Below are 56,669 nucleotides of genomic sequence, written 5' to 3' on the forward strand. Positions count from 1 at the left end.
CGTCCGTGTCCACGATACGGGCGGGGGCGCGCGGCGCTCCTGCGGGGAACGGGGAATCGCACCGCCTCCGGTACCGGGGCGGTGCGAGGCGTGTGCGGGGGCGCGCGGCGGGTGGTGTGCCGAGGATTCTGTTCCGGCGAGATCCGTCCCGCCCGGATGACGGTCCGGATACCGGCCCGGTTGTCCGTCCGGATCCGTCCGGCAGGTCGTCAGCGCCCGCGGGCCGCCGCGGCCTCGCGCCCGCACGCGTACGCCAGCGGACTGATCAGTTCTTCGGCGTCCGGCAGCCACCGGTTCGTGGACGTGGGACGGCGCGCCCACTGCACCGAGCCGTGCGGCCCGTAGCGGGTCGGCGGCGCCGGCACGTAGTCGCCCTCGCCGCGTGGGACCAGGTCCAGGGAGCTCGGCGGCCAGCCCAGCCTCCGTACGAGTTCGGCGGCCTTGGGCGCCGCCCCGGGAAGTACGAAGAAGAGCATCCGCCGCTCAGGGGTGCAGGCGATCGGTCCGAGCGGCACATCCATCCGCTCCATCCGGGCCAGCGCCAGGCATCCGGCCGCCTCCGACACCTCGAGCACGTCGAACGTACGGCCTGTCGGCAGCAGGATCGCAGCCCGCGGCTGCCTCGACCACAGGCGCCGCGCCGCGGTGGCGCTGCCCGTCGCCAGGGCCGGCCAGTCCGGCCCGACCGGGTGTGCCCCCGGGGCTGGGCAGTCCGCGGCCCGGCAGGAACAGTGTTCGACTCCGTCCACGACCTCCAGCCAGGTGCCGGGGAACACGTCCCAGTGCCGCTCCGCCGCGTACCGCACCGCGACGTCGATCAGCAGATCGCCGCGCTGCTTGGGGATTTGGGCGGTGTCGGGGCAGGTCACTCCGATGGTCTCTTCCACGCACAGCACAACTCCGCTAGTCACCAGGGGTTACGGCCCTGGTGCGGTTCCCGGGGAAGCAACGTTTTGGCATGTGGGGCGCACGGGAGCACGTACGGGGGCGCGCGGGCGAACGTGCCGCCGGGAGGGGGTAGTTCGTACTCCGCACACGGCACACCGCACATGCGTCATCCGGAAGTCAGCTGCCGAACCCCCTCCGAAGAGGTCGAACAGAAGAAATACCACGAATTCACTGCATAGGGGTTGGGCAGAGATTGCTTGCGTCGACCAAGGGGGTAGTGCCATGGCCGCCAGGCCACTCGTAGCGCGTCAGCCCAACGAACGGCTGCAGACGCTCATTCAGGAAGCCGCCTGCTCCAATGCCGGTCTGGCCCGCAGAGTCAACATGTGCGGCGCAGAACACGGTCTCGATCTGCGCTACGACAAGACGTCGGTGGCCAGGTGGCTGCGCGGTCAGCAGCCGCGGGGCCGCGCCCCCGCGATCATCGCGGAGGCCCTGGGGCGAAAGCTCGGGCGCACGGTGACGATCGACGAGATCGGCATGGCGAACGGCAGGAACCTCGCCTCGGGTGTCGGGCTGCAGTTCTCGCCCACGGTCGCGGGCGCGATCGAGCAGGTCTGCGAGCTGTGGCGCAGCGATGTCGGACGGCGGGACTTCCTCGGCGCCTCGACGGTCGCGGCTTCGGCGCTCGTCGAACCGAGCCGTGACTGGCTCATCACGGCTGCGGACGCGCAGGTGGCGCGGACGGCGGGGGTGCGGGTCGGGCGCGGCGACGTCAACGCCGTACGGGCCATGACGGACGCGCTCGTCGATCTGGACCACCGGTTCGGCAGCGGCCGGGTGCGGCCGGTGGTCGTGCACTATCTGAACAGCGTCGTCTCCGGGCTGCTGGGCGGGTCCTACCGGGAGTCGGTGGGACGTGAACTCTTCGCGGCGGTGGCCCGGTTGACCGAACTGGCGGGCTATATGGCCGTCGACACCGGCCAGCCGGGGCTCGCACAGCGGTACTACATCCAGGCGCTGCGGCTCGCCCAGGCGGCGGGGGACCGCGGGTACGGGGGTTACGTGCTGGCTGCCGGGATGAGCCACCTGGCCGCCTCCCTGGGCAACCCGCGGGAGATCGCGCAGCTCGCCAGGGCGGCGCAGGAAGGGGCGCGGGGGCGGGTCACCCCGCGGGCGGAGTCGATGTTCTTCGCGGCGGAGGCGCGGGGGCACGCGCTGCTGGGGGATGTGCGTACGTTCCAGGTGGTGGCGGGGCGGGCGGTCGCGGCGATGGAGAGGGCGGGCGGGTCGTCGTCGAGCTCGGGAGCGGGCTCAGGTTCGGACTCCGGTTCGGGGGACGATCCGGCATGGATCGCCCATTACGACTATGCCTACCTGGCCGACGAACTGGCCCACTGCCACCGTGACCTGGGCCAGGCCGAGCCCGCGCGCCGCCGGGCGGAGGAGGCCCTGGCGGGCCACCCGGAGTCGCGGGCGCGGCGGCGGGCGATCGGGCTCGTCCTGCTGGCGTCGGCGCAGGTGCAGCAGCGGGAGATCGAGCAGGCGTGCCATACGGGGACGCAGGCGGCGGAGATCCTGAGCGGTCTGCGGTCGAACCGTGGGGCGGAGTATCTGGAGGATCTGCAGCAGAGGCTGGAGCCGTTCCGTGACGAGGCGGTGGTCCGGGAGTTCGGAGCCCGCCTGGAGGCACAGCCGGCCTGACACCAGCCCTCGGCCGGGCCGGCCCGCCCGGCCCGTCCCGGGGTAGCGGGTACGGGGCCACTGCCGCGGTTTGCTGCATTGTCGTCGGGTCGGTGGGCCGGGCGTCGGGGGCCGTGCCCGTGTTCGGTACCGGCCGGGGGCCGCGCCACCCCGCGCTCTGCTGTGGAGTTTGCCCGGTTTCCTGGGGTCCGGTAGCCTCCGGCGGCTGCCGATTCGGAGCGCTCGGGCACCTGCGGGCGCCGGTGGCCGGGGACATGGCACAGCGCCACAGCCACCCGGTAGCGTAAACCGACGCTTCCGTCAGTTCCGCACAGGATGAGGAGTCCCGGTGACGCACAGCGGACAGGGGAATGAGCCGCAGCTTCCTGCGGTCCCGACCGCGTATGAGGGCGTCGTGCTGCCTGCACACGGCGATCCGTGGGTGCCTGAGCAGCAGGCATCGCCCGCGGCCGGGCAGCCGTGGGGCCAGCCCTGGGGCCCGGAGCCGGCGCAGGCGTTGGCGGACACCCCGGCGCCCGAGCAGCAGGAGCCCGCGGCGCAGCCGCTCCCGCTCCCGGCCGAGGAGGCCCAGTTCCTTCCGCCGCAGGCGGCGGGCTCCGCACCGCCACCCCCTGGCGATGCCGATGCCACGCAGCTCATACCGCCGATACCGGGGGGCAGCAGCCCTCTTCCGCCCGAAGTCCCCGATCAGTCCACGCAGTTCCTCGGCCGGCGCCCGCTCCCGGCGCCCGGCGCCGGACCCGACGCCGAGGCGACGCAGCTGATCGGCGCCCCGATCCCCGCGCAGGCACCGCAGCAGCCCCCTGTTCAGCCCCCCGCTCCGCCCACGCGCGCGCCCTTCGGTATCCGCCCGGGACTGCCCGGCGACCGGCAGCCGCCCGCCGAGTTCGACAACCTGTTCCGCTCGGAGGGCCCGGCGGATGCGCCGGACGCCACCCAGCAGATGCCGCGCTTCGCGGAGCCGCCGCAGCCGCCACCGGCGCCGCACCAGCCGCAGCACCACGAGCCGTACGAGCCCCAGGGCCGCGCGGCTCGCCGTAGCGCCGAGCGCGGTCGTGGTCTCTCCACGGTGGCGCTCATCGGCATCGTCATCGCCGGGTGCTCCGTCGTGGGCCTTGCCGCCGGCGCCGCGCTCAGCAGCGGCGGGGACGACAAGCCGAAGGCCTCGGACAAGAGCTCCGACAGCAGCCTCGCGACCAAGAGCGACGACAGCGGGTCCGGTGCGGCCACCGACCCCGCCGAGAAGCAGGCCAAGTCTCTCGACGTACTCCTCGAGGACAGCAACAACAGCCGCTCCACGGTGATCAAGGCCGTCGGCAACATCAAGACCTGCACCAACCTCGGCCAGGCGGCCCAGGATCTGCGCGCCGCCGCCGGCCAGCGCAACAGCCTGGTGGCCAGGCTGCAGAAGCTCTCCGTGGACGAGCTGCCCGACCACCAGGCGCTCACGTCGTCCCTGACCCGGGCCTGGAAGGCCTCCGCGGGCGCGGACAACCACTACGCGGCGTGGGCGGAGCAGGTGGCCGCCGGCAACGGCAAGAAGAACTGCCCGAAGGGCACCGCGCGGACCACCGGTCAGACGGCCGCTGCGAACCGGGCGAGCGGCCAGGCCACCCAGGCCAAGCAGGAGGCCGCCAAGCTCTGGAACGGGATCGCGGGCAAGTACGGCCTCAAGCAGCGGCAGTTCATCCAGCTCTGAACCGGCTCTGGCTGAACTTTGGCCGAACTCTGGCCGAAACTCTGACCCCCGGGCAGCCCGGGCAGGGAGGTTTCAGTCCTCCTCGGGCCGCTGCTCCAGCGTCCTCGCGACGTTCACGAAACCCTTCCCCACCGAGGCGAGCCGTCCGTCCCGTACCTCCTGGTACGTCACCATCGCATTGGTGATGCGCGGAAAGCCCCGTACGGCCAGCATGTCCTCGTAGCGCCAGCTCAGCTTCGGCGTCAGGCCCCCCGTGTCGAAGCCCTCCTCACCGATCCCGCCGTCCAGAACGCGCCGTACGGACTGCGCCGTGACGTCCCCGCTCCCGAGCGACTCGACGGCCTTGCGCAGCACCGTGTACGCGATCCAGGTCGTCTGGACGCCCGGGTCGGCCGGGTCGATGCGGTTGTCGCCGAAGGCGTGATCGTTGATGACCTTGCGCATCGGGGCCCAGCGGGGGTCGCTCGCGACGGGGTACCAGCCCGTGACGGAGGCCCCTTCGAGCTTGTCGCCGGTGCGGGTCACCAGCGACTGCTGCACGCTGCCGAGCACGGAGGCGATCCGCACCCGCGGCTTGTCCGCCTGGACGCGGCGGAAGGAGTCGAAGAAGGCGTCCGTACGGTCGCCGAGCGCGGCGGTCACGCAGGCGCCTTCCGCCCGCGCTCCGTACCGCGCGGTCCCGTACAGCGCCGGGATGGCGCCCGCGCCCTCCAGGGCCTGCTGCGCCTGCGCGGTGTACTCGGTCGCGTCCTCCGCCGCCCGTACGTCATGGGCCGCGCGCAGCCTCGCCTGTGTCAGACCCGCGTCGAGGAGCGAGGGCATCTGGTCGCCGGCGAGGGTGTCGGGCCGTACGAGGGAGACCTTCTGGCAGGACCGGGCCAACTGCCTGCCATTGCCCGCGAGCAGGGTGGCCACACCGCCGTTCACGGGGTAGGAGAGCGGACTGGTGAACTCCTCGTCCGTGACCCCGTAACCGCCGATGTACGGAATCCCCTCCGCTTCCAGCTGTGACATGAACGACCGCCCGTGCTGGCTGTACGAGCCGACGACCGCGACGACATCGTGTGCGAGGGCGCGGCGCGCACAGCGGCCCGCGTTCACCGTGTCGTTGTGGTCGTTGCAGGTGAGCACCTGGAGCTCGCGGCCGTTGATGCCGCCGTGGTGGTTGATCCAGCGGGAGTATGCCTTCGCCATGGCGGGCATCCCCGGCACGTTGGTCGCTTTCGTGCCCTCCGGGGCCCAGGTCATGACGACCACGGGTTTCTCGGAGCCCTCGGAGGATCCGGGTAGGGCGCCGAAGGCGGTGAGCGCCGTCGCACACACCGCCGTGGCCACCGCGATGATCGTCGCGACTCGCTTGTAGGGGCGGGGGGAGGAAGGGCGTCGCCGTCCGGTCATATCAAGGCACCCTTCCGGCTGCCCCATAACGTCCGAGTGATACTCGGTCAACGGACAGTGACGTCAGGGTGAACAACAGGGGCGCGGAACGCAAAGCCTTGTGGAGAACGTACGATCGATTGCTGTGCAAGGTTCGGAGAAGTCTTCCCGTCGTGGCCGCCGCTCCCCCACCATGGGCGCCATGCCACTCAACGACATTCCCTGGTGGCGCTGGCGCAGCAATGTGCGCTCCGCGCTGCACATGCTTTCCGACCCGGTTTTCCAGCAGGAGTGCTGGCTGGCGGGTCTCGATGGTTACGGGGACGTCACCGACGCCGTCTACCGGCTGGTCGAGGACACCTGGCTCGACAACTGGTCCGCCGAGAAGTACGTCGGGACGATCTTCCGTGACTCGCAGGAGGCGGCCCTCGTGGACGTCGCGGTACTGCGGGTGCTGCGCATCATGCACCAGGTGGGCCCGGACGCCCCCGTGTCCGCCTACCTCCAGCACCACGCGTGGCCGGAGGCCGTACGGGCCGCGCGCGAGGCGCACGTACGGCTCGCGACCAACGACGCAGAGGACCCGGACACCCCGCCGCGCACACTCGAGGTGCTGGCCATCATGACCCGCGCGGTCTGAGGCCCGTGCGGGTGTGCGACTGAGGGTGTGCGACGCTATGGGGTCATGAACGAGTCGCAGCCCGCCGCCCACCAGCAGGTCCCTGAGCAGTACGTCCTCACGCTGTCCTGCCCGGACAGGCGGGGCATCGTGCATGCGGTGTCCAGCTACCTCTTCATGACCGGCTGCAACATCGAGGACAGCCACCAGTTCGGGGACCGCGACACCGGGCTCTTCTTCATGCGGGTGCACTTCGAGGCCGAGGTGTCCGTGACGCTGGAGAAGCTGCGGGCCAGCTTCGCGGCGGTCGGCGACTCCTTCGGGATGGACTGGCAGATCCACCGGGCCGAGGAGAAGATGCGGATCATCCTGATGGTCAGCAAGTTCGGGCACTGCCTGAACGATCTTCTTTTCCGGTCGAGCATCGGCGCGCTGCCGGTGGAGATCGCCGCCGTGGTGTCCAACCACACGGACTTCGCCGAGCTTGCGGCCTCCTACGACATTCCCTTCCATCACATTCCGGTGACGAAGGAGAATCGCGCGGAGGCGGAGGCGCGGCTGCTGGACCTGGTCCGGGCGGAGGGCGTCGAACTGGTGGTGCTCGCCCGTTATATGCAGGTGCTCTCCGACGATCTGTGCAAGCAGCTGTCGGGGCGGATCATCAACATCCACCACTCCTTCCTGCCGAGCTTCAAGGGCGCCAAGCCCTACCACCAGGCGCACGCGCGCGGGGTGAAGCTGATCGGCGCCACGGCGCACTATGTGACCGCCGACCTGGACGAGGGCCCGATCATCGAGCAGGAGGTCGAGCGGGTCGGCCACGAGGTCACACCGGAGCAGCTGGTGGCGATCGGCCGCGATGTGGAGTGCCAGGCGCTCGCCCGCGCGGTGAAGTGGCACAGCGAGCACCGGGTGCTGCTGAACGGCACCCGCACGGTGGTCTTCGCCTAGCGGTCGCCTCTCGGGCGGCGGGCCCGGGCAGTCAGCTTCAGCGGCGCACTCCCGGTACTGGCTTCCCTACGGCGCGCGCCTGGCCTTTCCGGCGCCGGCCTTCGTCAGAGCCGGGAGAGCGAAGCCGCTGCCGACAGGACGTCGCGGATGGCCTCGCGGTCGCCTTCCTGTCCCGCCGCGGCTTCCTCCGGAGGCACGTGCCCCGCCGCCAGCTGGCAGAACTCGAGCCCGTCCAGCGCCACATGGGCCACCGCCTCGTCCGGCGACGGCACCGCGGCCGGTGAGTCCAGCGCGATGTACCAGTCACCGCCGGCGCTGCCCTCCACCTCGAGGTGGAGCGTACGGCCCGGTGCTCCCGCCGCCACCAGCCGGCGCGCAGGGCCCGCCAGCCCGGTACGGCGCCGTCCCGCGAGCGCGGCGGGCAGCATGCGCACGGCCAGGTCGATCATGAGGTTGAGGTGCCCGGAGGCCGGTGGCTCGTACGGGTAGTCCACGGCCTCCGCGATGTCCCCGGCGTGCACCCAGCACTCGAAGGCCCGGTCCAGGAACGAGTCGCGCAGCGGCAGCGAGAAGTCCCCGTACGGCACCTCGAGTTCGGCGGCGCCGCGGCCCGCGAAGGACACCGTACGGATGAGGGTGCGGTCCTGGTCGCGCCACGGCTCCCTGATCGAGCCCGCGGGCTCGGGCATCTGTGCGCGCCAGTACGCCTCCGTGCGGGAGGTCGGCGATGAGGCTCCGGACGAGGTCAAGTCACCGAGTGGATCCGGCAGCCCGAGCGCCGCGGCCACCATGCCGTCCACCGTCATGAGGTGCCCGAGCACTCCGGCGACGGTCGCTTCCCGCTCCACGCCGCGGTTGCCCTCGAACCATCTGAGCCGCACCGGCGCCCGCCACTCCGACTCGCCCATGTCGCGCAGGAGCGCGTCGAGCCGGGCGGTCTCCGCGTCGTACGGCGCCACCCACTCGGGCACCGGGATGCGGGCGGGTCTTCGGCCCAGACAGCGCTGCAGCACGCGTGAGCGCAGCAGCGGGTCCAGATCGAGGTTCTCCTCCTTCTGCAGCAGACCGACGGCGTCACGCAGCCGTACGGCTTCGTCCGCGCACGGGGCGCAGTCGGTCAGGTGCGCCTCGAGGGCAGCGGTCTCCTCGGGCGAGCACGCGGCCAGGGCCCAGGCGCCGAGCAGCGACTTCAGCACCTTGTGGTCGTACGAGGGGGCAGGGGCCGGAGCGGGCGTGGGCGCGGTGCCGGCCGCCGCGGTGGCAGCGGCGGTCGGTGGACGGCCCGCTTCCGACGTCCGGGGCCCACGTAAGGCGACGTCCGGATTATCCGTATCGTCCGCTTCATCCGGGGCGGTGGAGTCCGGTTCGGGCGCCACCGGCTCGGGAGCGGGCGGGGTGGCGGCGGGCAGCGGACCGTTGTCCTCCGCGGCCGGTCGGGGCGGAGGTATGCGCGGCCGGCCCGAGCCGCCGCCCCGGGCGCCGTCCTCAGGGCCGGGCAGACCCGGCCCGGACGACCCGTTCACAGCGCTCTCCCGTAACCGGGCGGGGACGCCGCATGGGAGGTGTCGCTGTGCGCGGTCGACAGCAGCTGGAGTCCCAGGCGCAGCCGCCGGCGAGCCTCGTCCTCGGTGACTCCCAGGTCGGCGGCGGTCTGGCGGTAGTCACGGCGCTGGAAATAGGCGAGTTCGAGCGCGGCGCGCAGCGATGCGGGCATCGAGGTCCTGATGTAGTCGGCGCGGGCCGCGGTGGAGGCCTCCCGGACCTTGTCCTCGACCTCGTCGGGCGTGCCGTTCCCGTCGCTCTCCCTCAGCAGCTCCGCCTCGGCCTGCCGGAGCCGCTGGACCGCCTGGCGGTGGGCGAGTGTGGCGATCCAGGAGCGGAGCGAGCCCTGTTTGGGGTCGTACGCGTCCGGGTTCTCCCAGATGTGGCCGAAGACATCGCGGGTCACGCGGTCGGCCGCGTCCTCGTCGCCGAGGACGCGATGGGCGAGGCTGTGGACCAGCGAGGCGAACCGGTCGTACAGCTCGCCGAGCGCGGCCGCCTCGCCGCGCGCCAGCCGCTGCTGCATCTTCCGGTCCCAGCGGGGTGGTGCGTCGTTCGCCATCCGGCCCCCATCCCTGTGCCGCCGTGCCCAAGCCCTTGTGCCGTACCCGGTGCCCGTGATCCGTGCCCGTGATCCGCGCCCGTGATCCGTGCCCGTTTTCTGCGCTCTGGTGCTCTCTGCCCACTGTCCTGTGCCGCTGTCACATCGAATGTAGTGGGCCGCGCTGACAATGCATGCTCCTTTGCGGCAATGTGAGGTGCGCGGGGGCTACGGCTGGTATAGATCCGGTCACTTTGCCCTTATCCCGGGAGACGGGCGTTCCCCGCTGTGCATAGGGTCAGCGGAACGGCTCATCGGGGCGGGTGTTTCACGGGGTAACCGTCGGGCATCCGAGGCAGGAAGGACTGCTTCCGCATAGCGATCGCAGAGCGAAGGGACGCCAGGCGTGACGTTGAAAGTGATGGAGGCCGACCAGGGCGAGTGGGCCGTCCTGCAAGTCTCCGGCGAAATGGACCTGGTGACTTCGCCCGCCGTACGGCAGCACGTCCACGACGCGGTGGCCGACGGCCGCCGCAGCGTGGTGCTGGACCTCTCCGGAGTCCGCTTCTGCGACTCCAGCGGCGTGGGCGTCCTCATCGCCGCCCGCCGGCTGATGCGCTCGTGCCAGGGTCGGCTGCGGCTGATTCTTCCCGCCCGCGGCGCGGAGGACGGTTCCCATGTGAACCGCGTCCTCGCGGCTCTGGGCGTCCGCCGTCTCTTCGAGGTCTATCCGGATGTCACGGCGGCGGTCGACGAGACGGCGAGCCCCCTCTCGGCCTGACCGGCCGGGCGCTCAGCCGACATGGCCCTTGGCTGCGGTCACGAAGTCCCGGATCAGCGACCGGGTGTCGTCGCGTCGTGCCCGCAGGTCGGTGCGGTCCGTCGCGTCGGCGACCCTCGTCACCCGCTTCAGCGCCAACTCGGCCTTCTCGACGAGTTCGCGGTCGTCGGTGAGCATCTGCACCCGGAACAACGCCTCCTGCGCCTGGGAGTGCAGCTCGTAGGAGCGCGCCCGCAGAACGGAGCCGTCCTCCCAGGAGTCCACCTCGGGGTCGCACTCGTTGCACCAGCGGTCGATCAGACTCCGCCGGTAGTTCAGGAGCGCGCCCGCGTAGGAGCTGAACGCGTCCAGCCGCTCCTGCCGCAGCCGCTCGTCCCGGGTGAACTGCTCGATACGCTGCGCTGTCCGGCGCTGGAACACATGGGTGACACCGGAACCGAGCAGGGTCCCGAGCACCGCTATGACACTTGTCGCAACTGCCTCCACCCGCCCAGTGGATCACGCGGCCCGAACGCGTACCACACCGCTTTCCCGTGCACCGGCCGTTCTTCTGAGCTTCGCCCCCGCCTCAGGACGTACGTACTATCTGAGTCGGTAACCGACAGGAACGTGAGGCATACCGTGGACAGCTCCGCGTACGAGCGCAAGATCGCCCGCCGTTTTGCCACCTTCGACCAGGACGGCAACGGCTACATCTCCCGCGAGGACTTCAACGCCGCGGCTGCCGCCGTGCTCGCGGAGTTCGACACCGCCGCCCGGTCGATGAAGGGGCAGGCGCTGTACGAGGGTGCGGAGGCCTTCTGGCAGGGCATGGCGGGCATGGCCGACCGTGACGGCGATCAGCGGATCACCCGCGAGGAGTTCGTCAGCGGGGCGGTGAAGCGGCTGCGGGACAATTCGCAGCGGTTCGCCGAGATCGCCCGGCCCTTTCTGCACGGTGTGATCGCGATCGCCGACGCGGACGGCGACGGCGTGGTGACCCCGGGCGAGGCCGAGCGCGTCCTGCGGGTGCTGGGCGTCAGGCCCGAGGAGTGCGCCGGTGTGGCCGCCGCGCTCGACGCCGACGGTGACGGCCGGATCGCCGAGGAGGAGATCATCACGGCCTTCGCCGCGTTCTTCACCACCCCCGAGCCGGACGCCTGAGCCCAGCGGTCGCTGAACCGCGGCGGTGCTCGGTGCGGGTCAGCCGCCCGCCGCGAACCGCTCCCGGAGCTTGTACTTGAGGACCTTGCGCAGCGTCTCGTTGCGGGGCAGTGCGTCCACCCGTTCCACTTGCTCCGGGAGCTTGTGCACCGCCAGGCCCCGCGCCCGCAGATACGCGGTGACCTCCTCCAGCGTCAGCGGGGCAGCGCTCCCCACCTGCTCCACCACGGCGCACACCCGTTCCCCGCGCGCCGCGTCCGGGAGGCCGATGACGGCGGCGTCGCCGATGTCCGGGTGCTGGTAGAGCAGTTCCTCGATTTCCTTGGCGGAGATGTTCTCGCCCTTGCGGATGATGACGTCCTTGAGGCGGCCGGTGAGGACCAGGTGGCCGTCCTCCCTGAGCCGCCCCAGGTCACCGGTGATGAGAAAGCCGTCCGTGTCGAAGGCCGCCGCGGTCTGCTCCGGGTCCGTATAGCCCCGGCAGACGGCCTCGCCGCGCAGCCGGATCTCACCCTCGGTGTCCGGCCCCGCCTGTTTGCCGTCGGCGCCGACGATACGGATCTCCATGGTGTCCGGCGGGCGGCCCTCGGTGGTCGCGAGCTGCTCCACCGTATCCTCCGGTGACCCCATCGTGATCATGGGGGCCTCGGTCATGCCGTAGCCATGGGTGAGCTCGCAGCCCAGTTCCTCCACCACCTCGTGGTACAGCTCCGGCGGTTTCGGCGCGCCTCCGCCCGCCAGCAGGCGGAGGGAGGGGATGAGCCTGCCCGGATCCTTGCGCTGTTCCTTCAGGAACATCGAGTAGAACGCGGTGCTGCCGCCCGCGACGGTGACGCCGTGCCGCCGGTACGCGTCGAGGGCCTCCGGCAGCGCGAAATGCTCCAGCAGCATGGCCGGGAAGCCGTACAGCAGCAGCATCACCAGATAGTCCGGACCGCCGATGTGCGCGTAGGGGAACGCGATCGAGCCGACGTCGGACGGGGTGAGGCGCAGCGCGTGGGTCAGGCAGGAGCCGCCGGCGATCAGGCTGCGGTCCGTGTGCAGGACACCCTTCGGGTCGGAGGTGGTTCCCGAGGTCCAGTAGATCCAACGGACTTCGGTGCCGTCCTGCGGCGGTCCGGGCAGAACGGCGGGATCGGCGTCCGGCAGGGTGTCGTAGGCGTGGAACAGCAGCAAAGGCTCCGGCAGCTCCAGGGCGAGGCGGCGTGCCATCCCGATGTGGTCAAAGCCGCGCCACTCGCCGGGGACGGCGAAGAACCGGGCACGGGAGGTGCGCAGCGCGAAGCCGACCTCGCGGTCCCGGTAGAACGGGATGACCGGGCTCTGTACGGCGCCGAGCCGGGCGAGGGCCAGTGACAGCACCACCGTCTCGATACGGGTGGGCAGTTGCCAGGCGACGCGGCTGCCGGGACGTACTCCCAGCTCGTACAGCCCGGCCGCGGTCCGCTCCGCGCGCGTGCGCAGGGCGCCGAAGGTCAGCCGGCGGTCCTCCTCCGAGGACCCGGCGGCCTGCAGGAGGGCGGGCGCGTCGGGGGTGAGGGCGGCGCGGCGCTCGACCAGTTCCCAGAAGGTGGCCGATTTCCCCAAGTCGTGTGCTGTGTCGGTGCTGGTGCCGGACATCCGGAAACCCCTTACTTGACTGACGCTCCGTCAGGTAATGCCCGGAGCGTAGGGCGGCCCGCCTTGTCGGTCCAGAGGGCGGGAGTTAGCCTCCTTTTCTGACGATGCATCAGAAAGTGGGGGCATCGGAGATTCGCAGCGTCGGAGAGTCCATTCAAAAAGTGCGTCAGGAAGTGAGGGAAGAGGCCATGGACCTACCTCGGATCATCAGCGTCGATGACCATGTGATCGAGCCCGAGCACCTCTTCGATACCTGGCTGCCGGCGAAGTACCGGGGCCTCGGGCCGCAGCCCCTGACCGCCGGGATCGGCGAGCTGGAGTACACCGGTGGCAAGTACGTCATCAGCATGGATCCGGACGGGCCGCCGACCGACTGGTGGATCTATGAGGACCTGAAGTTCCCGTACAAGCGGAACATCGCGGCGGTCGGATTCGACCGTGACGACATGACGCTGGAGGGGATCACCCGGGCCGAGATGCGGCGCGGCTGCTGGGACCCCAAGGAGCGGCTCAAGGACATGGACCTCAACCATGTCGAGGCCTCGCTCTGCTTCCCGACCTTTCCGCGCTTCTGCGGACAGACGTTCTCGGAGGCACGCGACAAGGAGGTCGCTCTCGCGTGCGTGCGCGCGTACAACGACTGGATGGTGGAGGAGTGGTGCGGGGACAGCGGGGGACGGCTGATCCCGCTGTGCATCATTCCGCTCTGGGACATCGGCCTGGCCGTCGCGGAGGTGCGGAGGAACGCGGCGCGGGGCGTGAAGGCCGTCACCTTCAGCGAGATCCCGACCCACCTCGGGCTGCCGAGCATCCACTCCGGTTACTGGGACCCGTTCTTCGCCGTGTGCCAGGAGACGGGCACGGTCGTCAACATGCACATCGGCTCGTCCTCGCAGATGCCCGCAGCATCACCGGACGCCCCGCCCGCCGTCCAGGCCTCGCTGAGTTTCAACAACGCGATGGCCTCGATGATGGACTTCCTCTTCAGCGGGGTGCTGGTGAAGTTCCCCCTGCTGAAACTGGCCTACAGCGAGGGGCAGATGGGCTGGATCCCGTACGCCCTCGAGCGCGCGGACGACGTCTGGCAGGAGCACCGGGCGTGGGGCGGGGTGCGCGATCTGATCCCGGAGCCCCCGTCGGCGTACTACTACCGGCAGATCTTCTGCTGCTTCTTCCGGGACAAGCACGGGATCGCCTCGCTGGACACGGTGGGGCGCGACAACGCGACCTTCGAGACCGACTACCCGCATGTGGACTCGACGTTCCCGCACACCAAGGAGGTCGCGCTCGACCATGTGAAGGGCCTCGACGACGAGACGGTCCACAAGCTCATGCGCGGCAACGCGATCCGGATGCTCGAACTGGATCTGGACGAGTGAGCGGCGGCGGCCGGTGGACCTGACGTACAGCCGGGAGGAGGAAGAGTTCCGGCGTGAGTTGCGCGTGTGGCTGGCGGAGACGCTGCCCAAGCTGCCCGCCAGGCCCGACCCCGCGGACTGGCCGGGGCGGCGGGCGTACGACCTGGGGTGGCAGCGGGCGCTGCACGACGCCGGGTACGCCGGGCTGCACTGGCCGAAGGACGCGGGCGGACGGGGCGCCACCCCCACGCAGCATCTGATCTTTCTGGAGGAGAGCGAACGGGCGGGAGCGCCGTACGTCGGGGCGAACTTCGTCGGGCTGCTGCACGCGGGGCCGACCGTTGCCGCCGAGGGGACACCGGAGCAGCGGCGGCGCTGGCTGCCGCCGATCCTGCGCGGCGAGGAGGTCTGGTGCCAGGGGTTCAGCGAACCGGACGCCGGATCGGACCTGGCGGCGCTGCGGACGCGGGCCGTACGGGACGGGGACGCCTATGTCGTCAGCGGCTCGAAGATCTGGACTTCGCACGCCGAGGTCGCCGACTGGTGCGAGCTGCTGGTCCGTACGGATCCGGACGCGCCCAGGCACCAGGGGATCTCGTGGCTGGCGATGCCCATGGACTTGCCTGGGGTGATGGTACGGCCGCTGCGGACGCTCGCCGGGCCGGCGGAGTTCGCGGAGGTGTTCCTGGACGAGGTGCGCGTGCCGGTCTCCTGCCGGGTCGGGGAGGAGAACGACGGGTGGCGGGTCACGATGGTGACGCTGTCCTTCGAGCGGGGTACGGCCTTCGTGGGCGAGGTGGTGGCCTGCCGGCGGGTGCTGGCGGAGCTGGCCCGTACGGCGAAGGCGAGCGGGCGGTGGGACGACCCGGTGCTGCGACGCCGACTGGGGCGGCTGGCGGCGGAGTTCGCGGCGCTGTGGCGGCTGACCCAGTGGAACGTGAGCGAGGCGGAGCGGTTGCTGCGGGGCGGGGGAAGTGGGGTTCCGGGTGTCGGCGGCTCGGTCTTCAAGCTGCGGTACTCGCATGCGCGGCAGGAGCTGTACGACGCGGCGGCGGAGGTGCTGGGGGCGGCGGATTCGCTGGACGCCGACCATGAGTGGGTCGCGGGCCGGCTGTCGTCGCTCTCGTACACGATCGCGGCGGGCACCTCGCAGATCCAGCAGAACATCGTCGCCGAGCGGATCCTCGGCCTGCCGAAGGGTCGGTGAGCGGACGGTGGACTTCCATCTCACGGAGGATCAGCGGACGCTGCGGGCGGGGATGCGGGAGCTGCTGGAGGGGTGTTTCGGGCGTGAGGGGCTGCGGGGGGCGCTGCTAGCCGCAGGGGTCGGAGCCGCAGGGGCTGGGGCCGAAGGGGCTGGAGCTGCCGGGGTCGGAGCTGAAGGGGCCGGGGCCGTCGGGGTCGGAGCTGAAGGGGTCGGAGCTGAAGGGGCCGGAGTTGTCGGGGTCGGAGCCCGCGGGGCCGGAGTCGGCGGGGTCGGGGCCGAAGGCACCGGAGTCGGCGGGGTCGACCGTGAGCTGTGGCGTCTGCTCGGCCGGGCCGGAGTCTTCGGCCTGCGGCTCGCCGAGGACCACCCGAGCGGGGCAGGGGCCGGACTTGGCCCGGCGGAGACTGTGTTGATCTTCGAAGAGGCGGGGCGGGCGCTCGTTCCGGGGCCGTTGGTGGCGACGCACTTGGCCGCGGGGCTGGTCGAGGGTGCGGCGACGGGTGATGCGGTGGTGACCGTCCTGGATCTGTCCGGGACGGGCAGGCCCCCGCACACCCCGGCCGGCGAGGGAGCCTCGGTCCTGGTCGAGCACCTGGCCGCAGCGGATGCCGTGCTCGTGGTCGATAGCGGGACCGCGTACGTGCTGCCCGTAACGGCGTGCGCGTCCGACGCCGCCTCCGACGTCGTGTCCGGTCTCGCGTCCCATGTCGTTTCGGGCGTCGGGCCGGGCGCGACGCCCGGCACCTTGGCCGGGTTCGCGGCGGAGCCGATGCGGTCGGTGGATCCGCTCACACCGCTGCACCGGGTGTCGTGCGCCGCGGTCGCCGGCCCGGGACCGGACACCGCGCCCGGCGAGGATCCGCGGCTGCCGGAACCGCTCACCCTGCCCGGCGAGACCATCTGGCCGCGCGAAGCCGTTCTGCTCACCGCCGCTCTGCAGTTGGGCAGCGCGGGGCGGACCGTGGAGATGGCCGTGCGGTATGCCGGTGAACGCGAACAGTTCGGACAGCCGATCGGCGCCTTCCAGGCGGTCAAGCACCTCTGCGCGCAGATGCTCGTACGGGCCGAGCTGGCGCGCAGTGCCGTATACGCGGCCGCCGTCACCGGAAACGCCGACGACACCGCCGTCGCCAAGCTGCTCGCCGATGAGGCCGCCGTGCGCAACGCCCGGGACTGTCTGCAAGTGCACGGCGGTATGGGTTTCACCTGGGAGGCCGACGTGCACCTGCATCTCAAGCGGGCCTGGCTGCGAGCGGGACAGTGGCAGTCGGCGGCCGAGTCGGAAGAGGCCCTGGCCGAGTCGCTCTTGGCTGCCGAGGATGTCGCCGGGTAGCGGGACATGGGTGAAATGCCGGAAAGTTTCGACCTGGAGGATCACTGAGCGTTGATATCGGGTTGTGTCCTACACGTGACTCGTCACAGGGGGGAGTCGGCGACAGCCTCGGGTACGCTCCGTCGGGTGCGAGTGGTTCTGAGGCGCAGCTGCACCGGAGTGGCCAGTACGGCGACTCCGGGGAAGCGGATGTGCCCCGCTCGTGCCGGGTGGGGGCCTGGAGTTCCCCGTCGTTCGACTCCCCGCGGAGCGCGTCGCACAGTATGCAGCACGCATACTCCTTTGCGCCGGAATATGCCCGAAGCGCTTGTTGGGGTGACTGTACGTCAACCATGCTGTTCTCCGTGGGGATCACGTTCCGTGATCACGTGGAGGCGCTAGGCGATGTGTCCGCCGGTTCGGATGGTGTGAGCGGTGCAGGTGCTTCAGGTTCAGCTGGAGGTACGTCCCGACCCTGCGGAGGTGGGACGGGCCCGGAGGTGGGCTCGCTCCCGATTGGCAGGGGCCGGGATAGGAACCGACGAGCCGCTCGCCGAGACACTGATCCTGCTGATCTCGGAGCTGGTCACCAACGCCGTCGTGCACACCGGCTGTCCGGCGGTCCTGAGAATGTGGCTGCCGGGCATCGGGGCGCCGCGTGCCGCGGCTGGAACCGTGCGGGTCGAGGTCGCCGACAGCAGTGGCCGGGCGCCGAGGCCGCGCCATGCGCAGGGCGATGACACCGGGGGGCGTGGGCTGGAGCTCGTGGACGGGCTCGCCGACCGGTGGGGCTGGGACGCGGAGGGCGCAGGCAAGAGCATCTGGTGCGAGATCGACCGTGGTCGACCACTGGGCGTGGGCGCGTTTGAGCCACAGTGCGCCGTAACAAATCGGGCATAAACTGCAAAGTCCAGACCAGGTGTTGACGTCCCGTGTCCAATTGATCACCCTTGGGGGGAGCGATTCGTCGCGAGGGGACGTCGAGGGTCCGCTTGTTCGCATGGCGGTGGTTCCTCGGCGAGTGCGGGTCGTGGTCCGGCGTCCTTGAGCGTGGGGCCTGAGTGCCGGAACCGGGTGGCGGTCCGCCGTGCCGTGCTCGGGGTGCGCATGGCGCACCGCCGCCCGACCGGCGCCTTCCGCGTCCCCTTGTGTGGGCGTCGGTTGGGGGTTCCGGGGTTCCGGGGTTCCGGGGTTCTGGGGGTCGGCTGTTTGGCTGTCGTGGGGCCGGCTGCGGGGCGGTGCGTCGTGTGTCGTGTGTCGGTGCCGTATGCCTGGCGTCGTGCCGGAGGGGCACACTGAGGATCAGAGGATCGCGACCGGGGCGACCGGAGTCCCCGTACCGCCGACGAATGGCTCGGGCATCGCCGACAGCAGGAACTCGTACCGCCCTTCGTCCGCGCAGGCCTCCGACAGCTCCTCCAGGTTCCAGTTCTGACCCTGCAACATGCCCATCTCCACGAGGTCGAGTGCGTGCACCGGGAGCCAGAGGTCGTCGATCTCCGGCGGGAAGATCTCGAAGGTGAGCGTGTCATTGGCGACTGCGGCGGCGTCCCGGGCGTGGAACCACTCGGGGCAGCGGATCGAGAGGCCCGGTGACGGGAAGGCGTAGCCCTGCTTGTCGCCGGCCAGATATTTCCGCATCTGGCCGGTCCGTACGAGCACGATGTCGCCCGAGCGCACGGCGGTGCCCGCCAGTTCCTCGGCGGCCTCCAGGTCTTCGGGGGTGACGGCGTGGCCGCCCGTGAGGGCGGCCGGCCACCGGCTGTCCGTGGCGTGGGCGCGGGCGACATCGAGGAGGACGCCCCGGGAGACGATGTGCCGGGCCTTCTCGATACCGCTGAAGGCGGCGCGGCCGTGGGCGGTGACGGAGCCGGCCGGGCGGCCGTTGTAGATCTTGCCGGAGTGTGAGACGTGGGTCAGGCCGTCCCAGTGGGTGGCGGCCTGAAGGGCCATGGTCACGGCGTCGTCGCTGGTGGCGACGGTGCCGGAGCCGAATATCTCCAGGTTGACCGCGATCATGGTGTGGAGCGGGTTGACCCTGCCGGGGATCAGTCCGGTCTGTACGCCGTCCTGTTGGAGCGGCAGGGCGAGGGGTACGCGGCGGCCGGTGCGGACGGTGGCTGCGGCGCTGCGTACGACGCCGTCCGTGATCAGGTTGAGCGTGCCGATCTCATCGGCCTCGCCCCAGCGGCCCCAGTTGTTCACGCGCTTGGCGATGTCGTGAAACTCCGGCGGCAGTGCCATGGGCTCCTCCTCGGGTCGGTGCTGGGGCCCCTGTTGGGGTCGGGGTTCGGGTCTCCAGGGGCCGAGCTTGGGCCGGTGCTTTGGGGCGGTTGTCGGGCCTGTGTTCGGCTCGGTGTTCGGGTCGATGCCCGGGTCGGTGCTCGGATCGGATGCCGTACGGGTCTTGTGCTCGTGACGGTCCTTGCCCAAAATCTAACGGTCCGTCAGAAACTGCGGAAAGGGGCGCGGCGTGGGGAACTTCCTGGCGGCCAAAGTGGTCGCCGTCACGGGTGCCGGACGCGGCATCGGACGGGCGGTCGCCCTGGCCTGCGCGGCCGAGGGCGCGAAGGTCGTCGTCAACGACTACGGGGTGTCCATCGAGGGTGCCGAGCCCACGAGTGAGATCGCCGAGACGGTGGTCAAGGAGATCGAAGCGGCGGGCGGCGAGGCGGTCGCCGTCGCGGATGACATCTCCACGATGGCGGGCGGCCGGCGGATCGTGGATGTCGCACTGGCGCGGTACGGGCGGGTGGACGGTGTGGTGTGCGTGGCGGGCATCCTGCGGGAGCGGATGCTCTTCAACATGTCCGAGGAGGAGTGGGATCCGGTCGTCGCCACCCATCTGAAGGGGACCTTCACGGTCTTCCGGGCGGCATCGGCGGTGATGCGGCGGCAGGGGTGCGGAACGCTGATCGGCTTCACCAGCGGCAACCATCAGGGGAGCGTGGCTCAGGCCAACTACTCGGCGGCGAAGGGCGGGATCATCTCGCTGGTGCGGAGCGCGGCGCTGGGGCTGCACAAGTACGGGGTGACCGCGAACGCTGTCGCGCCGGTGGCGCGTACGCGCATGTCCGCCAACGTCCCGATGGCGCTCAAGGAGATCGGCGAGCCGGAGGATGTGGCGGCGCTGGTCGTCTACCTGCTGAGCGAGCGGGCCCGGGAGGAGAGGATCACCGGCCAGGTCTATACAGTGGCCGGCCCCAAGATCGCGGTGTGGGCTCAGCCGAGGGAACTGCGTTCGGCCTATGCGGAGGGCTCATGGACCCCGGAGAAGATCGCCGACTTCCTCCCGGGGGCGGTCGGCACCGACCCGATGCCGATGCTGGCGCAGCTGGAAGCCATGGCGGCTGCGGCGGCGAAGAGGGACCGCCCCAACGCGTAGCCCTCGCCGGGCGGGCCGGGGCGTTGTCGGCCTCGCCGTTGGCAGCGGGGAGTCGGGTGAGCGTCCGACATGCGGTCGTTGGGCTGCTCGGTGGCTCGGTGGCTCGGTGGCTCGGTGGCTCGGTGGCTCGGTGGTTCGCTGGCCGACGGCCCGGTGGTTCGTGGGCTTGGCGGGCCTCGTCTTCCGCGTGGGCTTGGGGCGGTGGTTGGGCCTCGCCCCGGCTTCAAGTCGGTGGCGGGAACGACCCATGCCGTGTGTGAACGATCCCGCGCAGCGTTTGGGTGGGGAGGAGGGGAGGTGGCGTGGACTTCAGTTTTGGGCCGGAGGACGAACAGTTCCGCGCGGAAGCGCGCACGTGGCTCCAGGAGCATCTGGTCGGGGAGTTCGCCGCGGCTGCCGGCCGCGGCCGGCACGAGGGTTCCCAGGTTCGGCGCGCTTGGGAGTGTGAGCTCGGCACCGGCGGCTGGATCGGCCTCGGCTGGGATGCCACGCCGGGGGACTTCGGCAACCGGTCCGCCAGTGTGACCCAACAGGTCGTCTGGGCCGAGGAGTACGCCCGGGTTGAAGCACCCGGCAGGGTCGGCCACATCGGTGAGAACTTGCTGGCCCCCACCCTTCTCGCCTATGGCGACTCCGCCCAGCGCGACCGCTTTCTGCCCGCCATCGCCCGGGGCGAGGAGCTGTGGTGTCAGGGCTACAGCGAGCCTGACGCCGGCTCCGACCTCGCCGCGCTCCGTACGGCGGCCGTGCGCGATCTGGGCGACGGCACGTACCGGATCACCGGCCAGAAGATCTGGACTTCGCTCGCCCGGGACGCCGACTGGTGCTTCGTGCTGGCCCGGACCGAGCCCGGGTCGCAACGTCATCATGGATTGTCCTTTCTGCTGGTACCGATGGATCAGCCGGACCGGATCGAGGTACGGCCGATCCGTCAGATGTCCGGCGCCGCGGAGTTCAACGAGGTGTTTCTCGACGGCGCGGTGGCCCGGGCAGAGCACCTTGTCGGCGGCCCCGGCAACGGCTGGCAGGTCGCCATGGGCCTCCTCGCCCGCGAGCGGGGCGTGTCCACGCTGGTCCAGCAGATCGGCTTCGCCCACGAGCTGGGCCAGGTGGTCCGCCTGGCGCTGTGCAGCGGCGGCGCAGAGGACCCGGTCCTGCGGGACCGGCTCGTACGCCAGTGGGCGGAACTCCGCACCATGCGCTGGAACGCCCTGCGCACACTCGGATCCGATCCGGGCCCCGACCCGGGCGCGCCGAGCGTCGCCAAGCTGCTCTGGGGCGGCTGGCACCAGCGGCTCGGCGAACTCGCCCTGGAGGTACGGGGCGCGGCCGGCCTGCTCGGCCCGGCGGACTGGTCGGCGGACGCCCCGTACGAACTCGACGCACTGCAGCGCCTGTTCCTCTTCACCCGGGCCGACACCATCTACGGCGGCTCGGACGAGATCCAGCGAAACATCATCGCCGAGCGGGTTCTCGGCCTCCCGAAGGAGCCTCGCGGATGACCACGGTGCACGTTCTTCCCGGTCTCCTCCCAACACCCCTGAGAGGGCAGTGAAGCCAGTGAGAACAGAGCCCTACGGGCACTGGATCGGTGGTCGTTGGCAGGGGCCCGCCCAAGGCCACTACCCGGTGATCAACCCGGCTACGGAAGAGCCCGTGGGCCACGCCCCCGAGTCAGACGGAGCCGAGATCGCCGGAGCCGTCGCCGCCGCCGGCGCCGCGTACGAGAAGTGGTCTCGTACCGATCCGCGTGAGCGGGCCGCCGTGCTCGACCGGATCGCGGATCTGCTGACCGAGCGCGGCAAGGACCTGGTCCCCCTCCTCCAGGCGGAGACCGGCGCGACACTGCGCATTGCCACCACCATGCAGGTCCCCACCGCCGCCGACCGCTTCCGCCGCTATGCGCGCGGCGCGCTCGAGCCGGATGTCGTCCCGCTCGCCCCGCAGCCCGTCAAGGCGAGCCCGCTCGCGCCCGGTGGGCTCATCGGCGCGGCGGCGGTCCGCCGCCCCGTGGGTGTCGTCGGATGCATCACCTCCTACAACTTCCCGATCGTCAATCTCGCGGGCAAGGTCGCGCCCGCTCTGGCCATGGGCAACACGGTGGTCGCCAAGCCGGCCCCGCAAGACCCGCTCGGCTGCCTGGAACTGGGCCCGATACTCCAGGAGGCCGGGCTGCCCGACGGTGTCTTCAATGTCGTCACCGGCTCGGGCGCGGCGGTCGGCGAGGCGCTCGTGGCACACCCCGGCGTCGACATGGTCAGCTTCACCGGATCGACGGCTGTGGGAAAGCGGATTGCCCAGTCCGCAGGGGAGACGATGAAGCGCACCCTCATGGAGCTGGGCGGCAAGGGCGCGGCCATCGTGCTGGAGGACGCCGACGAGAAGGTGGTCAAGTCGGCGATCGGGGCGGTCGGTTCCACATGGTCGTTCCACAGCGGTCAGATCTGCACGGCACCGACCCGAGTCCTCGTCCATCGATCGCTGTACGAGAAGGTCGTTGCCGGTCTCCGACATTACGCCGAAGCGCTGACGGTCGGGGACCCTGTGGATAACTCCACGGTCGTCGGCCCGTTGATCTCGGCCGCCCAGCGTGATCGCGTCGAGGCGTATGTCGCCGGAGCACGGAAAGCAGGCGCCCGGATCGTCGCGGGAGGCGAGCGGCCCGCGATGAAGACCGGCTTCTTCGTCGCCCCGACGCTCATCGCTGACGCCGACCCCGCCATGACCGTCGCGCAGGAGGAGTTGTTCGGCCCCGTCGTCGTGGCGATCCCCTTCGACGACGAGGAGGAGGCGGTCCGGATCGCCAACGGCACCCCGTACGGCCTCTACGACTACGTCTTCAGCGCGGACGCAGGCCGTGCCTGGGCACTCGCCGCGCGGCTGCGCAGCGGAAACATCGGCATCAACACGGTGCAGCGCCATCCCGAGACCCCGTTCGGCGGCTTCAAGGAAAGCGGCGTGGGCCGCGACGGCGGCTCGTTCGGCCTGCACGCGTACAGCGAACTCCAGTCAGTCGTCTGGCCATCCTGAAGGGATCACACAGCCATGAGAGGTGTCATCTTCGACGGCAGCAGCCCTCAGGTGGTCGACGACCTGGAGGTCCGCGACCCCGGCCCGGACGAGGTGCTGGTCCGCATACGGGCGGCCGGCCTGTGCCACAGCGATCTGTCCGTCGTCGACGGAACGATTCCCTTCCCCGTCCCCGTCGTCCTCGGCCACGAGGGTGCGGGTGTGGTCGAGGTGGTCGGCGCCACGGTCACCCATGTCTCGCCGGGCGACCACGTAGCCCTGTCCACCCTCGCCAACTGCGGTACGTGCGCCGCCTGCGACCGGGGCCGCCCCACCATGTGCCGGCAGGCCATCGGCCGGCCCGGCCGCCCCTTCTCACGAGGCGGCCGGCCGCTGCACAACTTCGCGGCCAACTCGGCCTTCGCGGAGCGCACGGTCGTCAAGGCCGTCCAGGCGGTCAGGATCCACCCGGATATTCCGCTCACCTCGGCTGCCCTCATCGGCTGCGGCGTACTGACCGGCGTCGGAGCCGTACTCAACCGGGCGAAGGTCGACCGTGGTGAGTCCGTCGTCGTCATCGGCACCGGCGGCATCGGGTTGAACGTCATCCAGGGGGCCCGGATCGCGGGCGCCTTGAAGATCGTCGCAGTGGACGCCGACCCGGCGAAGGAGTCCGTGGCCCGGCAACTCGGTGCGACGCACTTCATCGACGCCTCCGCCGTCCGCGACACCTCCGGCGCCGTGAAGGAGATTCTGCCCACGGGCGCCGACCACGCCTTCGAGTGCGTGGGAAACACGAAGCTCATCCGGCAGGCCATCGACCTCCTCGACCGGCACGGCCAGGCCGTGCTGCTGGGCGTGCCGCCCGCGAAGGCCGAGGCGTCCTTCCTCGTCTCCTCGATGTATCTCGACAAGTCCATTCTCGGCTGCCGCTACGGGTCCTCCCGACCGCAGCGCGACATCGCCCTCTACGCCGAGCTGTACCGGGCGGGCCGACTGATGCTGGACGAACTCGTCACCGAGACCTATCCGGTGGAGGACTTCGCGAAGGCCGCGGAAGACGCCCACGACGGGCGGGTGGCCCGTGGGGTGCTGACGTTCTGAGCTGCACGCGGCCGGCCGGTCCATGCGCGCGTGGACCGGCACCCCGCGCCCCACGCAACGCGACCCAGGACGCCCGGGCCCAGCTCCGGGCCGGAAGCCTCAGCGCCCGGAACCCGAGCGGAACGTCCGCCGGTAGGCCACGGGGGAGACCCCGAGCACCGCCTGCAGATGCTGCCGCAGCGACCCCGCCGTACCGAAGCCCGCATCCCGGGCCACCCGGTCCACCGGCAGGTCCGTGTCCTCCAGCAGATGCCGGGCCCGCTCCACCCGCTGCTGCACCAGCCACTGGCCCGGACTGACACCGACCTCCTCCCGGAACCGCCGCGTGAAGGTCCGGACGCTCATCGCCTCCTGCTCGGCCATGTCCCGCAGCCGGATGGGCCGGTCGAGCCGCACCAGGGCCCAGGCACGCGCGGACGCGGTCGTGGACAGCAGGGGTTCGGGCACCGGGCGCTGGATGTACTGCGCCTGGCCGCCGTCCCGGTGCGGCGGCACCAGGCTGCGCCGGGCGACCTCATTGGCGACCGACGTGCCGTGATCGCGCCGCACGATGTGCAGGCACAGGTCGATGCCGGAGGAGACCCCGGCGGAGGTGAGCACATCGCCGTCATCGACGAACAGCACGCCCGGGTCGACTCTGACCTTCGGGAACAGCCGCTGGAAGTGGTCGGTGTTGCGCCAGTGGGTGGTGGCGGGGCGGCCGTCGAGCAGTCCCGCCGCCGCCAGCACGTACGAGCCGGTGCAGATGGAGACCATGCGGGTTCCCGGCCGCACGCGCGCGAGGGCAGCGGCCAGCGGCGCCGTCAGCCTGCCCTCGTCGTACACCGGTCCCAGCTCGTAGGAGGCCGGGATCACGACCGTGTCGGCGTCGGCCAGGGCCTGGGGCCCGTGCTCCACGTTGATCGAGAAGTCGGCGTCCGCACGGACCGTGCCCGGCTCGGGCGCACAGGTGACGACCTCGTACAGCGGCCGGCCCTCGGCGGAGCGGGACTTGCCGAAGATCCGGTAGGGAATACCGAGTTCGAAGGGGATCACCCCGGTGAGGGCGAGCACGGCGACCCGGTGCACGCGCGCGTTCTCTCCGGCCTGCGTCATGGCGGCGGCGTCCCTCTCCCTCGGGGTGGGCCGATCCGACGGTCCGCCCAGTGGCCCGATCCGACCGCCGGCCCAGTGGCCCGATCCTAGCGAACCATGTCCTATGGGCCACTCGCCGTCATCCGCCGGGTCGCGGATGCTGATCCGGTGACGCACACACCGCAGCTCCCCGTACGAGGCGACCGGCACGTCGCGCCCGCCGAGCCCGGCCCCCGCATCCACCGGGCCTGGTGGGTCGCCGCCGTGGCCTTCGTCGCGCTGGTCGGCGCGGCCGCCTTCCGCGCGGCCCCCAGCGTGCTGATCGACCCGCTGCACGCGGAGTTCGGCTGGTCGCGCGGCCTGATCTCGGCCGCGGTCTCGGTCAACCTCGTGCTCTACGGACTGACCGCACCGTTCGCCGCGGCCCTGATGGAACGCTTCGGGATGCGCAGAGTCGTCGCCTCCGCGCTGCTTCTCGTCGCCTCGGGCAGCGGGCTCACCGTCTTCATGAACGCCGGCTGGCAGCTCGTGCTGTGCTGGGGAGTCCTGGTCGGCCTCGGCACCGGTTCCATGGCGCTGTCCTTCGTCGCCACCGTGGTGAACCGCTGGTTCCTGGCGCGGCGCGGACTGGTCACCGGCGTGCTCACAGCGGGCAGCGCCGCCGGACAACTGGTCTTCCTGCCGCTGGTCGCCTGGCTCGCCGAGCGCTACGACTGGCGGACGGCGACCCTCTCCGTCACCTGCGCCGCTCTGGCGGTCGTACCGCTCGTGCTGTGGCTGCTGCGCGACCGGCCGCAGGATGTCGGCACGATCCGCTACGGCGCAGGGCCCGAGGAGGCGCTCGAACCCGGGCCGGCGGCCCCCGCGGGCGGCGGCGCGGCGGGGCGCGCGATCGGTGCGCTGCGCTCCGCCGCCCGTACGAAGGTCTTCTGGCTGCTCGCCGGCACCTTCGCCATCTGCGGAGCCTCCACCAACGGCCTGATCGGGACCCACTTCGTGCCCGCCGCCCACGACCACGGCATGCCGGTCACCGCCGCCGCCGGCCTGCTCGCCGTCATCGGCGTGTTCGACCTGGTCGGCACGGTCGCCTCGGGCTGGTTCACCGACCGCTACGACTCCCGCCGCCTGCTCGCCGTCTACTACGCGCTGCGCGGCGTCTCCCTGCTGTTCCTGCCACTGCTGCTGGCCGGCTCGGTCCATCCGCCGATGCTGTTCTTCATCGTGTTCTACGGCCTGGACTGGGTGGCCACCGTGCCGCCCACGGTCGCCCTGTGCCGTGAGCACTTCGGCCAGGACGGTGCGATCGTCTTCGGCTGGGTGCTGGCATCCCACCAGATGGGCGCGGGCGTGGTGGCTTTCCTGACGGGCCTGATCCGGGATGTCACGGGTTCGTACGACACGGCCTGGTACACCTCGGGCGCGCTGTGCGCGGTGGCCGCTCTGATGGCCCTGATCATCCGCCGCCGACCGGAGCGCCAGACCCCGGGGACCGGCTGATCACCCCTGTCTCAGGGCCGGTCAGGAGTTCAAACTCCCGAACGTTCCCCGGTGGAAGAGCAGCGGTCCGGCCCCCGCGGCCGCGTCGTCCGTGCCCAGGGCCTCGACGCGGCCCACCACGATCAGATGGTCGCCGCCGGTGTGGACGGCGTTGATCGTGCAGTCGATCCACGCGGGGGCGCCCCGCAGGCGCGGGGAGTCCGTCACCGGGGCCGGGCCGTACTCGACGCCGGCGAACTTGTCGGGACGGTGCGACCCGCTCACCGCGAAGTCACGGCACAGGGGGCCCTGCTCCGCGCCCAGGACGTTCACGCAGAAGACCCCGGCGCGGGCGATGCGCGGCCAGGTCGTGGAGGTGCGCGCGACCATGAAGGCGACCAGCGGAGGATCGAGGGAGAGTGCGGCGAAGGACTGGCAGGCGAAGCCCGCCGGGCCTCTCTCGTCCGCCGCGCCGGGAGCGGTGACGACGGTGACGCCGCTGGCGAAGTTGCCCAGCACGCGGCGGAATTCGGCCGGGTCGAGGGGCAGGCGCTCGTCCTCCCGGACAGCCCGCAGACCGGGCCGGGACAGAGGGTCGACCGTGCGCTCGGCGGTCGTCGGCGAACCGACCGATCGCAGATAGCGCACGGCGGTGGCGGCCATACCTGCGTGTCCCATCATGCCTCCATTGAATCTGATGGAACGTCAGATAGGAAGAAAGCCGCAACTTCCCTACGGTCGAAGGGGCGTGGGGTGTCCCAAGGTCGGGCAGGGGCAGCTCGTAGGTACGACGGGGAGAGTAGCTCGCAGCATGTCCAATACGCCCACCAGTTCGAATGCGTCATCGCCCTCGCCGCGGCAGTCGCCGTTCGATGAGATCTTCAGCGGGCTGCTGCCCCGGCTCTACCGAAGAGCGGTCATGCTGGCGGGGACGAGGCACGCGGCCGAGGACGCGGTGCACGACGCGTATCTCAAACTGGCCGCCCGGCCGCAGAAGTTCCTGGCGCATCCGGAGCCGTACGCGTACGCGTTCGCCGCCGTGCTGAGCGTTGTACGCGACGCCCACCGCCGCGAGCGCCGCCAGGTGCTGGTGGACGATATGGAGGGGCCCGGGGCAGGCGCGGCGGGTCCGGCCGGCGCGATCGGTTCCGTCACCTGGGACGGCGGGGTCGAGCGCCTGGACGCGGAGCTCGAGGCGGTACGGCTGCTGGGCAGGCTCTCCTCCCGGCAGGCCGGGGTGGTGATACTGGTCGACCTGGACGGCTACACCATCGACCAGGCGGCGAAAATCATGAAGGTCCATCGCGGGACGGCCGCCCGGCACCGGGCGCGGGCGCTGGACAGGCTGCGGGAGTTCCTCGACGGGCCGGCGTCTACCGTCCGTCCCGGCACGGACGGATTGGGAGGCGCGCGATGAGGCCGGACGAGCAGGCGGCGGACGAGCGTGTCGTGGCGGTGCTGCGTGACCGGCTCCGAGCGGCCGATGAGGAGATCGAGACGCCTCCCGGGCTCTGGGAGGGCGTACGGTCAGCGGCCACGGGTCCCAGGCCGGCCACGGTGCGGTGGCGCCGGCCCCGTTTCGCTGTGGTCGCCCTGACCGCGGCGACGGTGGTCAGCGCGGTCATCCTCGGGGCCTGGTGGCTGGCGCGGCAGCCCGTGGACGACACGGTTCCGCCCTCCTCCGACTCCCGTCCCGCGGTGACGCTCACCGTCCACAACACCGAACGGCCCTGCCGCGAACTCCGCACGCTGGAGTGCGCGCTGCGGCTGGCCAAGGACCCGTACGGCGAGTACGCGGCGTCCGGCAACGCGGCGGCCCGGGTCTGGCACGGCGACGATCTGGCGGCGATGTGCGTCGTCTCCGACGGCACCCTGGTCGAGGACGAGGCCGGCCTCACCTCGACCCGCTGGTACCTCGTCAGGACGGGTGACCGAAAAGAGGGCTGGCTGCCCGGGGTCCGTACGCGCAACACGGCCGAAGTTCGTCCGTGTTCCAGGGGCGAGGTCGAGGACGCGACCCGAAAGTGAACGGCTCCCTCCCGAGGCAGCAGCGACTCACTGGTCCGGAGCACCGCCCGCCGCGCCGAGTGCAGGCCGAAGGGGACTTCCCGGCCGTCGTGCCGCCCCCGAGATCCCGCCAACGGGGCGTGGACACGGGTTCGTTCAGCGTCCGCGGTAGTGCGGAGTCCGGCGCTCCACGAAGGAGGTGACGCCCTCGTTGGCGTCGTCCGTCGTCATATTGATCTCCTGCGCGGTGGCCTCGGCGGCGAAGGCGACAGCACGGCCCGCCTCCAGGGAGGCATTGACCAGCTGTTTCGTCAGGGACAGGGCGCGGGTCGGTCCGGCGGCGAGGCGCTCGGCCCACTCGCGGGCGGTCTTCTCCAAGTCCTCGGCCGGGACCACCCGGTTGACGAGGCCGAGGCGCTCGGCGTCGGCGGCGGGCAGTGCGTCGCCGAAGAACATCAGCTCCTTGGCGCGCTGCGGCCCGATCAGGCGCGGAAGCAGATACGCACCGCCCCCGTCCGGTACGAGCCCACGGCGTACGAACACCTCGATGAATTCGGCGGTTTCGGCCGCGAGGACGAGGTCGCAGGCGAAGACCAGATGCGCACCCATGCCCGCCGCCGTGCCGTTGACAGCGGCGATCACCGGCTTCTCGCAGTCCAGGACCGCGCTGACCAGCCGCTGAGCGCCGCACCGGATCGTACGGGCCACGTCACCCGCGAGGCGCTCCCTGTCGCCACCTGCCGCAGGGCCGTTCCCGGTCCGCAGGTCGGCGCCCGCGCAGAATCCCCTGCCGGTGGCGGTGACGACCACGGCCCGCACGTCCGGGTCCGCAGAAGCTGACCCGAGCAGCGAAATGATGCGTTCGCGCTGGTCAGGGGTGATGGCGTTCATCGCCTCCGGGCGGTTGAGGGTGATCCACGAGACGCCGTTGTCAGTGGTGTGGAGTACCAATGTCTCCAGGGACTTCTCGGGGGAGGCAGTCATGTGGAAGCTCCTTGGTCGTCGGCGGTCCGGGCCGCGGCAGCACACGGCTGCGGCGTCGGCACGGGGGTGTCGGTGCCGGAGGTGGGTCGTGGCGTGTCTTTCCCGCGCGGGGGGCGGGAAAGGCGCGGCACATCCACAGCCGAGCCCTCCGGTGGAGCCGCGCTCGCCGAGCACGGCTCCACCGGACCCGCCGGGTGATCGGCCCGGCTCACCCGCACAGGGCCAGCGCGTCGAGGGCCACCGCGCCCTGGCCGCGGGGCAGTACCACCAGGGGGTTGATGTCCAGCTCCGCGAGGTGGTCGCCCAGTTCCATGGCGATGCGCTGGACACGCAGGACGACTTCCACCAGGGCGTCCACGTCCGCGGGAGGGGAGCCCCGTACGCCCTCCAGCAGGGCCTGGCCGCGCAGTTCGCGCAGCATGGTGCGGGCCTGGTCCTCGCCGAACGGCGGTACGCGGACCGCCGCGTCGCGCAGCACTTCGACGAGGACCCCGCCGAGGCCGACCGTCACGGTGGGACCGAAGAGGCTGTCGTGGGTGATGCCGACGACCATTTCCACGCCCCGCTCGATCATTTGGCAGACCAGCACGCCGTCGGGCGTGAAGCCTTCGTAGCGGGCGATGTCGGTCAGCTCGCGATAGGCGTCACGGACCTGGCTGGCCGACGTCAGTCCGACTTTCACCAGGCCCAGTTCCGTCTTGTGTGCGAGCTGTACGGCCGAGGCCTTCATGACGACCGGGTAGCCGACCAGCCCGGCTGCCCGGACAGCGGCGGCCGCGCTGGTCACCAGCTGCTCGCGCGGCACCCTGATGCCGTACGCCCGCAACAGCTGCTTCGCCGCGTGCTCGCTCAGCTGCGTGCCCGGGTGCAGCAGGGCCTGCGCTTTGCGGGCGGAGGGGGACAACGTGCGGGGCGCGTGGTCGAACGGAGAGCGGTATCCCGTGGTGAAGCGGTGGTGGCCGAAGTAGGCGTGGACGGCGGTGACGCAGTTGGAGAAGGTGCGGAAGGTGGCGACCCGGGACGAGCCGAGCAGAGTGGAGCGGTAGGCGTCCTCGGTGCCTACCGGAGAGCCCCAGACCACACACACCAGCTTGTCCGTTGCCTCCGCCGCCTCCACCAGATCCTGCGCGAGTTTGTCGCTCATCGGGGGGAAGGGCCCGGTGATGGGGCAGATGAGGACGCCCACGCCGGGGTCGGCGAGGATCGCGTCGATGATCTCCCGGCCGCGCCAGTCGCCCACCGGGTGGCCGCCGTTGTCGATGGGGTTCGCGGTGCTCAGATGCTCCGGTATCCACTGGTGGAGTTCGGTTTGCTTCGCGGCGGAGAGGGTGGGGACGGACAGGCCCGCCGCGGCCGCCAGGTCCGAGAAGTGCGCGCCCGTGCCGCCGGAGATCGAATAGACGGCTACGCCCTCGGCCCGCGGCGGACGGGCGCGGGCGAGGAGTGCGGCGGTGTCCTGGAGCTCGTCGAGCCCGTCGACGCGGATCACGCCGAACTGCCGCATCGCGGCGTCCACCACCTGGTCCGCCCCGGTCAGTTTGCCGGTGTGGGAGGCGGCCGTCCGGGCGCCGGTCTCGGTGCGGCCGACCTTGACCGCGATCACCGGGACCTTGTTGCGCGCCGCCCGGTCGGCGGCGAGCAGAAAGCTGCGGCCGTCCTTCAGCCCTTCCATGTACGCGGCGATGGCGCCGACCTCGGGCTGTGAGGCGAAGTAGGAGATGAAGTCGGCGGTCTCCAGATCGGCCTCGTTGCCGGTCGGCGCCCAGTGGGAGAGCCGGATGCCCAGCTCCTGGAGGGCGAAGACCGGGCGGCCCTGGTGGCCGGACTGTGTGATCAGGGCGATGGCGGGGCCTTCGAGATCGTCGCGGAACTTCTCGAAGGCGTTGAGATTGGTGTTGGGGCCCAGCAGCCGGAGGCCGGAGCGCCGTACGGCCGTGGCGAGCCGGTCCTGGGCGGCAGCGCCTTCCTCGCCGGTCTCGGCGAAGCCGGAGGCGAAGGCGACCGCGAACCTCACCTTGGTCCCGGCGAGCTCCTCGATGACGGGAAGGGGGTCCGCGACAAGGAGAACAGCGAGGTCCACCGGCTCGGGGAGGTCGGCGACGGAAGGGAGGCAGGGGAGGCCGAAGACGGTGCCGCGGCCCGGGTTGACGGGGTGGAGACCGGCTCCGACCCGCTCGGCCCAGTCGATGAGCCGGCGCGTGATGCCGGTGTTGGGGCGGCCCTCGCTGTCGGAGGCACCGATGACAGCCATGGACCGGGGCTGGAAGAATCGGCCCAGGTCGGGGACCGCGGCGTGCAGCGGGCGCCCGCTGACGTCCGTGTCCTCGCTCGGGAGCGCCGTGTTGTGGACCGTGGTCCGAGGGTGCTCACCGCAGGCCACGACGCGGGCCGGGCGGGAGTGAGTGGTGAGGGTGCCGTGAGTCGATCCAAGCATCGTTCTCGCCCGCTCCTGCTCGATGGCCGGTACTGACACGCGCCCAGCGAAATAGCTGACGCATAGTCAGATTACGCAACTGATGTCATGTCAGGAACAGGGCTGACAGCAGAAAGCCGACTCTCGGCGGGGAGGTCTCCTCGGCGGACGGCGGACGGCGGACGGCGGACGGCGGACGGCTCGGACGTCCGGGCGTGGGGCGGTTCGCGCGTGGATGGTTGGGGCGTCGGTGGTTCGGGGCAGCCGGTGGGGTTGGCGTGGAGCAGTGGCTCTGCGTGCCCGTCGCAGCGCCGGGTCAGCGGCGCCGTGCCGTGTGGCGGCGCGCTTCCTCGCGCTGGATGGCGCGTGCGATCTTGTCGGCGTCGATGGCCAGTTCGCGGAGCATGCCGCTGATCGGGTTCGTATAGCCCGTGAAGTACAGCCCGGGCGCGGTGGGCCGGCGGCCGTGAGTACGGGGACGGCCGCGGCCGTCCAGTACGTCCAGATGCCCGACCAGGTCCTCCAGGCCCCGCCGGTAGCCCGTGGCGGCGATCACCACATCCGGTGTGATGTGCAAGCCGTCCGCGAGTACGACCTTGTCGTTCTCGAAGGACTGGACGGCGCCGACGGGTTCGACCTTCCCTGAGCGGATCGCGCCGACCAGACCCACGTCCTGCACGGGGATCGCACCCTCCATAACCCGGGAGTACAGGCCGGTTTTCGGCCTCGGCAGCCCGTGGGCGGAGAGGTCCGGTACGGACAGCCGGGCCATCGTCCGCGCTGCTCGGTCCACCACGCGGCGGGGCAGCCGGCGGACGAGGATCCCGGTTGACTGCGCGGGCCAGCCCACCGTCGTGCGGCGCACGATGTGCGGCGCCGTGCGCACCGCGAGCCGTACGCGCGAGGCGCCGCCTTCGGCGAGGTCGACCGCGATGTCCGCGCCCGTGTTGCCGGTGCCGACGACCAGGACGTCCCGGCCGCGGTAGGGCTCGGCGTTGCGGTAGCGGCCCGCGTGCAGCAGCTCCCCGCCGAAGGAGCTGCGACCCGGCCAGTCCGGGACGTACGGCGTGTGGTTGTAGCCGGTCGCGACGACGACCGACGCGGCCGAGAGCTCCCTGCCGCCGGTGGCACGCAGCATCCAGCCGGAACCGGAACCGGAACCGGAACCGGAACCGGAACTGGAGCCGGAGCCCGAGCCGGAGCCTGGATTCGAGCCGGGCTGGGGGCCGGACCGCTCGACGCGGGACACCTCCACCCCCGTGACGATTTCCAGCTCGTGGTGTTCGGCGTACTCCTCCAGATAGCGGACCACGCGGTCGCGGCCGAGCCAGCGACCGTACGAGCGCGGTATGGCGAGTCCGGGCAGAGCGGACAGCCTGCGGGTGGTGTGCAGTTCCAGCCGGTCGTAGTGCCCGCGCCACGAGGCGCCCACCGCGTCGGACTTCTCCAGTACGACGGCACGTAAGCCGCGCCCGCCCAGCGCCGCCGCGGTGGCCAGACCGCCGGGTCCGCCTCCGATGACATACACGGGAGAACTGGGCGTGAAGTGCGTGGGAGTCGTGGCAGTCGTGGGGGTGATGTCGGGCATGTGCGTGAGCGTAAGGCGGATGATTGACGTGTGTCGGTCAATCCCGTACCGAATCGGTTGCGGATAGATCACGGTCCGTGACCTCTTGCGCCTGACGCAACCATCCGCTGAACTGACGTACCGTCAGGAAATTGAAGGAAGGCGCGGAGGAGGGTGTGCCCCGGTGCAGACGATCTGGCTCAGCGGAGCCGAATGGCTCGCCGTGCTCCGAATAGGCCTCGGCCTGTGGTGGCTGGAGAGCTGGCGGCACAAGGACAAGAAGGCCTGGTTCGAGCGCGGTACGGGCATCGCGTGGGCGGCGAGTGTCGCGGCGGAGCACCGCTGGATGTCCGTACGCCGCGGCTTCGACGCGGTGGTCAAGCCCCCGCCGCGGGCCATGGCGTACATCGTGGTCCACGCGGAACTGGCCCTCGGGCTCGGTCTGATCCTCGGCATTCTGACCCCGGTCGCGCTGATCGGCGGGCTGTTGCTCAACCTGCTCTACCTGGTTCTGATGATCCACGACTGGGCCGAGCAGGGCCAGAACTCGATGATGGCGCTGATCTCGCTCGTCGCCTTCTTCGGGATGGGCTGGCAGACCTGGTCGCTCGACGAGGCACTGGGGCTTTTCCTGTGACGCCCCAGCCCGGGATGCCCCAGCCCGGGATGCCCCAGCCCGGGGCGAAGAGGCCCCGGACGACGCTGCCCGGATCCCGGCCCGGAGCCCGGCCAGGAGCCGCACAGCCCGGGGCCGCGAGGCGCTTCGACCTGCCCGAGATCGACGCCTTCACGCGCCCCTACTGGGACGCTACGGCCGAGGGGCGGCTGCTGATCCGCCGCTGCGCGGCATGCGGCAGAGCGCACCACTATCCGAGGGAGTTCTGCCCCCGCTGCTGGAGCGAGGACGTCTCCTGGGAGCAGGCGAGTGGCCGCGCCACCCTCTACACCTGGTCGGTGGTGCACCGGAACGATCTGCCGCCCTTCGGCGAACGCGTCCCGTACGTGGCCGCGGTCGTAGACCTCGCCGAGGGCCCGCGGATGATGACAGAAGTCGTCGACTGCGTGCCCGTTGCGCTCACCCTGGCCGTCGGCCTCGATCTGGAAGTGGCCTTCCGGCGTGAGGCCGAAGAGATCACCGTCCCAGTCTTCCGCCCCGCCCGCGGGTCGGCCTCTCGTTGATTCGTCGGTCAGGTCCGCCGTCCTGCCCGTGAGGGCGAGCAGAGGGCAAGGCGATCTTCCGGAAAGCGAGTTGCGCCGGCTGATGTGCGTGAAAGCGTTGCGTCTGAAGGAAGGGCGGGCCCGCGCCCCGACGCCACTCTGGTCATTGGTATGAGTATTCGTATCGTTGACTATGAAGGAGACTGTGATGTCGACCCCCGAGAAATTCCGCTCCGCCGTCGAAAAGCGTGATCTGGCCGCATTGGAAGGCCTTTTTGCGTCGGATGTGCGGTTCTACAGCCCAGTGAAGTTCACGCCGTTCGTGGGCCGTCCCATGGTTCAGGGCCTCTTCGGCGTGCTGCTCCGTACGTTCGAGGACTTCCGTTACGTCGGTGAGTTCCAGGGCACGGCCGAGCTCAGCGGAAGCGGTGACGAGGCCGACGCGCACGTCCTGATCTTCCGGGCGAACGTGAACGGCAAGGCGATCCACGGTATGGACCTGCTGCACCTCGACGAGGCTGGACTGATCAAGGAGTTCACGGTCATGGTGCGCCCGCAGTCGGCGGTCAGCGCTCTCAGCGACGCCGTGCTTGCCGGGCTGGTCGCCGACGGGCTCGTAGCGGACCCCAACGGCTGACGTGGCACTGGGCGCGGGGTAGGAGGCGCGGGGCGCGGGGTACGAGGCACGGAGTGCGAGGCGCAGGCTACGGGCGCGCGGCCGGCCGCCGGCGGTCGTCACCTGCGTGCGGCAATCGTGAGCCGTATCGCGCATCCCGCCTCTCCCCCGGGCGGCCCGGTCGAGTCAGTCCCGCCCCAGGACGACAGTTCCCGACGAGCAGAACCAGCCGCCCGTCCCCGAGGCCACCGCGAGCTCAGGCAGCCGCCCGCCCGCCTTGCGGACCTGCCCCGCGCCCGCCTCACCACGCAGCTGCCGTGCCGCCTCCACCAGCAGGAACAGACCACGCATCCCCGGATGGCAGGCGGACAGTCCGCCGCCGTCGGTATTGACCGGCAGGTCGCCGTCGCGCAGCAGCCGTCCCTTTTCCACGAACGCCCCGCCCTCGCCCTTCGCGCAGAACCCCAGGTCCTCCAGGGTCACCAGCGTCATATAGGTGAAGGCGTCGTAGATCTCGGCGAGATCGATGTCCTCGGGGCGCACCCCGGCCCGTTCGAAGGCGAGCCGGCCCGACACCGCGGCCGGAGAGACCGTGAAGTCCTCCCACTCCGACATCGTGCTGTGCGACAGGTGTTCGCCCGTCCCCAGGATCCACACCGGCTTCCTCGCGGTGTCCGGGACGTACTCCTCGGCCGCGAGCAGCACGGCGCAGCCGCCGTCCGAGCGGACGCAGCAGTGCAGTGTGGTGAACGGGTCGGCGATCACCGGGCCGGACAGCACCTCGTCAACGGTGACCGGTGTGCGGTACATCGCCTCCGGGTTGTGTGCGGCGTTCGCCCGCGCCTGCACGGCGACCTCGGCGAGCTGCGCCAGTGTGGTGCCGTACTGGTGCATATGGCGCCGGGCGGCCATCGCGTACTTCGCGATGAGCGTGTGGCCGTACGGGACCTCGAACTGGAGAGGCCCGCTCGCGCCGAAGGAGAGGTTCGCGGTGCGCCGCTTCGCCTTGAGGTCGGCGCGCGCCGTGGATCCGTAGACGAGCAGTACGGCTTCGGCATGCCCGGCGGCGATGGCATCCGCCGCATGCGCGGCCATCACTTCCCAGGTCGCGCCGCCGACCGACGTGGAGTCGGTCCAGGTGGGGCGCAGCCCGAGATACTCGGCGACCTCCACCGGGGCGAGGGTGCCGAGCCCCGCCGAGGCGAAGCCGTCGACGACCGAGCGGTCCAGCCCGGAGTCGGCGAGCGCGCGACGGGCGGCCTGGGCGTGCAGTGCGTACGGCGTGAGCCCGTCGATCCGGCCGCACTCCGAGAGGGCGACGCCGACGACGGCGACCCTGCGGGCGGGGGCGGGTATCGCGTTCGGCATGAACTGACGGTACATCAGATATCGCCTCGCAACCGGCTCTCCGGCGGGCCGCGTCCCCGCACTCCACCCTCGAACGCTCGACCCCTCCGACGCTCCAGATCTCCGCGGCTCTGTCCATCTGCCACCGCGCCACCTAGTATGACGCCCCGTCAGATCAGGGGAGGAGCTTGCCGATGGACGCCGCCTTCACCGCCGAGCAGGACGAGATCCGCCGCACGCTGCGCGAACTGCTGTTCAAGCACTGCGGTCCCGATGACGTCAAGGCCGCGGTGCGCACCCCCCGCGGGTGGGACGAGGCGCTGTGGCGGCAGCTCGCCGAGCATCTCGGGCTGCCGGGTCTGGCGCTCCCGGCCGAGTACGGGGGCGTGGGCTGCGGGCCGACCGAACTGGCGCTCGCCTGCGAGGAGACGGGCCGCGTCCTGATGCCCTCCCCGCTGCTGCCCGGCGTGGTGCTCACCGCCCCGCTGATCGCCGCGCTCGGCACGGACGAACAGCGGGCCGAGCTGCTGCCGCGGATCGCGTGCGGCGGACTGACGGCCACACTCGCCGTGCCCGGCGGCACGGTGCCCCTCGCCCTCGGGCTGACCGGCGACAACGGCGGCGACTGGGCCGGCGGCGGCCGCGCGGGCGGCATCCAGGCGCGGCACACGCGCGACGGCTGGCGGCTCTACGGGCAGGCCGACCAGGTACTCGACGGGCACGGCGCCGGGCTGCTGCTGGCCGCCGCCCACACCGGCGGCTACGCGCGCAGCCGTACGCTCCTGTTCGTCGTAAGGGAAGGGGCCGTCGGCCTCGCCCGTACCCGGCGGACCGCGCTCGACGAGACCCGGTCGCAGGCCGGAGTCGAACTGCGGGATACACCAGCGGAGTTGCTGGGCGCGGCGGACGACGCCGATGTTCCGGGCGCGCTGGCGAGGCTCGGCGGTACGGCGGCAGCGGCGCTGGCGGCAGAAGCGGTGGGTGCGGCGGACGGGGCCTTCGCGCGCACGGTGGAGTATGTGGGTGCCCGGGAGCAGTTCGGCCGCCCGATCGGGTCCTTCCAGGCGGTCAAACACCGGTTGGCCGACCTCTACGTACAGATTCAGGCGGCCCGGTCGGCGGCGTACTACGCGGCGTGGGCGGCGGGCGGGGAACAGGCCGATCCGTCCGTCGGCGGGCTGGCCCTCGCCCAGGCGCTGGAGGCGCAGCGCGCGGTGGCGGGCGAGGCGGTACAGCTGCACGGGGGCCTCGGCTTCACCTGGGAACACGCAGCGCACCTCTACTTCAAACGGGCTGCCTCCGACGAACTCCTCTTCGGGCCCGCGCACCGGCTGCGGGCGTGGGCGGCCGAGTGCACGGGGCTCTTCGGCGGGGACGGCGACCGAGAGGCGGTGGTGGTCTGATGCCGCCGGGTGTGCGGTTGATCCAGAAGGTGTCGTCGACGCGTACGTTCGCGAAGATCGCGCCGCATGTGGTCCCGGCGATGGACCGGGCGGTGCACCGGCTGACGCGCGGCAGGGTGCTGCTCAGCGCGCGGATGCTGCCGGGGGTGATTCTGACGGCGACGGGCGCGAAGAGCGGGCAGCGCAGGCGTACGCCGCTGGCCTGCATGCTGGAGGAGGGCGGCACTTTCATCCTGATCGGCAGCAACTTCGGCCGCCCGGACCACCCGTCCTGGACGGCGAACCTCCTTGCCCACCCGGACGCGGAGATCAACTGGCAGGGCCGCGACATACCGGTGCGTGCGCGCCTGCTGGAGGGGGCGGAGCGGGAGCTGGTGTGGACGGCGGTGCTCAGGTTCTGGCCGCCGTACGCGAACTACCAGTCGCGAGTGGACCGCCGGATCCGCCTCTTCCGCCTGGAGTGGCACCACGGGTGACCTCGCCGGCCGGGCCGGGGCGGGGCGGGCCGGGGCGGTCCGGGGCGCGGCGGCGGTACGGGTGCGTTTCGGGTGCCGGTGCCGGGTTCCGGTGCCGGTGCCGGGTTCCGGGGCGGGGGCTGGGGTGGGTGAGTTCCGGCGCCGTGTCACCGGGCTGGAGTGGTCGGGCCGTTCCGTCCTTCGATCGCAAGGCGGTTCGGCCAAGACGGGGCCGGATGACGCTGCGGCGGATCACTCCGGTCGGTGACCGAGTGATCCGCCGCAGTGATGACAGGACTCGAGTGACGGGCCCGGGGCGCCGGCGTACCGGGGTGGGCCGTGGTCGGAGCCGCGAGCTGCGGCCGCGTTCGCACCCACGCGCGGTCGCCCGGGTGGCTCGGCGACGCGGTGGCTCGGCGGCGCGGCGGCCGGGTGCCTCCGGAGTAAGCGCGGAGCGCTTACTTCGTCGGCTTCTTGCCCGTGATGCCCAGATGAACCAGCAGCGCCAGGTTCGGCTTCAGCTCCGCCTGCTTGACGCCCCAGCTCTGAAAACCCTTCTGGTGCGCCGCCACGGCCGCGAGCATCGCCACCAGGGAACCGGCGACTGCCGCCGGATTCACGTCCTTGTCGACCTTCCCCCTGGACTGGAGATCCTTGACGGAGTCCGTCAGGGAGTTGGTGACGGCGTTGAGGATCTTCATACGGATCTTGTAGAACCGTTTGTCCCCCTCCGCCGCGCCCAGGTCGACCACGCGCAGGATGGCGTCGTTCTTGCGCCAGAAAGAGAGGAAGCCGTCGACCAGGTTTTCAGCGGTCTGCCAGCCCGACTTCCCCACCCAGGAGCGGCCCGCCACCAGATCGGTCAGGCTCGCACCTTCCTTGGCCATCTCCTCGGCGATCTCCAGGACGGCGCCCTCGACGTCCGGGAAGTACTGGTAAAAGGTCGCGGGGGAAGTCCCCGCCTTGCGGGCGACGTCGATGACCTTGACATCGCGGTACGGCGAGGAGCTGAGCATCTCGCTGAGGCAGTCGAGCAGCTTCTGCCGCGTCGCCTGCCCGCGGCGCCCGGCCACCCGGCCGTCGACGGTGCGAACTTGTCCTGTCATGCCGTCAGCTTACCGAGGGGTGATCGGAGCGCGATTCGGCCGCCTGCAAATGGGGAGCGGACAGCCGCCGCCATGAACCTCCAGCTCAGCGCCAGTGCCCGGAGCCGGCCGTCGGATCCGCTTGGTCCAGACGAATGAATCTTGTTATCAACAGGCTGTGGATAACTTTCGTGGACAGCGGGCGCAGGTGGAAATGACCGGATAGCGTGCTGAACAAGACATTCTTCTAGCAGGAGGAATCAGGCGATGGCCGCATTCCCGGAAGGCGCACCCTGTTGGGTGGACGCCTCGCTCCCCGATCTGGAAGCGGGAAAGCGCTTCTACGGCGGGCTCTTCGGCTGGACCTTCGATGAGGGCTCGCCCGACTTCGGCTACTACACGCAGGCGCTCTCGGACGGCAAGAAGGTCGCCGGACTCGCCCCCGTCATGGAGGGCCAGGAAGGGACGCCGCCGGCCTGGGGCGTCTACTTCGCTTCGCGCGACATTGCCGAGACCGCTGAGAAGATCCGTGCGAACGGTGGCATGACGCTGATGGGGCCCATGGAGGTCGGGGACCTCGGCAGCATGCTCATCGCCAAGGACCCGGGTGACGCGGTTTTCGGTGTCTGGCAGCCCGGGACCCATAAGGGATTCGACAGGCAGTACCAGCCGGGTTCCTTCGGCTGGGTGGAGATCTGTGTCCGGGAGACCGGGGGCGTGGACGCGTTCTACCCGGCCGTCTTCTCGTACGAGGTGCAGCCGGTCGGTGACCAGAACTTCGACTTCAGTATCTGGAAGCTCGAAGGCCAGCCCGTGGCCGGCCGCTTCAAGCTGGGCGATGACATTCCGGCCGATGTGCCGCCGCACGCGATGGTCTATTTCGTGGTCGCCAACTGCGACGACGCGATCGCCTCGGTGCAGAAGCTCGGTGGCAAGCTCCGGACGGGGCCCAGGGACAGCCCGTACGGACGCTTCGCGATCGTCGCCGACCAGCAGGGCGCGACCTTCTCCGTCATCGACCCGAGGACGACGGCGGGCCAGGCGTGACGCACGAGTCCCGCCGGGACCGGGACCGGGACCCGGTCCGGGGCCGTCTCCCGGACCCGGTCCGGGCCGCCGTCACCCATGGACCGCCGCCGTCGTCCGTTGACCGTCATCGACCCCCTGACATTCACCCCCACCGCACCCGCCGAGCCGGCCGCGCCGGCGTAGTGGGACATCCGCGGTCGCCGTGCCCCCCGCGGCACGCACCTCCGCATCCACTGGCATCTCCATAGGCATCCCTACCGCACGTTCCCTACCGCATGGGAGGACCCGGCGTCATGGCCGCATTCGAAGAGGGCGTGCCCTGTTGGGTCGACGCGATGCTGCCGGATCTCGCGGCGGGCAAGCGCTTCTACGGTGAGCTCTTCGACTGGTCGTTCGAGGAGGGCGAGAAGGAGTACGGCTACTACACGCAGGCGTTCCACGACGGCAGGAACGTCGCCGCGCTCGCTCCCAAGCCGGACGGCCGGATGCCCACCGTATGGAACGTCTACCTCGCGACCGCCGACGCCGCCGCGACCGTCGCGAAGATCCGCGAGGTCGGCGGCCAGATCATCATGGACCCCACGGAGGTCGGCGGCTTCGGCACGATGGCGATGGCCGTCGACCCGGGTGGCGCGGTGTTCGGTCTGTGGCAGGGCGGCTCGCACACCGGCTTCGAGAAGCGGGGCCGGCCGGGCTCGTACGCCTGGACCGACGTCTATACGCGGGACGCGAAGCGGGTGGACCAGTTCTACGAGACCGTGTTCGGTTACACCACGCGGGGTGTGGACACGGGCGACGGAACGGAATTCGCCGTCTGGTCGCCACCGGGGAGGCCCGCGGGGATGGACGGCGCGGTTCTCGGCCGCGGCGTGATCGACAGCAGATTCCAGGCCGAGATGCCCGCGCATTTCCTTGTCTACTTCGCGGTCGCGGACTGCGACGGGACGGCCGGGGCCACGACCCGCCTCGGCGGACGCGTCATTCTCGATCCGGAGGACACCCCGTACGGGCGGATCGCGGTCCTCGTCGACAATCAGGGAGCGAACTTCGCGGTCATCGATCTCTCCAGAGCGAGCCGCTGACCACGGCCGATCGCATGCGACCCGCCGGTAACCTCCGACACCCTGATGTTTTGACCCCATTTGCCGGGGGAGACACCCCGATTCGCCCCCGGGTTCGCAACCACCGCCTTCGCCAGGAAGAATCAGGTTGCGTACCCGGGACGGTTGACGGTGAGACGCTGCACGGGGCTGAAATCCTTCAAGCCCCCACGGGGAGGTGGCAGGCAAGTGGTGGAGCAGCTGACGCAGCACGACCCGAGGCGGATCGGGCCGTTCGAGGTGCTCGCCCGACTCGGTGCCGGTGGCATGGGGCTGGTCTATCTCGCCCGCTCGGCATCCGGACGACGGGTCGCGATCAAGACCGTGCGGACCGAACTCGCCGAGGACCAGCTGTTCCGGGTCCGCTTCACGCGCGAGGTGGAGGCGGCCCGCGCGGTCAGCGGCTTCTACACCGCCGCCGTCGTGGACGCGGACCCGCGCGCCGCCGTGCCGTGGCTCGCGACCGCGTACGTCCCCGCCCCCTCCCTCGAGGAAATAGTCAAAGAGTGCGGTCCGCTGCCGACGCAGGCCGTGCGCTGGCTGGCGGCCGGTGTCGCCGAGGCGCTGCAGTCCATCCACGGGGCCGGTCTCGTCCACCGCGACCTGAAGCCGTCCAACGTGCTCGTGGTCGAGGACGGGCCGCGGGTGATCGACTTCGGTATCGCGTCCGGGGTATCGAACACCCGTCTGACGATGACGAACGTGGCCGTGGGTACCCCGGCCTACATGTCGCCCGAGCAGGCGCGTGACTCGCGCAGCGTCACGGGTGCCAGCGACATCTTTTCGCTCGGCTCGACGCTGGTGTTCGCGGCCACCGGGCACGCGCCCTTTCACGGCGCGAACCCCGTCGAGACGGTCTTCATGCTGCTGCGTGAAGGGCCCGACCTGGACGGGCTGCCGGACGACCTGCGGTCACTGATCGAATCCTGTATGCAGATGGCCGCCGAACACCGGCCGAGCCCCGCGGATCTGCAGTCCCAGCTGGCGCCGCATCTCTTCGCCTCCGGCAGTGACGACAGCGGTACGGCCTCGGCCTGGCTGCCGGGGCGCGCGGTTTCGATGATCGAGCAGCGGCGCGGCGGACGCACGACTTCGCCTGCCGCCGGTGCGGGTTCGCCCGCGACGGGCAGGGACGCGGGTGCCGGCGGAGGCAAGGGGCGCCTGCCCGCGCCCGCAGAGCCCGCCCCAGCGCCCGCCGCTCCCCCGCCGCCGTCGTACGCCCCGGGAGCCGGACCGGGTACGGCCGCCCCGGCGGGCGTGACCGCGGGCCACGGCGCGGACTCCGGACGTGGTCCAGGACCCGGGCAGGTACCCGGTCCCGGGCAGGTACCCGGTCCCGGGGGCTCGGTGCCGCCGACGGGCCCCGCCCCGGCCGGTGAGGCTCCGGCAGGTCATGGTGGGCCCGTTGCCGGCAACCCCGCGCGTGACGGCCGGGGGCTCGGCGGCGTCCCCGCGGCCGCGGGGTGGGACGGCCACGGTCCGGCCGGTTACCCGCCGCGTGACCCGGCGGACTGGAACGGTCCCGTTGCGGGGCCGGGTCCCGGTCCCGACGGACACTTCGGCCCGCAGGTACCCGTCGGGGGCGCCGCCGGCGGAGCCGTACAGCTGCCCGGTTCGCAGGTCGCCATAGGGCCGGGGCCGCGGGTCGTCGACGGCCGCGACCCACAGGCGCGGCCCGACAGCGGGACCGCCACGGGCTGGGTGCGCCCGCCGAACGGTGCGCCCCCCGGCCCTCTCGCGGCCGGAAGCGCCGACGGCGCCGTCGCGTCCGCGCCCGCGCCGTCCCCGGCGGCCGACGGCCAGGCCCACGCATCGGTACCCGCCCCTGCGGAACCGCCCGGCGCGCTGGGCGGCCACGGGCGGTGGAGGCCGTGGCGTTTCCGGATGTCCAACGATGTCTGGGGCAGCCCCGCCGTCGCGGGCGACCTGCTGTACGTCACCTCCTTCGAGGTGCACGCGCTCGATGTGGCCACCGGACGGCGGCAGTTCAAGACCCGCGACGTGGCGTGGGCGATGGCGGTCGCGGACGGCCGTATCCATGCCTCGGACGGGCCGACGCTCTACGCGCTGGACGCCGTCGACGGCGCGGAGCGGTGGCGGCTGAACACCGACGGCTGGGTGTACTCGCTCAAGGTCGACCGCGGCACGGTCATCACCGGCACGCGCGGAGGCGGCGTACAGGCCTGGGGGGCCGCCAACGGCGAACAGCTGTGGGAACTGCCCGGCGCCCAGGCCGACTTCGAAACCGCCGAGTCGGGGCCCGCCATCCATGACGGCACGGTGTACGTGTGGGCCGAGGGACGGCTGCGTGCGCTCGAAGCCCGTACGGGCATGGAGCGCTGGTCCCATCCCGTCGGAGATGCGGCTTCCTGCGGTGGAGTCCCGGTGCGGCTGCTGCACGCCCCGGACGGCGTCGTGTACGTCTGCGCGGGGGCACGGGTGATGGCCATCGATGTGGCGCGGGGCGATCTGCGGTGGCGCTTCGAGGCGCCCGCGGTCTTCCTGAGCGCCCCGGCGTACGCGCCGGGCCCCGCCGTCACGGGCGGCGGTGTGTACGTCGTGGACTACCTCGGCACCGTGTACGCGCTGGACGCGGCGGACGGCCGTGACCGCTGGCGCATTGCGACGGAGGCCCGGCAGTCGATCGATCCGGCGCTCGTCGCAGCGGGTTCCGTGCATGTCGGCAGCGGCAGCGCGCTCTATACGCTGGACGCGGTCACGGGCACCCCGAAGTGGCGCTTCGCGGCCCAGGGTGAGGTCATCGGCGCCCCGGTCGTCGTGGACGGCCGCGTGCACTTCGGCTCGGCCGACCACTGCCTCTACACGCTGGACGCGGGCGGCGGGCAACTGCGCTGGAAGCTGGCCACGGGCGGCGAGATCACGGGTACGCCGGTGGTGTCGGGCGGCGTCGTCTACGCCTGCAGCAAGGACCGCTGCGTCTACGCCCTGGACGCGCTCAAGGGCACGGGCATGGCGAGACCCTCGGCTCCGGGCCGGAGTTAGCAACCCGGCCGGGCCGCAGCCCCCTCAGGGCGCCGGGTGGGTGACTGGGGCGCGCGCCGCGCCGGATGCGCCGCGCAAGCACCGAGCTGTACTCCCGTTCCCGGCCCGCCCTGATCCGGACCGGTCGCTGACCGAAGACACGCCGTTCAGGCGGGCGGGGGGACGTGCGTGTAGGTGAGGCTGTTGCTGGTACCGCCGGTGGTCGTGACGTTGACGGGGACATCGCCCGTGCCGGGCGGCACGACGGCGGTGACCTGGGTCGGGGACAGCACGGTGAACCCCGCCGACGCCGGACCGAAGTGCACTGCCGTGGTCGTCGTCAGTCCGGAACCGGTGATGGTGACCGTGTTCCCGCCCGATTGAGCGCCCAGGGCAAGGTTCAAGCCGCTGATCACGGGGCCGGCGATGTACGTGTAGGTGAGGTTGTTGCTGGTGCCGCCGATGGAGGTGACGTTGACCGGGACGTTGCCGGTGCCGGGTGGGGCGGTGGCCTTGACCTGGTTGTCGGACAGCACGCTGAAGAGCGCCGTGGCCACGCCGAAGTGCACCGAGGTGGCCAGAGTCAGGTTGGAGCCGGTGATGGTGACGGTGTTTCCGCCCGCGGCCGGTCCAGCGGCCGGGTTCAACTCCGTGGCCACCGGCGCGGCCACGTAGAAGTAGAAGGCCCCGGGGCCGCTGGTGCCCGCGGGTGTCGTGACCTCGACAGCGACCGGGCCGGGGGCACCCGGGGGCGGGACCGCATTGATCTGGGTGCCGGAGACGACTGTGAATCCGCTCGCGGGGACGCCGCCGAAAGTGACCCCAGTGGCGCCGGTCAGGCCGGATCCGCTGAGCGTGACGGAGTTGCCCCCGGACGCCGGGCCTTGGAGGGGGCTGACCCCTGTGATCAGTGGCGTGACGGCATAGGTGTAGGCGAGGTTGTTGCTGGTACCGGCGGTGGTGGTGACGTTGACGGCGACGGTGCCGGTGCCGGGTGGGGCGGTGGCATTGATCTGGGTGGGGGAGAGCACCGTGAACGTGGCCGTGGCCAGGCCGAAGCGCACCGAGGTGGCCAGGGTCAGATTCGTACCGGTGATGGTGACGGTGTTTCCGCCCGTGATGGGTCCTGAAGGAGGGTTCAGGGTGTTGATGACCGGTGCCGGCCCCGCGCTGTACGTGTACCCGCGACCGTTGCTGGTGCCGGTCGGAGTGGTGACGGTGACCTGCACCGTGCCGGTGCCTGCCGGAGCTGTGGCGTTGATCTGCGAGTTGGAGATCACTGTGAAAGTGGCGTTGGTGGCGCCGAACTTGACCTGGGTGGCCCCGCTGAAGTTGGAGCCGGTGAGTGTGACGGTGGTCCCGCCCGCAGCCGGGCCCGACGTGGGGTTCAGCCCGGCCAACGACGGTGCCTGCGGTGGGGTGAAGACGAAGAACACGGACTGGGCGCTGGTACCGCTCGGGGTCGTGACCGTGACCTGGGCCGCGCCCGCGCCGGGCGGCGTTGTGGCGGTGATCTGCGTGTCGGACAGGACCGTGACGCCCGTGGCGGGGACGCCTCCGAAATGTACGGCGGTGGCGCCCGTGAAACCAGTGCCGATCAGGGAGACCTGCGTACCACCGGTGGCCGGTCCGGAGTTCGGAGTGAAGCCGGAGATCGTGGGCGGTGCGGCGGCGGCCGACGCCAGGGCGGTGGTGCCGGTTTGTGCTGCGGGGAGTTGAATCACGGCTTTCCTTCTCTGTCGTTCCCACTGCGTACGCGCGAGCCCAGGCCGGAGGTCTGACCGGCCTGGACCCGAGGGCTGCTGCGCGGGGCGGGCGACAGGAACCGCCGCCCGCCCCGGCCTCGATCAGCCGGGAGGCGCCACGTAGACGAAACTGTTCGTACTCGCGTCGCTGCCGCCCTCCGTGGTGACCGTGACCGCGACCGTGCCGGTACCGGCCGGGGCGTACGCGATGATCGTGCTGTCGTCGATTACCTGGTAGGCCGCCGAGCTGGCACCGAATGTCACGTTCTGAGCGGTGCTCAGGCCGGTCCCGGGGACGGTGACCGCCGTGCCGCCGGACTCCGGGCCGGTGGCCGGGCTGATGGTGCCGACCGCGGGAACGTCGACGTAGGTGAAGAAGAGCCCGTTGGTGGTGCCGCCCGTGGTGGTGACGGTGACCGGGACGGTGCCCGGAACGGTCGCCGTCGGTGCCGTGACGTTCAGCGTGCTGTCGTTCACCACGGTCGGCGTGGCCGAGCCGACTGCGCCGAAGGTGACCGAACTTGCCGTGGTCAGGTTGGCGCCGACGACCGAGGTGGTCGCGCCGGCCAGCGGCCCGGAAATGGAGCTGAGCGACGACTTGATCGGCGGGTTGATGTAGAAGTACGGCACCGGTGTGGTGACACCGCCCGGTGTCGTGACGGTGACGCCGACCGATCCGGTGCCCGACGGCGCGGTCGCCGTGATCTGGGTGGCACTGTCGACCGTGAATCCGGCCGACTTGGTGCCGAACTTCACGCTGGTGGCGCCGGTGAAATTGGTGCCGGTGATGACGACCGGGTTCCCGCCTGATGCCGGGCCCTGGGTGGGGTTCAGACTCGCCACGATCCTTCTCCTTCTGATTGCGTTCTGGGTGCTACCGCGTGATGGAAATGCCGCGGACGAGCGGAACGAAGCAGGGAAAGTCGGCGCCGTTCGCCTATGGCATCGGCCGTCGGTGGCGCCGGAGATGGGCATGCCGCTGTGGCGCTCGCCCAAGGACACAGGGGCCCCGTTCTGCGTGTCCCGTGGAAGATGCGCCGACTGCATGCCCGGTGGGGGCGCGGGTAGCCGGGTTGAGGTGGGCGAGACGGCATTGGCCTCGAAGAGCCGGCTTCGCTGTCTCACCTGACGTAATTGAACCGAAAATGCTTCAACGTTAAAAGGGCGCATTTGATGCGGCCTGTGGTGAATGCTTAAATGTGAGTAAATTCCAATAGTCGGGATGCTGCGCCGGAGTACGCCGGTATTCCGGTTGAAGTTCAGCCGCGCCCCGAGGGCGAGTTCGGGTCCGTCCCGCCTGGTGTGTCAGGGAAATCCGGAGTTCCCGAAGGGAATGAGGAAATGCAGAGAGTCTATGAACCTGACCAGGGTTCGTGGGCTCCGCAATACGTCCGATCATTCGATGGCGTGACGGCTCGAACGCCGTTGTGCGCAGCAGGCAGCAGGCAGCAGGCAGCAGGCAGCAGGCAGCAGGCAGCAGGCAGCAGGCACCAGGCACCAGGCGGGGCACAGGGGTCAGGGCGAGCGGCGGCGGCCTGGTCTCCAAGGGTCGTCCGGTGGGGGAGGAGGAGGCGGGTAGCCACGAATGGGTTGCGTATCGGTCGTCGAGGGACCGTACGGCTCCGGCTCGTGGCCATAGGGGCCGGGCTCATGGTCGTCAGGTCCGGGCTCGTATGGCCCCGGCTCCTGGCGTCCGTGCCGGGACCGCCGGCGCCGGCGCCCGCTCATCAGGACCGCGCCCAGCAGTATCAGCAGCCCGCCGCCCACCGCGAGCGCCGCCCCCGACCCCAGCCCGAGTTCGCCGCCCGCCACGAGGCTCCCCGCCGCCTGCCCCTGCCGCACCATCCACACGACGGTGAAGCCGAGCACCACGACCCCGGCCACCGTCACCAGCAGCCGTGAGCGGAACAGCACGCCGAGCAGCGTCACCACCGCCGCGAAAACCATGGGCAGGAGCATCGACGTCCACAGCGCCGCATCCACCGAGGTGATCCCTCCGAAGAGATCCTCGACGCGAATGTCACGCCCCTCGCGGCCGTTGTACCAGACGCGGAAAGGGCTCAGGACGGCAGCCGTCGCTCCGATAAGGGCGACCGCGGAACCGAGCGCGTTACGGGCCATAAGCGCGGATCACCTCGTCTTCGACGCTACGCCCGGCGCCGTCCTCCCGCCACGCGAAGGACGCCCGGTCCCTCCTCGACGCGCGGAATTGCCGCGCCCCGGCAGGAGTCGCGCGGTGCGGGGTCGGCCGCCGCCATCGAGTCCCTCGAGACCCCTGAGGCGCTGTGACGCGCCGCGACCGTACGCGGTGGTGAGGGCACCCCCTCCGCGTACGGATGCCAGGTCACCGCGTACGGATATCAGGTCGCCCTGCACGGAAGCGCCCTGCACGGAAGCCGGGTCACCGCGTGCGGAAGGCGTGCCCGCGTGTGCTGAACAGGTCGGCCTGCCGCTTCGACGGCAGGTTCCCCAGCGCGATGAGATGGGGCGCGCCGGCGAGCGCCTGCGTGCGTGCCGCTTCCCTGGCCGACCAGACGGCCCGTACGGTCCCCTGCACGGCATCGGTCGGATACGACGCGAGGACCGACGCCACGCGCAGGGCGGTGTCCCGAAGGGCGGCTGGTGCGACGACCTCCGAGACGAGCCCGATCTCGTACGCGCGGGCGGCCGACAGCCGCTCCGAGGTCCCCATCAGCGACATCCGCGCGACCTCGCCGAACGGCATCCGCTGCGCCATGCCGATGGCCTCGTACGCGCTGACCATGCCGTACGTGGTGTGCGGGTCGAAGAAGGTCGCGCCGGACGAGGCGATGAGGAACTCGCTCTCGCCGAGCAGATAGAAGGCACCTCCGCAGGCCATGCCGTTGACCGCCGTGATGACCGGCTTCCACAGATCGCACGCCTTCGGGCCGATGGTGAGGAGCGGGTCGTCGACGGAGTACGGGCTGCTGGGCTGGGGCACGTCGGCCGACCGGTCGATGCCGGTGCAGAAGGCCTGCTCGCCGGCCCCGGTCAGGACGACGGCCCGTACGCTGTCGGTCATCCGGAACTCGCGCCAGATGCGGCGGAGTTCGGCCGCTGTTGCCAGATCGATGGCGTTGTGGCGCTCGGGCCGGTCGAGCGTGACGAGTGTGACGCCTCCCCTGGTCTCGGTGCGGACGCTCATGCGCGGTCCAGGAGCCACTGCGGCACGGTGACGCTCTCCGCGCCTCCGGAGAGCTCTGTGAAGACGGCCCTGACGGGCGCGCCGATGCGCAGCCGCCCGGGGTCGACGGAGTTCAGCGGGGCGTTCGGTGCGGACACCGGATTGCCGACCAGCCGGATCAGCGGATCCTCCGCCAGCTCGACGACGATCGCGTTGTACGGCGCCTGCGCGGCGTAAGCGGGCAGCAGTGGTGGGTGGGCGACGACGTACGACCAGATCCGCCCTCGGCCGCTCATCCTCCGCCATTCGCTCTCGAAGGACTGGCAGTGCGGGCAGCAGGGGCGGGGCGGGAAGCGCAGCCGTTCGCAGTCGGCGCACGCCTGTACGCGCAACTCGCCGCGGGACGCGTACTCCCAGAAGGGGGCGCCGTCCTCATCGACGACAGGGAAGAGAACTCCGGTAACAGAACCTGTCATCTGTCATCAGCTCCTCAACAGTAGGGCGGAGGTCGGGACTCCCTCGCCCGCGGTGACCAGGCAGGTGGTCGCGTCGGGCACCTGTGCGGTGGAGCTGCCGCGCAACTGCCTGACGCCTTCGTTGATCAGGTTGAAGCCGTGGACGTACGCCTCGGAGAGCCCGCCGCCGCTGGTGTTGACCGGCAGCCGGCCCCCGATCTCCAGTGCCCCGCCCTCGGTGAAGGCCGCTCCCTCGCCGCGTTCGCAGAAGCCGTAGCCCTCCAGGGATAGCAGGATGAGCGGGGTGAACGCGTCGTAGATCTGCGCCACATCCACATCGTGCGGCCCGAAGTCGGCGGACTTCCACAGGTGCCGGGCGGCGGTCCAGGCGGGGCCGGTGAGCGGGTCCTCGTTCCAGTAGTTCACCATCCCGTGGTGCTGGGACGGCAGTCCCTGGGCGACGGAGTGGACGTGGACGGGTGTGTGACGGCAGTCGCGGGCGCGCGCGGAGGAGACGATGACGCAGGCCAGTGCACCGTCCGTCTCCAGGCAGTTGTCGAACAGGCAGAGCGGCTCGCTGATCCAGCGGGAGGTCATGTACATCTCGCGGGTCAGCGGCCGCTCGTGCATCATCGCGGCGGGGTTCTGGTTGGCCCGGTTCCGGCAGGCGAGCGCCACATGGAAGAAATGGTCGCGGGTGGCGCCGTACTGGTGCATGTAGCGGCGGGCCAGCATGCCGATCTCGTCGGCGGGGCGGAGCAGTCCGTACGGCCGTGTCCACTGTGCCGGGGTGGGCAGTTGGGCGGTGGTGTTCGTCCAGGGGCGGGGGCCCGAGCCGCGTTTGCGTGCACGCCAGGCGACCCCCACGGTCGCCTGTCCGGTGGCGATGGCGGCGGCGAGATGCCCCACGGTCGCGCACGACCCGCCACCGCCGTAGCCCGCCTTGGAGAAGAAGGTGACGTCCCCGGCGCCGATCGCCTTGGCGACCTCGACCTCGTCGGTCTCCTCCATGGTGTAGGAGGCGAAGGCGTCGACCTCGGACGGGGCGATACCCGCATCGTCGAGCGCGGCAAGAATGGCGCGGCAGGCCAGCGCCTTCTCCGATTCGGGGAGTTGTCCGGCGAAGGGCGTCTGCCCGATTCCCGCTATCGCCGTAGCGTCCTTGAGGCCCCCGACAAACCCGCTGGCTCCCATCGCGACCTCCGTGGTCGGTCGTCGCCGGTGCTGACAGCGGGGAAGGCTACCGCTAATCTGACAGACAGTCAGCTAGCGGGTCGGGGGCGGGAGGCAGGGCGATGCGCGGGGACCTGGAATTCGGGAACATCCCGGGCCTGGTGCGTACGGCGGCGGAGCGCTACGGGGGGCGGGAAGCGGTCGTCGACGGCCGCACCCGGATCACTTACGGAGAGCTGGGCGAGCGCGTCGAGCGGGCGGCGGCCGCGTGCATGGCCTCGGGCGTCGAGCGGGGCGACCGGGTGGCGGTCTGGGCCCCGAACACCGCGGACTGGATCGTGGCCGCGCTCGGCGCGGTGACGGCCGGTGGCGTACTGGTCCCGGTGAACACCCGCTTCAAGGGCACGGAAGCGGCCTATGTCCTGGCGCGGACCCGGGCGAAGCTGCTCTTCGTCACGGGCACCTTCCTCGGCACGTCATACGTGGCGTCGCTGCGGCGGGCGGCGGGGCAGGGCGCCGGCGACGGGCCCCTCCCGGGCCTGAGTCACCTGCGGGACGTGGTGGTCCTGGCAGAGGATGCCCCGGCGGACTTCCGTACGTGGAAGGACTTCCTGGCGGCGGGTGACGTGGTGACCGCGGCGTCCGTGCTTGCCCGAGCCGATTCCGTGCCGCCCACCGACCCCTCCGACATCACCTTCACCTCGGGCACGACCGGCCACCCGAAGGGCGTGGTCGTCACCCACGCCCAGACCCTGCGGATCTACGAGACATGGAGCGAGCTGGCGGGGCTGGGGGAGGACGACCGCTATCTGATCGTGAACCCCTTCTTCCACACCTTCGGCTACAAGGCAGGCATCATCGCCTGCCTGATGCGCGGCGCGACGATGATCCCGCAGCCGGTCTTCAACGTGGACACGGCGCTCGCCAACATCGCCGCGGAACGCATCAGCGTGCTGCCGGGGCCGCCGACGCTGCACCAGTCGATCCTGGACCACCCGGCGCGCGCCCAGCACGACTTGTCGGCCCTGCGCCTGGTCGTGACCGGGGCGGCCGTCGTGCCGCTGGAGCTGGTCGAGCGGTTGCGCGGCGAACTGCGGATCGCGACCGTGCTGACGGCGTACGGCCTGACGGAGGCCGGCGGAACGGTGACGATGTGCCGCCGGGGCGACCCGCCGGAGGTCGTCTCGGGGACCTCGGGGCGGGCGATCCCGGACACGGAGGTGAAGGTCGTCGGCCCGGACGGCGACGAACTGCCGCCGGGCCGGCCGGGCGAGGTCCTCGTCCGCGGCTACCACGTCATGTCCGGTTACTTCGAGGAGCCGCAGGAGACGACGAAGGCCGTCACGGCCGATGGCTGGCTCCGGACGGGCGATGTCGGCGTGATGGACGTGGAGGGCAACCTCCGTATCACCGACCGGATCAAGGACATGTTCATCGTCGGCGGCTTCAACGCGTACCCGGCGGAGATAGAGCAACTGATCGCCCGCCACCCGGAAGTGGCGGATGTGGCGGTGGTCGGGGTGCCGGACGTCCGGCTGGGGGAGGTCGGCAAGGCGTACGCGGTGCGGCGAGCGGGCGCGACGCTCACCGGGGACGATCTCATCGCCTGGTCGCGGCGGGAGATGGCCAACTACAAGGTGCCGCGGGAGGTCGAATTCCTGGCGGAACTGCCGCGGAACGCGAGCGGAAAGGTCCAGAAGAAGCAGCTGCGGTCCCGGGCGCGATAGGGGGCCGAACGCTCCGAGCCCGGCCCCCTGTCGGCAGCGCCGGTGGGCGCATCGTCGGCAGCGTCAGGACGCGTGGTGCTCCTGCGGCAGTACGACGGTCGCGAGGTCGCCCTCCGCGGGCGTGACGCTGGCGTGGTGCTCCTGTGCGGTGGTGCCCCCCGACGAGTGGTTATCGGCCGCGGCCGGTGCCGCCCCCGTGCCTGCTGCCGCCGCAGCAATTGCGAACGTGACAAGAATCTTCTTGGTTCGGGTCATTACGGCTCCTCTACAAAGTGCGAAACTTCCTACACCGCGTGAATTTAGTGATAGAAATGCAAACATTTGCACCGTTGGCCCGAAGTGATCGAAGGGTGGCGCGAACCGATCACCCGCGGATACGCGGAATACGGCGGCCGCGGCGGCTCCCCTCCGCGCCGCCGCGGCCGCTCCCCGTCCCCGCTCGGAATGGACTAGGGCTTCTCGGTGCTGGCGTGATGGTCCAGCGGCCTGATGTCGCCACCCGAAGCGTGATGGTCCAGGGGCTTGATGTCGCCACCCGAAGCATGGTGATCCAGAGGCCTGATGTCGCCGCCGGACGCATGGTGGTCGAGGGGCATGATGTCCCCGCCGGACGCGTGGTGGTCCAGCGGCTTGATGTCGCCGCCGGAAGCGTGGTGATCCTCCGTCACGATCTCCCCGCCACCGTCGCCCGTCGCCAAACCGTCCTTTGGCCTGACGCCGGCCTTCGTCTTCCTGGTCTCGCTCATCGTCGTCACTCCGTGGGTCTCATGGGGCACCCAGTCTGCGATGCCCGCCCAGCGACTCCCCCGTCGGTCGCCGGACGGACATCTCAGGGTTGTTCACCTCGCGGTGACCCTCCCCCGCCGACCCGCCTGTCCCCCGATGCAACGGATCGATGGCATAAGAGTGCCGAACGGCGATAAACGATCGATGAACGCCGACCGCGCCGAACCTCGAGGCCGTGCGTCCCCCTGCCTCGTACGGCGCACAGCGCACGGCGTACGCCGTACGGCCGGGCCCCGAGCGGTCTACGCGACGGCCACCGGTGTCAACAGCGCCCGCACGCCCTCGGCCTCGGCGGCCCCCGACTCCTCGAAGAGGTCCAGCGCTTCGCGCCAGCACGCCCGGGCCCGGTCCGACTGGCCGAGGCTGTCCAGCGCTTTGCCCAGCGTCGTCAGGACATTGCCGCGCCGCCACTCCCCGCCGATGCCGCGGAGTTGCGTCAGGGCCTGTTCGGCGTGGGCTGCGGCCTGTGCTGCCCTCCGGGCGGCCAGATGCGTCTCGGCGAGCCGGAACAGCGTCATGCCCACCCAGAACCGCTGCCGGTTCTCCCGGAAGACGGCCAGCGCGTCGGAGAGCCGGCTCAGGGCCTGGCCATGCTCGCCGAGTTCGGTGAGCGCGAGCCCCAGTGCGTACAGCCCGTTCGCCATCCGCAGGGTGACTCCCAGCTCCCGGTAGATGTCCAGTGCCTGTTCCGCCAGCTCGACCGCGTGCGTCGCCCGCCCCATATTGAGCTGTACGCGGGACAGGTTGCTCAGCGCGCTCGCCTCGCCGGGCCGGTTGCCGTCGGTCCGGAAGGCGCTGAGGGACTGGCTCAGATGCGCCTCGGCATCCTGGTGCCGGTTCTCGTAGATGGCGATGATTCCGAGGTCGTTCGGCGCGTAGCAGCAGGGGATCGGGTCACCGGCGGCCTGTCCCAGGGCGAGAGCGGCCTGCGCCTCGCTCTGGGTCTCCTTGAAACGCCCCCCGATCTGGTGCCCGTGGGCGAGCACGATCCGGGCACGTCCCTCGGCCTGCGGGTCGCCGGCCTCGCGGGCGGCGCTGAGCACGGCGCGCGCGGCCTGCTCGTACTGCCGTGAGACGGCGCCGGATTCGGACAGGTCCTGGGTGGCGAGCAGCAGATCGGCCGACCGGCGCAGCGTGTCTCCCGAGGCTGCCTGACGGGCGGCGGCGAGCACGCACGCGGCTTCCGTGAACAGCCAGTCCAGCGCCGCTGTACGGTCCTTGAAGGCCAGCCCCTCGTCCCGGGTGGACGCCAGGTGGTGGACGACGCGGTCGCCCGGCCTCTCCAGCGAGTAGACGCCCGCCGCGGTCGCCAGATAGAAGTCCAGCAGCCGCGACATCGCCGCGTCCCGCTCCTCCGGCGGCCACTCGTCCCGCTCAGCGCACGCGCGCGCGTAGAGCCGTACCAAGTCGTGGTAGCGGTAGCGCCCGGGAGCGGCGGACTCGAGGAGTGAGGTGTCCACCAGGGACTCCAGCAGCTCCTCCGTGTCGCTCGTGCTCAGGTCCAGGGCCGCCGCCGCGGCGGCCAGCGAGATGTCCGGGCCGTCCGCCAGTCCCAACAGCCGGAAGGCGCGGGCCTGCTGGGGCTCCAGCTGCCCGTATCCCAGTTCGAAGGTGGCCTTCACCGCCAGGTCGCCCGCCTGGAGCTCGTCCAGCCGCCGCCGCTCGTCCGCGAGCTTCGCGGCGAGTACGGAGACGGTCCAGGTGCGCCGTGCGGCCAGCCGGGAGGCCGCGATGCGGATCGCCAGCGGCAGGAAGCCGCACGCCGCGACCACGTCCAGCGCCGCCTTGCGCTCGCTCGCGACCCGCTCCTCTCCCACGATCTTCGTGAAGAGCTGGAGAGCCTCCTCCGGACTCATCACGTCGAGATCCACCAGGTGTGCGCCCGCCAGGTCGACCATCCGGGCCCGGCTGGTGATCAGCGCCGCACAGCCCTCGGTGCCCGGGAGCAGCGGCCGGACCTGCGCCGCGTCGCGTGCGTTGTCGAGGAGGACGAGTACCCGCCGCCCGTCCAGCGTGGAGCGGTAGAGGGCGGCCCGTTCGGCGACCGAGTCCGGGATACCGGTGTCGGGAGTGCCGAGGGCGCGCAGGAAGGAGCCGAGCACCGCCTCCGGGTCCGCTGCCCCCGCGCCGGCGCCCTGGAGGTCCACATACAGCTGCCCGTCCGGGAAGTGGTCCCGGGCGGCGTGCGCGACATGCACCGCGAGCGTCGTCTTGCCCACGCCCCCGATGCCCGCCACCGCCGAGACGGCCATGACCCGGCCGTCGGCGGTCGCCAGCTGGTCGCTGAGCTCCCCGACGAAGGCGGCGCGTCCGGTGAAGTCCGCGACAGTCGCGGGCAGTTGAGCGGGGCGCACCATGGTCGGGGCCTGCTCGCTCTGTCCTCCGGACGGCACCGCCAGCCCGGAGTCGGCCGCCAGGATGCCCTGGTGGAGTTCGTTCAGGTCGGCGCAGGGATCGACGCCGAGTTCCTCCGCGAGCAGCCGCCGCGTGTCCGCGTACACGGCGAGCGCCTCCGCCTGCCGCCCGCTCCGGTAGAGCGCGAGCATCAGCAGGGCTCGCAGCCGCTCACGCAGCGGATGCGCTGCGGTCAGGGCGGTCAGCTCCGAGACGGCCTCGGCGTGGCAGCCGACCTCCAGGTCCATGTCGAGGCGGGTCTCGGTCAGCTGGAGCCGCCACTCCTCGAGGCGGGTGCGCTGTGTCTC

The 56,669-nt window shown here is 71.1% G+C and carries 50 protein-coding genes (1 of these 50 running past the window's edge); 26 read left to right on the plus strand and 24 right to left on the minus strand.

Annotation, left to right across the window (positions count from 1 at the left end; translation table 11 throughout):
* Window positions 1-209 precede the first annotated feature (209 nt).
* Window positions 210-896: a bifunctional DNA primase/polymerase gene (locus ABZW18_RS21380; protein WP_356189718.1), complete on the minus strand. Its 687-nt coding sequence runs from the start codon at window positions 894-896 to the stop codon at window positions 210-212.
* Between the two features lie 274 nt (window positions 897-1,170).
* Here ABZW18_RS21380 and ABZW18_RS21385 point away from each other — a divergent pair, with 274 nt between their 5' ends.
* The gene (locus ABZW18_RS21385) at window positions 1,171-2,592 is read left to right on the plus strand and encodes a transcriptional regulator (protein WP_356189625.1); all 1,422 of its coding nucleotides are present in this window, start codon (window positions 1,171-1,173) and stop codon (window positions 2,590-2,592) included.
* 328 nt (window positions 2,593-2,920) lie between these two features.
* A complete protein-coding gene (locus ABZW18_RS21390) occupies window positions 2,921-4,291 on the plus strand; it encodes a hypothetical protein (RefSeq protein ID WP_356189627.1) in 1,371 nt (456 codons plus the stop codon).
* 72 nt (window positions 4,292-4,363) lie between these two features.
* On the opposite strand, the gene ABZW18_RS21395 is transcribed toward ABZW18_RS21390, so the two are convergent.
* Window positions 4,364-5,689, minus strand: coding sequence for an ABC transporter substrate-binding protein (locus tag ABZW18_RS21395; RefSeq protein ID WP_356189629.1), 1,326 nt, complete (start codon window positions 5,687-5,689; stop codon window positions 4,364-4,366).
* A gap of 118 nt (window positions 5,690-5,807) precedes the next feature.
* On the opposite strand from ABZW18_RS21395, the gene ABZW18_RS21400 reads away from it, so the two are divergent.
* Together ABZW18_RS21400 and purU are read left to right on the plus strand one after the other, a co-directional pair.
* Entirely contained in the window at window positions 5,808-6,308 is a 501-nt protein-coding gene (locus ABZW18_RS21400) for a hypothetical protein (RefSeq protein ID WP_356189720.1), read from the plus strand.
* Between the two features lie 45 nt (window positions 6,309-6,353).
* Window positions 6,354-7,238 (plus strand): formyltetrahydrofolate deformylase, encoded by an 885-nt coding sequence (gene purU / locus ABZW18_RS21405; protein ID WP_356189631.1) that lies wholly within the window; start codon window positions 6,354-6,356, stop codon window positions 7,236-7,238.
* A gap of 104 nt (window positions 7,239-7,342) precedes the next feature.
* Here the strand turns inward: purU and ABZW18_RS21410 are convergent, their stop codons facing one another.
* Both ABZW18_RS21410 and ABZW18_RS21415 read right to left on the minus strand, forming a co-directional pair.
* Window positions 7,343-8,737 carry a zf-HC2 domain-containing protein gene (locus ABZW18_RS21410; protein WP_356189722.1) on the minus strand — a complete coding sequence of 465 codons (1,395 nt, stop codon included), beginning with the start codon at window positions 8,735-8,737 and terminating at the stop codon, window positions 7,343-7,345.
* A gap of 20 nt (window positions 8,738-8,757) precedes the next feature.
* The gene (locus ABZW18_RS21415; protein WP_356189633.1) at window positions 8,758-9,342 is read right to left on the minus strand and encodes a sigma-70 family RNA polymerase sigma factor; all 585 of its coding nucleotides are present in this window, start codon (window positions 9,340-9,342) and stop codon (window positions 8,758-8,760) included.
* Window positions 9,343-9,727: 385 nt separating this feature from the next.
* On the opposite strand from ABZW18_RS21415, the gene ABZW18_RS21420 reads away from it, so the two are divergent.
* Window positions 9,728-10,102, plus strand: coding sequence for an STAS domain-containing protein (locus ABZW18_RS21420; RefSeq protein ID WP_356189635.1), 375 nt, complete (start codon window positions 9,728-9,730; stop codon window positions 10,100-10,102).
* Window positions 10,103-10,114: 12 nt separating this feature from the next.
* Here the strand turns inward: ABZW18_RS21420 and ABZW18_RS21425 are convergent, their stop codons facing one another.
* The gene (locus ABZW18_RS21425; protein WP_356189637.1) at window positions 10,115-10,588 is read right to left on the minus strand and encodes a hypothetical protein; all 474 of its coding nucleotides are present in this window, start codon (window positions 10,586-10,588) and stop codon (window positions 10,115-10,117) included.
* Window positions 10,589-10,723: 135 nt separating this feature from the next.
* On the opposite strand from ABZW18_RS21425, the gene ABZW18_RS21430 reads away from it, so the two are divergent.
* Window positions 10,724-11,245, plus strand: a complete 522-nt coding sequence (locus ABZW18_RS21430; RefSeq protein WP_356189724.1) for an EF-hand domain-containing protein — start codon at window positions 10,724-10,726, stop codon at window positions 11,243-11,245.
* Between the two features lie 39 nt (window positions 11,246-11,284).
* Here the strand turns inward: ABZW18_RS21430 and ABZW18_RS21435 are convergent, their stop codons facing one another.
* Window positions 11,285-12,865 carry an AMP-binding protein gene (locus ABZW18_RS21435; RefSeq protein WP_356189639.1) on the minus strand — a complete coding sequence of 527 codons (1,581 nt, stop codon included), beginning with the start codon at window positions 12,863-12,865 and terminating at the stop codon, window positions 11,285-11,287.
* A gap of 188 nt (window positions 12,866-13,053) precedes the next feature.
* Here ABZW18_RS21435 and ABZW18_RS21440 point away from each other — a divergent pair, with 188 nt between their 5' ends.
* The gene (locus tag ABZW18_RS21440) at window positions 13,054-14,244 is read left to right on the plus strand and encodes an amidohydrolase family protein (protein WP_356189641.1); all 1,191 of its coding nucleotides are present in this window, start codon (window positions 13,054-13,056) and stop codon (window positions 14,242-14,244) included.
* 13 nt (window positions 14,245-14,257) lie between these two features.
* Complete coding sequence (locus ABZW18_RS21445; protein WP_356189643.1) at window positions 14,258-15,430, plus strand: acyl-CoA dehydrogenase family protein; 1,173 nt, start codon at window positions 14,258-14,260, stop codon at window positions 15,428-15,430.
* Window positions 15,431-15,536: 106 nt separating this feature from the next.
* On the opposite strand, the gene ABZW18_RS21450 is transcribed toward ABZW18_RS21445, so the two are convergent.
* The gene (locus ABZW18_RS21450; RefSeq protein WP_356189728.1) at window positions 15,537-15,797 is read right to left on the minus strand and encodes a hypothetical protein; all 261 of its coding nucleotides are present in this window, start codon (window positions 15,795-15,797) and stop codon (window positions 15,537-15,539) included.
* Between ABZW18_RS21450 and ABZW18_RS21455 the strand changes: the two genes are divergently transcribed.
* Window positions 15,741-16,763 (plus strand): acyl-CoA dehydrogenase, encoded by a 1,023-nt coding sequence (locus tag ABZW18_RS21455; RefSeq protein ID WP_356189726.1) that lies wholly within the window; start codon window positions 15,741-15,743, stop codon window positions 16,761-16,763. The two genes, ABZW18_RS21450 and ABZW18_RS21455, sit on opposite strands and share 57 nt — an antisense overlap.
* A 414-nt stretch (window positions 16,764-17,177) precedes the next feature.
* Window positions 17,178-17,642: an ATP-binding protein gene (locus tag ABZW18_RS21460; RefSeq protein WP_356189645.1), complete on the plus strand. Its 465-nt coding sequence runs from the start codon at window positions 17,178-17,180 to the stop codon at window positions 17,640-17,642.
* Window positions 17,643-18,044: 402 nt separating this feature from the next.
* Here ABZW18_RS21460 and ABZW18_RS21465 read toward each other — a convergent pair whose 3' ends face one another.
* On the minus strand, window positions 18,045-18,986 hold the full coding sequence (locus ABZW18_RS21465) for a cyclase family protein (protein WP_356189647.1): 942 nt from the start codon (window positions 18,984-18,986) through the stop codon (window positions 18,045-18,047).
* A 229-nt stretch (window positions 18,987-19,215) separates the two neighbouring features.
* Between ABZW18_RS21465 and ABZW18_RS21470 the strand changes: the two genes are divergently transcribed.
* The 4 genes from ABZW18_RS21470 to ABZW18_RS21485 all read left to right on the plus strand — a co-directional run bounded on the left by ABZW18_RS21470 (window position 19,216) and on the right by ABZW18_RS21485 (window position 24,240).
* A complete protein-coding gene (locus tag ABZW18_RS21470; protein ID WP_356189649.1) occupies window positions 19,216-20,127 on the plus strand; it encodes an SDR family oxidoreductase in 912 nt (303 codons plus the stop codon).
* Window positions 20,128-20,429: 302 nt separating this feature from the next.
* On the plus strand, window positions 20,430-21,629 hold the full coding sequence (locus tag ABZW18_RS21475) for an acyl-CoA dehydrogenase family protein (protein WP_356189651.1): 1,200 nt from the start codon (window positions 20,430-20,432) through the stop codon (window positions 21,627-21,629).
* 58 nt (window positions 21,630-21,687) lie between these two features.
* Window positions 21,688-23,157, plus strand: coding sequence for an aldehyde dehydrogenase family protein (locus ABZW18_RS21480; RefSeq protein ID WP_356189653.1), 1,470 nt, complete (start codon window positions 21,688-21,690; stop codon window positions 23,155-23,157).
* A gap of 15 nt (window positions 23,158-23,172) precedes the next feature.
* Entirely contained in the window at window positions 23,173-24,240 is a 1,068-nt protein-coding gene (locus tag ABZW18_RS21485) for a Zn-dependent alcohol dehydrogenase (protein WP_356189655.1), read from the plus strand.
* 99 nt (window positions 24,241-24,339) lie between these two features.
* Here ABZW18_RS21485 and ABZW18_RS21490 read toward each other — a convergent pair whose 3' ends face one another.
* Window positions 24,340-25,335: a helix-turn-helix domain-containing protein gene (locus ABZW18_RS21490; RefSeq protein WP_356189657.1), complete on the minus strand. Its 996-nt coding sequence runs from the start codon at window positions 25,333-25,335 to the stop codon at window positions 24,340-24,342.
* 96 nt (window positions 25,336-25,431) lie between these two features.
* Between ABZW18_RS21490 and ABZW18_RS21495 the strand changes: the two genes are divergently transcribed.
* On the plus strand, window positions 25,432-26,811 hold the full coding sequence (locus tag ABZW18_RS21495) for an MFS transporter (protein ID WP_356189659.1): 1,380 nt from the start codon (window positions 25,432-25,434) through the stop codon (window positions 26,809-26,811).
* Between the two features lie 21 nt (window positions 26,812-26,832).
* Here ABZW18_RS21495 and ABZW18_RS21500 read toward each other — a convergent pair whose 3' ends face one another.
* Window positions 26,833-27,471, minus strand: a complete 639-nt coding sequence (locus ABZW18_RS21500) for a flavin reductase family protein (protein WP_356189660.1) — start codon at window positions 27,469-27,471, stop codon at window positions 26,833-26,835.
* A 130-nt stretch (window positions 27,472-27,601) separates the two neighbouring features.
* Here ABZW18_RS21500 and ABZW18_RS21505 point away from each other — a divergent pair, with 130 nt between their 5' ends.
* Window positions 27,602-28,207, plus strand: coding sequence for an RNA polymerase sigma factor (locus ABZW18_RS21505; protein ID WP_356189662.1), 606 nt, complete (start codon window positions 27,602-27,604; stop codon window positions 28,205-28,207).
* Window positions 28,204-28,818: a hypothetical protein gene (locus tag ABZW18_RS21510; protein ID WP_356189664.1), complete on the plus strand. Its 615-nt coding sequence runs from the start codon at window positions 28,204-28,206 to the stop codon at window positions 28,816-28,818. Before ABZW18_RS21505 ends, ABZW18_RS21510 begins: the two co-directional genes overlap by 4 nt.
* A gap of 135 nt (window positions 28,819-28,953) precedes the next feature.
* Here ABZW18_RS21510 and ABZW18_RS21515 read toward each other — a convergent pair whose 3' ends face one another.
* The 3 genes from ABZW18_RS21515 to ABZW18_RS21525 form a co-directional block, all read right to left on the minus strand.
* Entirely contained in the window at window positions 28,954-29,781 is an 828-nt protein-coding gene (locus ABZW18_RS21515; protein ID WP_356189666.1) for an enoyl-CoA hydratase-related protein, read from the minus strand.
* Between the two features lie 208 nt (window positions 29,782-29,989).
* Window positions 29,990-32,215: an acetate--CoA ligase family protein gene (locus ABZW18_RS21520; protein WP_356189668.1), complete on the minus strand. Its 2,226-nt coding sequence runs from the start codon at window positions 32,213-32,215 to the stop codon at window positions 29,990-29,992.
* Between the two features lie 295 nt (window positions 32,216-32,510).
* Window positions 32,511-33,782 carry an NAD(P)/FAD-dependent oxidoreductase gene (locus ABZW18_RS21525; RefSeq protein WP_356189670.1) on the minus strand — a complete coding sequence of 424 codons (1,272 nt, stop codon included), beginning with the start codon at window positions 33,780-33,782 and terminating at the stop codon, window positions 32,511-32,513.
* Between the two features lie 163 nt (window positions 33,783-33,945).
* Between ABZW18_RS21525 and ABZW18_RS21530 the strand changes: the two genes are divergently transcribed.
* The 3 genes from ABZW18_RS21530 to ABZW18_RS21540 all read left to right on the plus strand — a co-directional run bounded on the left by ABZW18_RS21530 (window position 33,946) and on the right by ABZW18_RS21540 (window position 35,556).
* Window positions 33,946-34,398, plus strand: a complete 453-nt coding sequence (locus ABZW18_RS21530) for a DoxX family protein (RefSeq protein WP_356189672.1) — start codon at window positions 33,946-33,948, stop codon at window positions 34,396-34,398.
* A 29-nt stretch (window positions 34,399-34,427) separates the two neighbouring features.
* Window positions 34,428-34,940: a Zn-ribbon domain-containing OB-fold protein gene (locus tag ABZW18_RS21535; RefSeq protein WP_356189674.1), complete on the plus strand. Its 513-nt coding sequence runs from the start codon at window positions 34,428-34,430 to the stop codon at window positions 34,938-34,940.
* A 187-nt stretch (window positions 34,941-35,127) separates the two neighbouring features.
* On the plus strand, window positions 35,128-35,556 hold the full coding sequence (locus ABZW18_RS21540; RefSeq protein WP_356189676.1) for a nuclear transport factor 2 family protein: 429 nt from the start codon (window positions 35,128-35,130) through the stop codon (window positions 35,554-35,556).
* A gap of 165 nt (window positions 35,557-35,721) precedes the next feature.
* On the opposite strand, the gene ABZW18_RS21545 is transcribed toward ABZW18_RS21540, so the two are convergent.
* Window positions 35,722-36,903, minus strand: a complete 1,182-nt coding sequence (locus ABZW18_RS21545; protein WP_356189678.1) for an acetyl-CoA acetyltransferase — start codon at window positions 36,901-36,903, stop codon at window positions 35,722-35,724.
* Between the two features lie 173 nt (window positions 36,904-37,076).
* Between ABZW18_RS21545 and ABZW18_RS21550 the strand changes: the two genes are divergently transcribed.
* The gene (locus tag ABZW18_RS21550; RefSeq protein ID WP_356189680.1) at window positions 37,077-38,285 is read left to right on the plus strand and encodes an acyl-CoA dehydrogenase family protein; all 1,209 of its coding nucleotides are present in this window, start codon (window positions 37,077-37,079) and stop codon (window positions 38,283-38,285) included.
* A complete protein-coding gene (locus ABZW18_RS21555) occupies window positions 38,285-38,761 on the plus strand; it encodes a nitroreductase family deazaflavin-dependent oxidoreductase (protein ID WP_356189682.1) in 477 nt (158 codons plus the stop codon). The genes ABZW18_RS21550 and ABZW18_RS21555 overlap by 1 nt, the downstream gene beginning before the upstream one ends.
* A 437-nt stretch (window positions 38,762-39,198) precedes the next feature.
* On the opposite strand, the gene ABZW18_RS21560 is transcribed toward ABZW18_RS21555, so the two are convergent.
* Complete coding sequence (locus ABZW18_RS21560; RefSeq protein ID WP_356189684.1) at window positions 39,199-39,846, minus strand: TetR family transcriptional regulator; 648 nt, start codon at window positions 39,844-39,846, stop codon at window positions 39,199-39,201.
* Window positions 39,847-40,092: 246 nt separating this feature from the next.
* Between ABZW18_RS21560 and ABZW18_RS21565 the strand changes: the two genes are divergently transcribed.
* The 3 genes from ABZW18_RS21565 (at window position 40,093) to ABZW18_RS21575 (ending at window position 44,957) form a co-directional block, all read left to right on the plus strand.
* Window positions 40,093-40,872, plus strand: a complete 780-nt coding sequence (locus tag ABZW18_RS21565) for a VOC family protein (protein ID WP_356189686.1) — start codon at window positions 40,093-40,095, stop codon at window positions 40,870-40,872.
* A 275-nt stretch (window positions 40,873-41,147) separates the two neighbouring features.
* Window positions 41,148-41,936 carry a VOC family protein gene (locus tag ABZW18_RS21570; RefSeq protein WP_356189688.1) on the plus strand — a complete coding sequence of 263 codons (789 nt, stop codon included), beginning with the start codon at window positions 41,148-41,150 and terminating at the stop codon, window positions 41,934-41,936.
* A gap of 207 nt (window positions 41,937-42,143) precedes the next feature.
* Window positions 42,144-44,957, plus strand: coding sequence for a PQQ-binding-like beta-propeller repeat protein (locus ABZW18_RS21575; RefSeq protein ID WP_356189690.1), 2,814 nt, complete (start codon window positions 42,144-42,146; stop codon window positions 44,955-44,957).
* Window positions 44,958-45,103: 146 nt separating this feature from the next.
* Here the strand turns inward: ABZW18_RS21575 and ABZW18_RS21580 are convergent, their stop codons facing one another.
* The 6 genes from ABZW18_RS21580 to ABZW18_RS21605 form a co-directional block, all read right to left on the minus strand.
* The gene (locus ABZW18_RS21580) at window positions 45,104-46,660 is read right to left on the minus strand and encodes an IPT/TIG domain-containing protein (RefSeq protein ID WP_356189692.1); all 1,557 of its coding nucleotides are present in this window, start codon (window positions 46,658-46,660) and stop codon (window positions 45,104-45,106) included.
* A 123-nt stretch (window positions 46,661-46,783) separates the two neighbouring features.
* Window positions 46,784-47,524, minus strand: coding sequence for an IPT/TIG domain-containing protein (locus ABZW18_RS21585; RefSeq protein WP_356189694.1), 741 nt, complete (start codon window positions 47,522-47,524; stop codon window positions 46,784-46,786).
* Between the two features lie 672 nt (window positions 47,525-48,196).
* Window positions 48,197-48,802 (minus strand): hypothetical protein, encoded by a 606-nt coding sequence (locus ABZW18_RS21590; protein ID WP_356189696.1) that lies wholly within the window; start codon window positions 48,800-48,802, stop codon window positions 48,197-48,199.
* A 280-nt stretch (window positions 48,803-49,082) separates the two neighbouring features.
* The gene (locus ABZW18_RS21595) at window positions 49,083-49,847 is read right to left on the minus strand and encodes an enoyl-CoA hydratase/isomerase family protein (protein ID WP_356189697.1); all 765 of its coding nucleotides are present in this window, start codon (window positions 49,845-49,847) and stop codon (window positions 49,083-49,085) included.
* Window positions 49,844-50,302, minus strand: a complete 459-nt coding sequence (locus tag ABZW18_RS21600; protein ID WP_356189699.1) for an OB-fold domain-containing protein — start codon at window positions 50,300-50,302, stop codon at window positions 49,844-49,846. Before ABZW18_RS21600 ends, ABZW18_RS21595 begins: the two co-directional genes overlap by 4 nt.
* Before the next feature lie 6 nt (window positions 50,303-50,308).
* Window positions 50,309-51,475: a lipid-transfer protein gene (locus ABZW18_RS21605; RefSeq protein ID WP_356189701.1), complete on the minus strand. Its 1,167-nt coding sequence runs from the start codon at window positions 51,473-51,475 to the stop codon at window positions 50,309-50,311.
* A gap of 101 nt (window positions 51,476-51,576) precedes the next feature.
* On the opposite strand from ABZW18_RS21605, the gene ABZW18_RS21610 reads away from it, so the two are divergent.
* Window positions 51,577-53,181, plus strand: coding sequence for a FadD3 family acyl-CoA ligase (locus ABZW18_RS21610; protein WP_356189703.1), 1,605 nt, complete (start codon window positions 51,577-51,579; stop codon window positions 53,179-53,181).
* Window positions 53,182-53,244: 63 nt separating this feature from the next.
* Here the strand turns inward: ABZW18_RS21610 and ABZW18_RS21615 are convergent, their stop codons facing one another.
* The 3 genes from ABZW18_RS21615 to ABZW18_RS21625 form a co-directional block, all read right to left on the minus strand.
* Entirely contained in the window at window positions 53,245-53,436 is a 192-nt protein-coding gene (locus tag ABZW18_RS21615; RefSeq protein WP_356189705.1) for a hypothetical protein, read from the minus strand.
* 194 nt (window positions 53,437-53,630) lie between these two features.
* Window positions 53,631-53,927: a hypothetical protein gene (locus ABZW18_RS21620; protein ID WP_356189707.1), complete on the minus strand. Its 297-nt coding sequence runs from the start codon at window positions 53,925-53,927 to the stop codon at window positions 53,631-53,633.
* Window positions 53,928-54,209: 282 nt separating this feature from the next.
* On the minus strand, window positions 54,210-56,669 hold the 3' portion of the coding sequence (locus tag ABZW18_RS21625; RefSeq protein ID WP_356189708.1) for a BTAD domain-containing putative transcriptional regulator. 462 nt of this gene lie beyond the right edge of the window; the window shows 2,460 of its 2,922 coding nt (coding positions 463-2,922); its start codon lies off the right edge, out of view — the gene reads right to left on this strand; the stop codon is at window positions 54,210-54,212.

This window comes from Streptomyces sp. NPDC004647 (genome assembly GCF_040609575.1).
In the GTDB taxonomy this organism is placed as follows: domain Bacteria; phylum Actinomycetota; class Actinomycetes; order Streptomycetales; family Streptomycetaceae; genus Streptomyces.

Excerpts from the sequence above, each read along its gene's own strand:
- ABZW18_RS21520 (WP_356189668.1), bottom strand. The coding sequence starts at position 32,215 with ATGCTTGGATCGACTCACGGCACCCTCACCACTCACTCCCGCCCGGCC.
- ABZW18_RS21525 (WP_356189670.1), bottom strand. The coding sequence starts at position 33,782 with ATGCCCGACATCACCCCCACGACTGCCACGACTCCCACGCACTTCACG.
- ABZW18_RS21440 (WP_356189641.1), top strand. The coding sequence starts at position 13,054 with ATGGACCTACCTCGGATCATCAGCGTCGATGACCATGTGATCGAGCCC.
- ABZW18_RS21595 (WP_356189697.1), bottom strand. The coding sequence starts at position 49,847 with ATGAGCGTCCGCACCGAGACCAGGGGAGGCGTCACACTCGTCACGCTC.
- ABZW18_RS21485 (WP_356189655.1), top strand. The coding sequence starts at position 23,173 with ATGAGAGGTGTCATCTTCGACGGCAGCAGCCCTCAGGTGGTCGACGAC.
- ABZW18_RS21435 (WP_356189639.1), bottom strand. The coding sequence starts at position 12,865 with ATGTCCGGCACCAGCACCGACACAGCACACGACTTGGGGAAATCGGCC.
- ABZW18_RS21385 (WP_356189625.1), top strand. The coding sequence starts at position 1,171 with ATGGCCGCCAGGCCACTCGTAGCGCGTCAGCCCAACGAACGGCTGCAG.
- ABZW18_RS21540 (WP_356189676.1), top strand. The coding sequence starts at position 35,128 with ATGTCGACCCCCGAGAAATTCCGCTCCGCCGTCGAAAAGCGTGATCTG.
- ABZW18_RS21545 (WP_356189678.1), bottom strand. The coding sequence starts at position 36,903 with ATGCCGAACGCGATACCCGCCCCCGCCCGCAGGGTCGCCGTCGTCGGC.
- ABZW18_RS21465 (WP_356189647.1), bottom strand. The coding sequence starts at position 18,986 with ATGGCACTGCCGCCGGAGTTTCACGACATCGCCAAGCGCGTGAACAAC.
- ABZW18_RS21565 (WP_356189686.1), top strand. The coding sequence starts at position 40,093 with ATGGCCGCATTCCCGGAAGGCGCACCCTGTTGGGTGGACGCCTCGCTC.
- purU (WP_356189631.1), top strand. The coding sequence starts at position 6,354 with ATGAACGAGTCGCAGCCCGCCGCCCACCAGCAGGTCCCTGAGCAGTAC.
- ABZW18_RS21570 (WP_356189688.1), top strand. The coding sequence starts at position 41,148 with ATGGCCGCATTCGAAGAGGGCGTGCCCTGTTGGGTCGACGCGATGCTG.
- ABZW18_RS21615 (WP_356189705.1), bottom strand. The coding sequence starts at position 53,436 with ATGACCCGAACCAAGAAGATTCTTGTCACGTTCGCAATTGCTGCGGCG.
- ABZW18_RS21555 (WP_356189682.1), top strand. The coding sequence starts at position 38,285 with ATGCCGCCGGGTGTGCGGTTGATCCAGAAGGTGTCGTCGACGCGTACG.
- ABZW18_RS21415 (WP_356189633.1), bottom strand. The coding sequence starts at position 9,342 with ATGGCGAACGACGCACCACCCCGCTGGGACCGGAAGATGCAGCAGCGG.
- ABZW18_RS21395 (WP_356189629.1), bottom strand. The coding sequence starts at position 5,689 with ATGACCGGACGGCGACGCCCTTCCTCCCCCCGCCCCTACAAGCGAGTC.
- ABZW18_RS21600 (WP_356189699.1), bottom strand. The coding sequence starts at position 50,302 with ATGACAGGTTCTGTTACCGGAGTTCTCTTCCCTGTCGTCGATGAGGAC.
- ABZW18_RS21605 (WP_356189701.1), bottom strand. The coding sequence starts at position 51,475 with ATGGGAGCCAGCGGGTTTGTCGGGGGCCTCAAGGACGCTACGGCGATA.
- ABZW18_RS21500 (WP_356189660.1), bottom strand. The coding sequence starts at position 27,471 with ATGATGGGACACGCAGGTATGGCCGCCACCGCCGTGCGCTATCTGCGA.
- ABZW18_RS21515 (WP_356189666.1), bottom strand. The coding sequence starts at position 29,781 with ATGACTGCCTCCCCCGAGAAGTCCCTGGAGACATTGGTACTCCACACC.
- ABZW18_RS21510 (WP_356189664.1), top strand. The coding sequence starts at position 28,204 with ATGAGGCCGGACGAGCAGGCGGCGGACGAGCGTGTCGTGGCGGTGCTG.
- ABZW18_RS21560 (WP_356189684.1), bottom strand. The coding sequence starts at position 39,846 with ATGACAGGACAAGTTCGCACCGTCGACGGCCGGGTGGCCGGGCGCCGC.
- ABZW18_RS21495 (WP_356189659.1), top strand. The coding sequence starts at position 25,432 with ATGTCCTATGGGCCACTCGCCGTCATCCGCCGGGTCGCGGATGCTGAT.
- ABZW18_RS21505 (WP_356189662.1), top strand. The coding sequence starts at position 27,602 with ATGTCCAATACGCCCACCAGTTCGAATGCGTCATCGCCCTCGCCGCGG.
- ABZW18_RS21610 (WP_356189703.1), top strand. The coding sequence starts at position 51,577 with ATGCGCGGGGACCTGGAATTCGGGAACATCCCGGGCCTGGTGCGTACG.
- ABZW18_RS21590 (WP_356189696.1), bottom strand. The coding sequence starts at position 48,802 with ATGGCCCGTAACGCGCTCGGTTCCGCGGTCGCCCTTATCGGAGCGACG.
- ABZW18_RS21620 (WP_356189707.1), bottom strand. The coding sequence starts at position 53,927 with ATGAGCGAGACCAGGAAGACGAAGGCCGGCGTCAGGCCAAAGGACGGT.
- ABZW18_RS21535 (WP_356189674.1), top strand. The coding sequence starts at position 34,428 with ATGCCCCAGCCCGGGGCGAAGAGGCCCCGGACGACGCTGCCCGGATCC.
- ABZW18_RS21550 (WP_356189680.1), top strand. The coding sequence starts at position 37,077 with ATGGACGCCGCCTTCACCGCCGAGCAGGACGAGATCCGCCGCACGCTG.
- ABZW18_RS21490 (WP_356189657.1), bottom strand. The coding sequence starts at position 25,335 with ATGACGCAGGCCGGAGAGAACGCGCGCGTGCACCGGGTCGCCGTGCTC.